Origin of the sequence: Siminovitchia fordii DSM 16014 = CIP 108821 (genome assembly GCF_000374565.1) — a bacterium.
In the GTDB taxonomy this organism is placed as follows: domain Bacteria; phylum Bacillota; class Bacilli; order Bacillales; family Bacillaceae_C; genus Siminovitchia; species Siminovitchia fordii.
This window is the reverse complement of sequence record NZ_KB894703.1, coordinates 1-57,671: the sequence shown is the minus strand read 5'-3', so window position 1 is coordinate 57,671 and position 57,671 is coordinate 1. Positions and strand designations below refer to the sequence as shown.

Genomic DNA, 57,671 nt, shown 5'->3' with positions numbered 1-57,671 from the left:
TGGTTCTTCAGAACAAAAGCTATTAAATTGGCAATTTCGTCCATCTCTTTCATTCCAAATCCGCGTGATGTAACAGCAGCTGTTCCTATACGGATACCGCTTGTTACAAACGGTCCTTCAGGGTCATATGGGATTGTGTTCTTGTTGACAGTGATCCCTACATCATCAAGAACTTTTTCCGCATCTTTTCCAGTTAATCCCAAAGAACGTACATCCAATAAAAGCAAGTGGTTGTCCGTTCCATCAGAAACAAGGTTTACACCTTCTTTTTTAAGGCTTTCGGCAAGCCTGTTTGCATTTTCGATAATAAGTTTTACGTAATCTTTGAAATCATCACGCAAAGCTTCACCAAATGCAACAGCTTTTGCCGCAATGACGTGCATGAGCGGGCCGCCCTGTAATCCTGGGAAAACGGACTTATCAATTGCTTTGGCAAATTTCTCCTTGCAGAGTATCATTCCACCGCGTGGACCACGCAATGTTTTGTGTGTAGTTGTTGTAACAAAGTCGGCATACGGAATCGGATTAGGATGAAGTCCTGCTGCGACAAGACCGGCAATATGAGCCATATCTACCATAAAATAGGCTCCGACTTCATCAGCAATTTCACGGAACTTCTCAAAATCAATGACTCTTGGATAAGCACTTGCTCCTGCGACAATCAGCTTAGGCTTATGTTCAAGTGCTTTTTGTCGCACATCTTCGTAATTGATGCGATGGCTATCTTTGTCAACACCATATTCTACAAAGTTGTATTGTACACCACTGAAGTTAACAGGACTTCCGTGGGTAAGATGGCCACCATGTGACAAGTTCATGCCGAGTACAGTGTCTCCATGCTCAAGAATTGTGAAATAAACCGCCATGTTTGCTTGAGCTCCGGAATGCGGCTGGACGTTTACGTGCTCCGCACCAAAAATCTGTTTCGCGCGATCGCGTGCTAAGTCCTCGGCGATATCGACATATTCACAGCCTCCGTAATAACGGCGTCCCGGATAGCCTTCAGCATATTTATTTGTCAAAACCGACCCTTGCGCTTCCATTACCGCTTCGCTGACAAAGTTTTCGGATGCAATCAATTCAATTTTCGTCCGCTGCCTTTTCAATTCCTTTTGAATGGCTTCATAAACTTGTGAATCTTCTTGTGCAATAGCACTTAAAGCGCTACTTTCACTCAGTTTGCTCATATTGCTCATCCTCATCCTTTCGGGTATCGCTTGTATTCGTTAATCGCTTATATTTTAACATGAAGAATCAGACTTTCCAAACCTCTTTCGAACAAAAACGGAACGTTTTCGTTAAAACGAGCATTGATCGTTCAGTTTTTGCTTTTCATATACTGCTCTTTCACCGCCAATAAGCTTCGGCCGGGTTGTTGCAATCGTCACATGAGCTCCTCCTACTGATTTTTGGCTGACTCTTACAGGCACGGCCACATGTTTCAAATGCATCCCGATAAATGTATCACCTATATCAATTCCTGCATCTGCCTTAATGAACTCTACAACCACCGGATCCTTCATTTGCGAATATGCAAAAGTGGCCATGGAACCTCCCGCATTACGAACGGGTACGACTGTTACCTCTTCCCAGCCTTTTTCCAAAGCTAACTGCCTTTCAACAACTAAAGAACGGTTTAGATGCTCGCAGCATTGAAATGCAAGATGAATCTTCTTCTCATCCGCAAATTTCGTTAATTCTTCGTATATCATATTGGCCGCTTCCATAGTACCGGAAGTTCCGATCTTTTTTCCTGCAATTTCGGATGTGGAGCAGCCAATAACCAGCACTTTGCCCTCTTGGATCGGAAGATTTTCCCTGCACTCGTCAAGGAGAGTACGCATTTCTTCCTGCCATTGTTCAATTGCCATTTAAAACTCCCCCTTTATTTCAATCATAGTTGGTCCGATTCGTAATCCGTTATTTTTTTTACCCTGTTTTCATGACGTCCACCTTCAAAGTTTGTTTCCAGCCATGTTTTAGCAATTTCACGAGCCAACCCTGGGCCAATGACACGCTCACCCATTGCTAAAATATTGCTGTCATTATGAAGCCTGGTTGCCTTTGCACTGAACACATCATGTACAAGAGCGCAGCGGACCCCTTTCACTTTGTTAGCAGCTATGCTCATACCAATGCCGGTTCCGCAGATCAGGATTCCCCGATCACATTCCCCGCCTACAACTTTTTCCGCTACAGGAATCGCATAGTCCGGATAATCAACAGAGCAATCGCCTTCACAACCCAAATCTACATATTCAATATTCATTTCATCCAGAAGCCTGATAATTTCGTTTCGGATGTTGATACCACCATGATCAGATGCAATCGCGACTTTCATTTAATGATTTTCCTCCTCATTTGTTCATCATACGCTTCCTTCATTATAAAAGATTGGCAGTCTGGTTACCATTTTGGTGCGCAAGGACTATTCCCTAATCAAACGAAAGACGTTCAATCAAATCTTTCATTTCTTGAAAAGTCGCCCGATATGTTTGAATGTCTCCCCCGAAAGGATCCACAATATCAATACTGCCTTCGGGACCATCAACGTATTCCTTTAATGTGAATATCTTATCAGCTGCTGCCGGATACTTGTCCATTAGCATATCTTTATGACCTTTTGTCATTGCGAACACGTATGTAGCCCAATTCAAATCATCCTCAACCAACTGTTTGGACCTGTGATCCAAGTGCATCTTGTTTTCCTCTAGAACCCGTAATGTATTTTCTGCTGCCCGGCTGCCTTCGACAGAAAATAAACCGGCCGACTTGGCAAAAGCATTCCCATTTTTAAGGTGATTAAAAATAGCTTCGGCCATCGGGCTCCGGCACGTATTGCCGGTGCAGACAAACAATATGTTTTTCATAGCTGCCCCCTTGCGGACTTTTTCTTTATATTATATCACTAAAAGAGGAATCACCCGATAACTCCCTGAAATCGCGAAAACAACAAAATGCGTCTTTTTATTACTGAACCCCAAAAAAATCCCTTTAATCCGCACTGGGAAACAAGAAACATTTCCGGGGAGGAAGGTCCTCAGCAACTACAGGAAATTGGATTAAGGAGGCAAGGCATTAGCTAGTTGGGGAGCTTCAACGAATAAAAGCAAAGGAAGTGCCTGCTTATCAGCAGCAGACATAGGACGGAGCTGGAGTAGTACATAATTTGTCATCGGCAGCGATTAGCTCATTATCTCCAGCTATATCGACATACTACGGAAATCGACTGATTATATTTACACTATTGCATCACCTTCGCATAACTTCATACGGCTTTCCAACGAAGTAACACCACTTTTCCAAAATAAGTTATGTCTTGGAGCATACTAGGAATCCAGTGACCGACTCAAAGCACCATACCCTGTGGAATTCGATTTGAACTCCTGTCCATAACATCCAGGCGGCGACACCTTGTTGCCTCACGTGAAGCAGAACCCTTCTGTCCGTTGGGGTCGGAGGCATTATGCAAAAAGAAAGTTATTCACGACCAGCCACTTTATGGTTTCCTACAACTAAAAAAGGCTGCACCAGAACAGCCGTAAATTTTCACCCAATTGTATATGTACACATTTTCAGCCAATAAACACCAGCTTGATTCCAAAAGCAATCAAGATAAAGCCGCCAAGCATTTCTCCGTAAAACCCGAGCCAACTTTGCACTTTCCTGCCTAAAATAAGCCCGCTCCATGTCAAAAAGGCAGAAACCACTCCGAATATAATCATGGCAGCAATCGCTTTTGCACCAAACATCCCAAGGCTTAATCCAGCGGAAAAGCTGTCCAGGCTTACGACCACGCTAAAAAAAAGCAGCCCCCACCCAATTGGCGCCACAATTGTTTGCTCATCGTTCCGAAAACTTGAAACGATCATCAGACCTCCCATAATCACTAAAAGCATACCACCGATAAAACCCGTTATTTTTCCAAAAGTCGCTGACAGCAGGTGTCCTGTCATGATGCCTAAAAGCGGCATCGCCATATGAAAAAGACCAACCGAAATTCCGATTGAAAATACTTGTCGTAATCGCAGTTTAAATATTCCAATGCCAAGGGAAACAGAAAAAGCATCCATTCCCACCGCAAAAGCCATAATCACTAATGTCACTAATTCAGGAACCAACATGGATTATTCTCCTTTCACCTCGGACGTGCCTATAAAAAATCATATGCACTGAAATGAAAGAGTAGACATTTTGAAAAGGATTAGCCGGTACAAAGAACAAAATAAAGCCGGATCATGTTTCCGGCTCATAAATCTTCGATTATTCCTCAATTTTTTCCCTGTGTGATCTTTCTATGCGCAGCCGCTTTTTCAAGCCTGTTCATGACTGCCACTCCCACCCCTTGGACCGGATAAACTTCTGCGTAAATAATATCAAGTTTCTTTTCATCAAAACTTCTTAATGCATGATAAAGGGTTTGCGCGACAGTTCCCAGATCCGCCCGGGTTCCACAGACAGCAACCGCATCCGCCTTGTAAAAGTGGGCAGATTCCCTGGGTGCAAGCACACCAACTTTATGTCCGGAAGCCCTTTCTTTATCGATAAGCTTCTGAATCCATTCTTTGTCCCCATCCGCTAAAAACAGCGGAGCAGACGGAGCATAATGCCGGTATTTCATCCCTGGAGATTTTGGGGTTAAATCCGAATGTTGCAGAGCAGGATCCTGATCCACCAGTTCAATGACTCTTTCAATCTCTTCCTTAGGCAAACCGCCAGGACGTAAAATCACGGGAATCTCAGTGGTACAATCAAGGACGGTTGATTCCACCCCCACTCCTGTAGAACCGCCATCAACTACTCCAGCTATCTTGCCATCCAAATCAGCCAACACATGCCCCGCCAGGGTGGGGCTTGGTTTTCCAGACTTATTGGCGCTGGGTGCGGCAACAGGAACTCCAGCAGCGTTGATAAGCGAAAGTGCAACCGGATGATCTGGCATTCTCACAGCGACCGTGTCGAGACCGGCTGTTACCAGTGAAGAAACAGTATCGGGTTTTCTTTTCAGAATCAAAGTCAATGGTCCTGGCCAAAATTCATTTATCAACAAAGCGGCCGTTTTCGGAATATCATCAATCAATATTTCGAGCTGCTCTACATCAGAAATGTGGACTATCAACGGATTGTCTGCCGGCCTTCCTTTTGCGGCAAATATTTTTGATACTGCAGTATCCGACAACGCATTTGCTCCAAGTCCATAGACTGTTTCCGTTGGGAAGGCAACAACTTCTCCTGCTTTTAAAAGCTGTGCAGCTTCCACAATCTGTGGGTAATTTCTTTTTCCATCCACATCTTTATCCACAGTCCAAAATTTCGTTTCCATGGTTACACCTCTTTTTTCTATGAATCCATCATTGTATTTAGAGCTTTTTTTCATACATTATATTTTAATCAATCGTTTGATTAAACAGTTATTAACACACTGGGGATAAATTACCTTTTATTGTGGATAACTATCCCTGCTTTGTGAATAACAAGAGTATCATAAAAACAAAAAATCTCCCCTTCGAGAGATTGATTGTTTATCAAAGCAGCTCATCAAAAAGGTCTTTCAAAAAGAACTTGACCTCCACTTCCTCTTCCTGTTCATCTACTATGACAGGAGCAGGCATTGCAGGTTGTTCTCCCTCCTCATAGGATAAGCTATCATCTTGCCCAATTTCCATATCCACACTATTATCCACATTTTCTTCAACTCCTTGGCTTATCGCAGCACTGTTGGAGTAATCAAGGAAACAGAGCGGCGGAAACAGTACACACCACCAGTTGGCCCCTTTACCTTCGCCAAGTGTGATTAAAACGGCTTCATAAGTTCCAGCAGGATAAAGATATTGTCCATATAATTTCGTTGGAAATTGAACATCCCCGAAATTAATATCAACTGAATAATGTAGATCGTGTTTTGCAAGTTCGTCTTTTGCAATCTTTTCAAGCTCGGGAAGCCTTGAAGAAATCACATCCCGTGCTTTCTCAATGGAAGTCAAGTTTTCCACCCATTTGTTAATCTGGTCATTTACAGCATCACGGACAGCCCTTTTGACTTCCTGATCTTTTTTACTGTCGCTGTTGGCAAGAATGCGAAGACGGATCGCCTCTTCCGGAATGACTTGTATATTTTCTGCTGCCGAGCTCTCCTTTTCGGGAAAATAGAAGCTCATCACTGCTGCCAGTGAAAGAATCACTATATAGGCACTTGCAATATTTTTTTGATAGAATTTCTGTTTACTATTTTTTCTCATATTCCCCACCTGTCCCTTCATCAGGACAGTATGGACAAGTTTCAAATCTTATAATCAATTGAATGGTATTTTTTACAATACCTACAATACCATAGTGACGATACGGTCTTTTCCATTTATATCTTTAATCACTTCAATGTCCGCTTCAGGAAAGTCTTCTGTCAACAATTCCGCTACAGCCTTTCCCTGCCCGTCACCTATTTCAAAAGCCACGAGTCCATGTTCTTTTAAGACTTCTGGTAGCTCAGATACTAGCCGCCGATAGAAAGCCAATCCATCATCACCACCAAACAATGCCGAATGGGGCTCATATTTAAAGACAACATCCGATAATTTCTCGTGGACAGGAATATATGGCGGATTGGAAACAACAACATCAAGTTTTATGTCTTTATGCTTAAATGGCTGAAGCAAATCTCCCTGTAAAAATTGAATTTCCGCGTTCAGACTTTTAGCATTCCTTTGAGCCACCTGAAGCGCCTTTTCGGATAAGTCAGATGCAAAGACGGAAAGAACAGGCCTCTCCAATTTTAATGTGACGGCTATAGCTCCGCTCCCCGTTCCAATATCCGCAGTCTTCAAGTCTGATAAAGAGGATGTGAAGGTTGCATCCAATTTTTGTAAAACAGCCTCAATCAGCTCCTCTGTCTCTGGTCTCGGAATAAGAACATCTTCATTTACAAGAAATTTTCTTCCGTAGAATTCTTCGTATCCTACGATATGCTGGACCGGCCTGCCGGCAGCATGTTCCTTAACTGCTTCTTCAAACCGCCCCCATTCATGATCATCAAGAGGAATTCTTTGTTCAGCAAGGAGTTTGGACCGGCTCATGTTCAACTGGGATCTCAGCAAAATTTCACCTGCATTGGCATCTCGTCCATTCGCTTTTAAAAAAGAAGAAGCCCAGGAAAGGGCTTTGAATATGGTTCGTTCATTTGACAATTAATCTTCCACACTTTCAAGCTTTTTGGATTGATCTTCAACAATCAGTGCATCAATAACTTCATCCAACTTGCCTTCCAAAATTTGATCCAGCTTCTGAATGGTCAGACCGATCCGATGATCAGTCACACGGTTTTGAGGAAAGTTGTAAGTACGGATCCTTTCCGAACGATCACCTGTTCCAACAGCCGATTTTCTGTTGGCATCATATTCTTCTTGTGCTTCCTGCTGGAATTTATCATAAATGCGGGCGCGAAGAACTTTCATCGCCTTTTCCTTATTTTTAATCTGAGACTTCTCATCTTGACAGGAAACAACAATTCCAGTCGGAATATGGGTTAAACGAACGGCAGACATCGTCGTATTGACACTTTGTCCACCAGGGCCGCTAGAAGCGAATGTGTCAACGCGTATATCTTTTTCGTGTACTTCCACTTCCACTTCCTCCGCCTCAGGAAGGACAGCTACCGTCGCTGTTGATGTATGAATACGACCTCCCGATTCCGTTTCCGGAACACGCTGCACCCTGTGTGCACCATTTTCATATTTCAACCTGGAAAAGGCTCCATTTCCGTTAATAATGAAAATGATCTCCTTGAAACCTCCAAGGCCCGTGGAATGCTCTTCAATCACTTCGGTCTTCCATCCGTGCGCTTCTGCATATCTACTGTACATGCGGTAAAGGTCACCTGCGAATAATGCCGCCTCATCACCTCCAGCTGCCCCACGGATTTCCATAATGACGTTTTTATCGTCGTTAGGGTCTTTTGGTATCAAGAGAATCTTCAACCGTTCTTCCAGTTCCTCGATCCGGTTTCCTAATTCATCGATCTCTTCCTTAACCATTTCTCTCATTTCTGGATCCAGCTTGTCTTCCAGCATTACTTTGGCATCTTCGTACTCAGATTTTACCTCTTTATACTCCCTGTACACTTCAACGGTCTCAGCAATTGAAGATTGTTCTTTCGAATATTCCCTAAGCTTTGCCGAATCACTGACAACTTCAGGGTCGCTTAGCAATTCATTTAATTTCTCATAACGGTCTTCAACCGATTGTAATTTATCGAACACGAGTCTTCACCTCAAAATTTTTCCTTACATGCTCTTTTTATAGTACACTTTCCACTTTCTGCAAAGCAAACTTTTTTATAAGAAGAGCGTAGGGCGACGGTTAGCGACGTACAGAGTGATTCGGAATGCGGAACCACCTTTCGTTGGCATTAGAGCGTCCTGTACGCCGGCAGGCTCAGAGCGCGACGTCCTGTCGCTTCGCTTGCACTAGTACTTCCTGTACGTCGGAAGTCAAACCATTAAATTATTATCAAATATATATGCCTGGGAGAATGACTAGGTGTGTGGTAATTATTAGTGTTCAGTTTACAAAATCATTTAAATCATTTGTAATAAGCCAGAGGATTTCCTTGATATTGCGTGTATGTACAAGATCAAGTACTTGACCATATTCACTTTTAGCAAAAGTGATATCAACTATTTCCATCATAGCAATTTTCTTCCCCTACTTTTGATTTGTATTGGCTAATTTAGATCTTCATTTTTTTAAAAATACCTTTTTTAACTGTACACCTGTCATTGAACTTATTTCTTACAACTTGGTCCAATTCAAGAAGCGCACTCTTATTCATGCAGTGCGCTCGATCATTGATATAACGGAGAACAACTAATCTCTTTCTCTTGCCCTCTGTGTATCCCTTATATTCTTCTGGACGGTTATGGCTGCAAATATACTAAGAACAAATGCCATGCCATAGAATCCTTTTTCGCTTAAATCAATACTTCCTGCATTGTATAAACCGATAGCCATTAACGCAATCGATACAATAAGTGCAAACCAGCTAATTCCATAATAAATATTTGTAACTGGTATTCCCTCATCTTTATCTCTTACTGCTTTTTGTAAAGATACCGCTGAATAGAGCCCGAATATTAACACTGCAAAATAATATCCCTTTTCGTTCAATTGCATTGCTGCGTTATACAAACCGATGAGATAAGCTGTAACACCCACTAACAGTGCTCCCCAGGAAGCTCCTTTGAACGCCCCAGTCGGCTCTCCCTCTTTTCTCTCTACTTTAATTTTTGGTTCTCTTTCTTTTTCCTTATCTAATAAAATCTCGTTATCACTAGACATTAAGTGATTCACCTCCAAAAATTTAGCACATCAGATACCCTGTTGTTACCTTACCTAAATCTATTATATAGAAATTTCTTACAAGTAGTAGATGTTTTTACTAACTGAATCGCAACTGTTAGCATTATTAATCCTCCACAAGCATGCCGAAACCGAAGCAACCATTTGAAGAAGCGATCGCACCATCACTTAATCTTTATTTTATGCGACTCTTCGAGCAAGGATCGGAAAAATACGACTTCCAGAGATATTGGGCTCTTTTGTTTTTTTCAAATCTTTGAACGTCACGCCGTTTTCAATGACATTCCAAAGGCATTCCCCCCCTGATCCTCTATATATTAGACGGTCAGTTTTGAAAAAGGTTTTAATGTTTTTTGTGCTTTACTAACATGTGGACAATATAAAAAAATAAAAAACCCAGCACTTTGGCTGGATTTTCTGTTGATAAGTCTATTCTACATTTTTCACCGGCTGCTTTAAATGTTCGCTAATTCCCAAAGGAACCTCATGATGGCGGCGGCATCTTGCTTCATAGGCTTCAGAAGCTCCTACTAAAATGATCGGATCATCATAACAGGCAGGCTTGCCGTTAATCAGCCGCTGCGTCCGGCTGGCAGGTTCCCCGCAGACAACGCACACTGCATGCAGCTTTGTCACATATTCAGCCATGGATAACAACTCAGGCATGGAACCGAAAGGTACTCCACGGAAATCCTGGTCCAACCCCGCTACGATCACTCTATGCCCTGAATCAGCCAATTGATTTACGACATCCACAATTTCTTCATTAAAAAACTGCACTTCATCGATTGCAATGACATCCACATCTGCATGAACCCGTTGGATAATGTCATTGGCATTAGCCACGGGCTGTGCCATGGCGGAAAGTCCGTTGTGGGAAACAACTTCATTGATACTGTATCGATCATCCAGTTGCGGCTTGAATATCATTAAATTTCGCCGTGCATATTGGACCCTTCTGATCCGGCGGATCAATTCCTCCGTTTTTCCGGAGAACATACTGCCGCAAATTACTTCTATTGACCCCTTTTGATTGATGAGTTCCAATTATCCACACCCCTGTTCCAGTTTCGAAATCCAATTTGACATTATCCACAATTAAATCTGATTTAAGCATTTTTTAACAAGTAATCCACAAACCTAGGCATAAAAAAACAGGCAAGTTGCCTTGCCTGTTTCAGTGGATTATTTAAGTCCGTATTTTTTATTGAAGCGATCAACGCGTCCGTCCGCAGATGCGAATTTTTGACGGCCAGTGTAAAATGGATGGCAAGCTGAGCAAATTTCCACACGGATGTTCTCTTTTACAGAGCCGCTTTCAAATTCATTTCCACATGCACATTTTACTGTCGCTTTTTTATATTCTGGATGGATTCCTGCTTTCATTACATTTCATCTCCTTAATGCCCTGAATCATTTGCTGAAACAGAGTTCTATATTACGATGCAGACTTTTTTCTGCAGTAATTCAAAAAAGCACATTTTTTATTATAACAAGATGATAGAAAAAATGCAATTCATGCAGAAGTAAATATTTTAAGTTTTACTTTGTAGTCAACACTTCAAAAAATTCTTCGTTCGTCTTCGTTTGCTTCAGCTTGCGCAGAAACTTTTCCGCAAAATCGGGAGTGTCCGACATCGCTTTACGTAATTTCCACATTTTTTCAAGCTGAGTTTTCGGTATAAGAAGCTCTTCTTTCCTTGTACCGGAACGTCGGATATCGATGGCAGGGAAAATCCTTCTTTCAGCCAGTGAACGATCTAAGTGAAGTTCCAAGTTCCCTGTCCCCTTGAACTCCTCATAAATGACATCATCCATCCGAGACCCTGTATCTACCAGAGCCGTTGCGAGAATCGTCAAGCTGCCGCCTTCTTCAATATTCCTGGCAGCACCGAAGAACCGTTTTGGACGATGAAATGCAGCAGGGTCAATACCTCCGGAAAGCGTTCTTCCACTAGGAGGAATGACAAGATTATACGCACGGGCCAGCCGAGTTATACTGTCCATTAATATGATAACATCACGCTTATGCTCCACAAGCCTCATAGCGCGTTCAAGTACAAGTTCAGCCACTTTTATGTGATTTTCAGGAACCTCATCGAATGTGGAGCTTACAACCTCTGCATCTACCGACCGTTCGATATCTGTAACCTCTTCAGGCCTTTCATCAATTAACAGCACAATCAATTCTGCTTCGGGATGATTTGTCGTAATTGAATTGGCAATGGATTTTAACAGCATTGTTTTACCGGCTTTCGGAGGAGCCACAATCAAGCCGCGCTGTCCAAAACCAACTGGGGAAATAAGGTCCATGATTCTCGTAGATAGTTTCGAAGGAGTCGTTTCCAGTTTGATCTGCCTATCCGGATAAAGTGGGGTCAACGCCGGGAAGTGGACTCGTTCCTTTGCGCTTTCCGGATCATCCCCATTAACCGCTTCCACATGCAGCAATCCGTAATATCTCTCGTTTTCCTTAGGCGGACGGACTTTACCTGAAACCTTATCGCCATTGCGCAAGTCGAACCGGCGAATCTGCGAAGCTGAAATATAAATGTCTTCTGAGCTTGCAGTATAGTTGATCGGTCTTAAAAACCCGAACCCTTCAGATTGAATGATCTCCAGGACACCTTCCATGAAAAAGAAGCCTTCCTGTTCAGCACGAGCTTTTAAAATGGCAAATATCAATTCTTTTTTTGTAAGTTTGCTGTAATAGGAAACTTTGTATTCGCGGGCAAGTTCATATAATTCTTTCAGTTTCATATCTTCCAATGAAGAGATGGTTAAACCAGCCATTTCTACACCACACTTTTTCGTAATATTTTATTGTTTATTAATCGCTTTTATTGTTTTTTATATTTATTACATTTTGCGCTCACTTGTTTTCATCCTGTTTTAATCTTCTTGTCTGTTAATCCTCGTGAAGTAGTAGTTATTTGTAAGATAACATTTATGTTGAGAAAGTGGAAGGATTGTTTTGAGTGCATTTCACATGAAGAATAGGAAGAATGACCATGGCGTTGTGTTACAACCTAAAAGTTATGAAGGAGGGAATACATCCCTCCTAGAATCATGATTCCACAACCATATTTGGTTTTTTGCTCAGACTATGGCGGCCTTCGATAAAGCGGATAGTACCCGATTTAGCACGCAAAACAATGGAATGGGTAGATCCGTAAGAGCCTGTAAATTGAACGCCCTTCAATAATTCGCCATCTGTTACTCCAGTAGCGGCAAATATGGCATCATCGCCCTTCACTAAATCTTCCATCCGGAACACTTGATTTACATCAATATTCATTTTCTTGCATCGTTCTATTTCAGCATCATTGGAAGGGACAAGTCTGCCTTGAAGTTCTCCTCCGAGACACTTGAGCGCTGCTGCGGCTATTACACCTTCAGGAGCACCGCCCGTACCGAACAATATGTCAACACCCGTCTGGTCAAAAGCTGTATTGATCGCTCCGGCAACGTCCCCATTATCGATCAGCTTAATCCGGGCACCGGCTTCGCGCAATTCCGCAATAATTTTTTCATGGCGCGGGCGGTTAAGCACGGTTGCCACGACATCTTCGATATTTTTATTTTTTGCCTTCGCCACTGCTTTCAAATTATCCGTAACTGAGGCATTCAAGTCGATTTTTCCTACCGCTTCAGGTCCGACCGCTATTTTTTCCATATACATATCCGGGGCATGAAGAAGGTTTCCTGCGTCAGCGATGGCGATAACAGACAGAGCATTCCATCCGCCGGAAGCCACAATTGAAGTGCCTTCTAGTGGATCAACGGCTACATCGACTTTCGGCCCTTGTCCGGTTCCAAGCTTTTCACCGATATAAAGCATTGGAGCCTCGTCCATTTCTCCTTCACCAATTACCACTGTACCTTGCATCGGGATTGTATCAAAAACATTCCGCATTGCAGTGGTAGCAGCATCATCCGCTTCATTTTTCATCCCGCGGCCCATCCATCTTGCTGATTTGAGTGCGGCTGCTTCTGTCACTCTTACGAGTTCCATAGTTAAACTTCTTTCCATTGACTTTCCTCCCGTCATTGGCAGCAATCTTACTAGATTACCCTGAAGTAAAAGTATATCATATTTCTGCCATTTTCTGTATTGCATATCGTTGCCATTCATAGAAAAGGCTGGGAAGTTTTTAGGAGCTTTTTAGTTGTTCAATCTCCTGTTCCGTCATTTTTTCACGCCAAATGGTGGCACCGAGACCATTTAATTTGTCCACTAATCCGCTGTAGCCCCTGTCAATATGTTCCAGTCCGGTCACTTCGGTAATCCCTTCTGCCATTAAGCCCGCAATAACAAGGGCTGCCCCCGCCCTGAGGTCGGATGCCTTGACTTTTGCTCCTTGGAGGACACTTGAACCATTAACAATGGCTGAGCTCCCCTCCACTTTTATATTGGCATTCATTCTTCGCAGCTCATCAATATGTTTGAAACGAGCGGAATAAATGGTATCCGTGACAATAGAAGAACCCTCCGCTTTTGTCAGCAAAGAGGTGAAAGGTTGCTGCAGATCAGTCGGAAAACCTGGATATACAAGCGTTTTGACATCCACTGGCTTCAGTTTGTCACTTTTTCCGATAAAAACCTGTTCGTCACTTGTTTCAATCGGGACACCCATTTCTCTTAATTTGGCCGTAAGAGATTCCATATGGTGAGGAATGATATTATCGATCAATACGCCTTCCCCGATAGCCGAACCTAAGATCATAAAAGTTCCAGCTTCTATTCTGTCAGGAATGATCGTATGCTGGCACCCGTGCAGCCGATCTACTCCATCGATCCGGATGACATCCGTTCCCGCTCCTTTGATTTTGGCACCCATGTTAGTCAACAAGGTTGCTACATCAATAATTTCAGGTTCTTTGGCAGCATTTTCTATAACTGTCCGTCCTTTTGCCTTCACTGCGGCAAGCATAATATTGATGGTAGCACCGACACTTACAACGTCCAAGTAGATTCGGGCACCGTTCAATTCATCTGCTCGAAGGTATAAAGCCCCCTGTTCATTGGTTACCTTAGCACCCAAAGCTTCAAACCCTTTAATATGCTGGTCTATTGGGCGAGGTCCAAGATGACAGCCCCCGGGCAAGCCGATAACAGCTTTTTTGAAGCGTCCGAGCATAGCACCCATTAAATAATAAGATGCTCTCAATTTTTTTACTTTTCCGTTCGGCAAAGGCATGGAGATCATATTTGTGGGATCTACATGCATAACATCGTCATGAAGCATGACCTTGCCGCCTATCTCTTCTAACAATCCGCTCAATGTATCAACATCCGAAATGTCGGGTAGACCTTCGATCTTCACAGGGGAATCTGCCAGAATGGTAGCCGGTATAAGAGCGACAGCACTGTTTTTTGCACCGCTCACTTTTATTGTTCCCTTTAACGGATAACCGCCAGCAATCTTTAGCTTCTCCATTTTTGACTTCCTTTCAGGCATTGATAAGGTAAATATTTTTCGAAAAAAGACACTATACCCCTTATTATAAACAAAGATTGGCGAAACATGTAGACTTAGAGATTTTAAATCACAAAAATTGTTACTTGCTTTTTCTCGCTTCCCAATCACGGATAAAAGATTCGATTCCCAAGTCAGTCAACGGATGCTTAAACAGCTGAACAAGCACTTTATATGGCAATGTTGCAATATGGGCACCATTTAATGCAGCTTCTGTCACATGTTGCGGATGACGAATGGAAGCAGCAATGATTTGTGTATCCAGATTGTGGATTGAGAATATGTCAGCGATTTCGGAGATAATTTCCGCTCCGCTATGCCCGATATCATCTAAACGACCGATAAATGGGGAAACATAAGTGGCCCCGGCCCGGGCTGCAACTAGAGCCTGATTGGAGTTGAAAATAAGTGTAACATTCGTTTTTATATTTTCTTTGGACAGTACGCTGACCGCTTTCATCCCGTCGTGGGTCATAGGAATTTTAACAGTGATATTTGGAGCAATGGCAGCCAGTTCCCTTCCTTCTTTGATCATTCCTTCCGCATCAAGCGCAATTACCTCAGCACTGACAGAACCTGGAATTATTTCGGTGATTTCTCTCAGGCGATCGTGAAAAGAAACATCCTCTTTTGCGACCAATGAAGGATTTGTCGTAACTCCGTCTATGATTCCGAACTCGTTCGCTTTTTCTATTTCATCAATGTTTGCTGTATCAAGGAAAAACTTCAATCGGCACAACCCCTTTTGTAGTATTATCAGGTTTAGATTTGGTGCTGACGAAGCGGCAGGAAGGAGAAAGTTTAACTTTCAAGAACGCCGCCAATTGATTCTGAAAAAATGAAGGCAGCTACCATTATATCTTCGCAGCTAGAATGTCGTCTGCGTTTGTATAATATGGAAACCGCCAAGATTAGCCAGGCGGTTTCATTGTTCTCTATATCTATACTTTTTATAAGAAGATTACTTCACGACCTAGCCCTTGAGACATAAGTTCATCGGGCTTGCCGAAGCCAATCAAAGATTTCAAGCTTTTCCTGATGATCCGAAATCACGCATTTTGCCCATGACGGTTTCTTTGATAGCTTCACGGGCAGGGCCTAGGTACTTACGCGGATCATACATATCAGGGTTTTCAGCCAGGACCTCACGCACACGCTTTGAGGAAGCAATCTGATTTTCTGTATTTACATTGATTTTTGCTGTTCCAAGGGAGATCGCCCTTTGGATATCTTTAAGTGGTATTCCTGTTCCACCATGAAGTACTAGAGGAACACCCGTCAGCTTCATTACTTCTTCCATACGGTCAAAACCCAATTTAGGCTCTCCTTTATAAGGACCGTGTACAGAGCCCAAGGCAGGGGCAAAGCAATCCACTTTCGTTTCTCTGACGAGACGGTCACATTCTTCAGGGATTGCGTAGGAAGCTTCTGCATCATCGACTGTCAGGTCGTCTTCTTGTCCACCAATTCTTCCTAGCTCTGCTTCTACTGAAACACCAAACATATGAGCAAGCTCAACCACTTTCTTTGTCAATTCAATGTTTTCCTCAAGTGGTAGATGAGACCCATCAATCATGACAGACGTGAAACCTGCATGTATGGCTTTGGCACACATCTCGAAGCTTGAACCGTGATCCAGATGAATGGCTACCGGTACCGTTACACCGTACTCTTCCATTAGTGCTTCCACCATCCGGACTGTCAGTTTAAAGCCTCCCATATAACGTGCTGCGCCTTCCGAAACCCCCAAAATGACAGGTGATTTCTCTTCCTGTGCTGCCTGCAGTATGGCCTGTGTGAATTCAAGGTTGTTCAGATTGAATTGACCAACCGCATATTTTCCTTCGTTTGCTTTATGTAACATCTCTCTCATTGATACTAAAGGCAAAATATTTTCCTCCTTTAATATTGGGCCTGACCCAATAGAAACATCATCGTTTTTTTGCAGTATCATCATATCAAATAATTTACTACAATACCAACGATGCAGGTATTTTTAAATGGAAATTTTATGTAGTGGTCTGGTCTGAGTTGACCAACAAATATTTTTTTACTGCAGAACGGATCTCTTCAATATCAAACGGCTTGGAAAAATGGGCGAGCGCTCCTAATTTTTTTGTTTGTTCAATAAGATCCAGCTCACCATACGCTGTCATAATCAGAACTCTGATGTCCGGATTGATTTCCTTCATTTTTTTCAATATCTCCAGCCCATCCATACCTGGAATTTTCATATCCAGAAGTACAAGGTCCGGAGCATGCTGCTCAGTTACGCTCAGAGCCTGAAAACCGTTTGCAGCCTGAAAAATTTCATATCCTTCCTTTTGTAAAACTTCATTCAATAAGGTCCGTATCCCAAATTGATCATCAACTATCAACACTTTCTCCCTCAATGTAATCCCCCTTTATTAAATTGATATTCTAATAACCACCCCAAATCAACATTTTCGGTTTCAATTTACCTTTTTTCTTTGTCGTATATCCTTTCGCTGTCCAAGCCAATATTTCCTTCTAAAGATATATATCATTTCCACCTTCTCCCACCGTCTTCTCTTTTTTTCCCAACTCGGGACATCTATAATAGTGATATCCGCTTGTATGAAAGGAAGTATTTTTATGTTAAAAATGTTGTCGACTCAGCTTACCGGATTGTTTTTAAAAATAAAGGAAAAAGAAGCAATGGAATTGGAGGACGGAGCGAGACTATTAGCCCAGGCCCCTGTCGGCGAGGGTAAAATATATATCAAGGGATTCAGTGAAATGGAAGGGGTTGTCCATGAAGCATTGGAAGGGGCAGAGCCTCTGATAAATGCTGAAGCTCTAGTTCAAACGGACGCCTTGAGCCATACGGACCGCGCAATTGTCTTTTCCCGCTTCTCCGACAGTCCTGAAGCTGTCTCCCTTGGCCGGGAACTTACGGAAAAAGGCGTCCCTTTTGTTTCTGTATCCGCCATTAAGGGAGAGCCTGGCGAGGATTTGTCAGATATGGCGGATGTCCATATCAACACTCAGGTTATCCGGTCAATCCTTCCATCTGAAGACGGATCGAGAGTTGTTTTCCCCTCCCTAATTGCCGCCTTATATATTTATCATGCTTTAAAATTTTCAGTGGATGAAATTCTTTATGAAAATGAATAAAACTGCCCAGATCTTTGGGCAGTTTTTTTAAGAATATATAATTAGTATAAAATTTCTATATAAATTAGCAAGTTAATCCTGCCCTCCAGGAGGGGAAGCAATCAATAAAGAAGATCTTCAATGGTTATAATTAGTCCAATTTTCCCAAGGCCGCTTTGATAAATCCTTTAAAAAGCGGCTGTGGTTTTGTTGGACGGGATGTGAATTCCGGATGGAACTGGCTTGCGACAAACCAAGGATGATCTGCAACTTCCACAATTTCCACAAGTTTTCCGTCTGGGCTTGTACCAGAGAAAACAAATCCGGCTTCTTCCATTTGTTGACGGTATTCGTTGTTAAATTCGTAACGATGGCGGTGACGTTCGCTGACTGAATCTTCCTGGTACATTTCATGCGCTTTTGTCCCCGGCTTCAGCTTGCATGGATAAAGGCCTAACCTTAATGTTCCACCAAGATCAACTATCTTATCCTGATCCGGCAAAAGGTCGATAACAGGATGGTCAGTTGTAGGATTGATTTCAGATGAGTTGGCTGTTTCGATTCCAACAACATTCCGAGCGTATTCAATGGAAGCCAGCTGCATGCCAAGGCAAATTCCCAAAAATGGCACTTTATTTTCACGGGCATATTTGATTGCAGCAATCTTCCCGTCAATGCCCCGGTCACCGAATCCGCCAGGTACAAGAATTCCGTCACAATCACCCAGCAGCTCCTCAGCATTTTCTTCTGCTACGAGCTCCGCGTTGAGCCACTTGACTTCAATGTCTGAATCGAACGCGTAGCCTGCATGTTTTAACGCCTCTACCACGGATATATATGCGTCCGGCAATTCCACATATTTTCCAACCAAAGCAATCTTTGTTGTATTGGACAGGTTCTGTACTTTTTCCACTAATTGTTTCCAATCAGCCATATCAGCTTCGTGGCAAACAAGCTTCAAATGATCACAGACGATTTGATCCAGATGCTGTTCTTGAAGGGAAAGTGGAACAGAGTACAGTGTGCTTGCATCCAGAGCTTCTATAACCGCATTTTTTTCGATATCACAGAACAAAGCGATCTTGTCTTTCATATCTTGGGAAATCGGCATTTCCGTGCGCACAACAATAACATTAGGCTGGATTCCCAGACTTCTTAGCTCTTTTACACTGTGCTGTGTCGGTTTTGTCTTCATTTCACCAGCTGCTTCAAGATAAGGGACAAGTGTACAATGAATATACATGACATTGTCACGGCCCACATCATTTTTCATTTGCCTGATCGCTTCAAGGAATGGAAGCGATTCGATATCACCGACAGTTCCACCAATCTCGGTTATGACAACATCGGCTTCGGTTTTCTCCGCTGCACGGTAAATACGGTCCTTGATCTCATTTGTAATATGGGGAATGACCTGGACAGTACCTCCGTTATAATCGCCCCGGCGCTCTTTTCTAATGACTTCCGAATATATTTTTCCTGTCGTGATATTGCTGAATTTATTGAGGTTGATGTCGATGAAACGTTCGTAGTGCCCAAGGTCCAAATCAGTTTCAGCACCGTCTTCCGTCACAAACACTTCACCGTGCTGATACGGGCTCATTGTTCCTGGATCCACGTTAAGGTAGGGATCGAACTTTTGAATCGTCACATTCAAGCCGCGGTTCTTAAGTAAACGTCCAAGTGATGCGGCAGTAATACCTTTCCCAAGTGAGGAAACTACACCACCGGTTACGAAAATATATTTTGACACAATTTTTCCTCCTTCATCCTGTCCCTATGTTTCCACATCTTTAAGCCGGATAACCAAAAAAATGCAAAAAGGCAAGCGCCCGTCAGCATGATAAAGCTAAATAGCTTCAGCCACGGTACGCCGCATGTCATAATGGTATCCATCATGTCAAAAACATAAAAAACGCTCCGCTACAAAAGTAAGGGAGCGTTGCGTATTGTTAGTCAGTCCTTTTTCAAGGAGCCCAAGTAAAATTCTACATACTGAAAGGTGAGAAGTCAAGAACTATTCCTCCTATTCCTCCTATTCCTCCTATTCCTCCTCTTCCTCCTCTTCTTCCAAATCTAACTCATCTTCATCATCATCCAAATCATAATCATCATCATCAAGCAGCTCTTCATCTTCATCTTCAAAATCGGCTTCTTCTTCCCGAAGGGCCTCCAGGCTCTCGTCTTCTTCGATATCGTCTTCTATTTCATCGTCAAAATCAAGTTCTTCATCTTCGATATCCAATAACAGGTCGTCATCCTCCAAGGCAGCTTTCGATTTCTTCTTTTTCTTTTTAGTTGGTGTCGGAGCAATGACTTCCTCATCCACTTGGTCAAATGGATACCACTCACGCAACCCCCACTGATTGTCCCCCAATGCCAGGAAACTGCCATCGACATTCAAATCCGTATAAAATTGCAGCATCCTTGAACGCAACTCTTCATCCGACAGTTCTAGAAATTTGGCAATCTCTGCTGTCAGCTCCTGAAAAGCCATTCCCTGTTTTTTTTCTTCCAATATGCTTTGTGCAATCTCAATAAACGACATTTCTTTACGCTCATCCATAGATAATTGCTCGAGTTTCAATCCCCTGCACAACCTTTCCGCCTATTGATAAAAGGCCCGCCGTTGCCTTTAATGCTAATTTATAGATACTCAACATTATAAACAAATATCTTTCCTTTATGCCACCTTTTTATTCATTAATTTTTAATTTAAATAACTGTCGGTCGCGTCTTAACAAAAACCCAAACACACAGATGTAAGAATAATAAAAGGAAAACCACAGCCGGTATGCTGTGGTCACCATTCCTATTCAGGCGGCCGCCCTTCCGCCCGGTTTTCATCGGAGCCCAGAATGAGACGATAGCCAAGATAAAATAATACGACCGAGGTAACTAGAAACGGAATCGCACCAAGACGGCTTTGATATAAAAAATAACTAATTGCCGCAGCAATGAAAAAGCCTATTATCTTGAGCCCGAATTTCATACCCCCACATCCAGTCATATCAGATTTATATTTATTTTATCCCGATGAAAAATAAAAATCCATAAACACATTTGTTGAAGTGTTTTTCTTTTCCAGTTACAGCACCGAGCGATTAGCCCACTTCATAACACCTCCTACGATAAGTCATCATAGGCTCCGACGTACAGGAAGTATTAGTGCAAGCGAAGCGACAGGACGTCGCGCACTGAGCCTGCCGACGTACAGGAAGTGCTAGTGCAAGCGAAGCGACAGGACGTCGCGCACTGAGCCTGCCGACGTACAGGAAGTACTAGTGCATGCGAAGCGACAGGACGTCGCGCACTGAGCCTGCCGACAGACAAGAAGTCCCGACGTCCCTTGAACCCATTGAATATGCCATCTGGAAACCGCCTCCTTGTCTCCTTTATCTCATTGCCGAGATCCTCCTGCCTATATCTAAAGCCCAGCCCCTTCAGGCCTAAACCAAATCCCTAGGTGAATAAAATACTGCCTCTTCTTGTATTGCACGTCGCTTTTTACATATTTCTCCTGTACTGGCCGCCCACTTCATATAAAGCATGAGTAATTTGCCCAAGGCTTGCTACTTTGGTCGTCTCCATCAATTCAGCAAATATGTTTCCTCCGCTGACAGCAACCTTTTTCAAGCGGGATAATGCCTCTTCAACTACATCCTTATTATTTTCCTGGAAATTGCGAAGATTGCGGATCTGCGTTTCCTTTTCCTGCTTTGTCGCCCGCGCCAATTCAATGTTATCCAAATCCTCCTCTGACGGAGGATTTGGATTTAGGTACGTATTCACACCGATTATGGGGAGTTTCCCATTATGCTTCAACGTTTCATAGTACATCGACTCCTCCTGGATTTTTCCACGTTGATACTGTGTCTCCATTGAACCTAGCACGCCCCCACGGTCGTTCAGTCGTTCAAACTCCTTAAGAACAGCTTCTTCAACGAGATCTGTCAGCTCCTCCACAATAAATGAACCTTGCAGCGGATTTTCGTTTTTTGAAAGACCGTGTTCCTTTGTGATAATCATTTGAATCGCCATCGCCCTTCTGACCGACTCTTCCGTCGGTGTCGTAATGGCTTCATCATACGCATTTGTGTGGAGTGAATTGCAATTATCTTGTAAAGCCATCAACGCCTGAAGGGTCGTCCGGATATCGTTGAAATCTATTTCCTGGGCGTGAAGCGACCTTCCCGATGTTTGGATGTGGTATTTCAATTTCTGGCTCCGCTCATTCGCCCCATATTTCTCCCGCATGACGACCGCCCAAATCCTTCTTGCCACCCGGCCGATCACCGTATATTCCGGATCTAACCCATTTGAGAAAAAGAACGACAAATTCGGGGCGAAATCATCGATATTCATTCCTCGGCTCAAGTAATATTCCACATACGTAAATCCGTTCGCAAGGGTAAAAGCCAACTGTGAAATCGGATTGGCCCCTGCCTCTGCTATGTGATAACCGGAAATCGATACCGAATAATAATTTCTTACCTGGTGGTCAATGAAATACTGTTGGATGTCTCCCATCATTCTTAAGGCAAATTCTGTAGAGAAGATACACGTATTCTGCCCCTGGTCTTCTTTTAAGATATCAGCCTGAACCGTACCTCTGACCGTTCTTAATGTCTGGCATTTTACCTCTTCAAATTCTTCTTCGGTTAAATCCCGGCCAAGCTCCGCCTGTTTTCTCCTTACCTGCTGTTCAATTGCAGTATTCATGAACATCGCCAAGATAATCGGAGCCGGTCCATTGATTGTCATCGAAACGGAAGTGGACGGTGCACAAAGGTCGAAGCCGTCATACAGTTTTTTCATATCATCAAGTGTACAGATACTGACGCCGCTTTCACCGACTTTTCCATAAATGTCCGGACGGTAATCCGGATCCTCCCCATATAAAGTGACGGAATCAAAGGCAGTGCTCAGCCGCTTTGCCTCATCGTCCTTCGATAAATAATGGAACCGGCGATTCGTCCGTTCAGGTGTCCCCTCCCCGGCAAATTGCCTTTTCGGATCTTCCCCTTGCCGTTTAAAAGGAAAAACGCCTGCCGTATAAGGGAATGACCCAGGAATATTTTCCTTATATACCCAATTTATAATTTCCCCATAATCCTGATACGAAGGCAGCGCCACTTTCGGGATGGAAAGTCCTGATAAACTCTTTGTCTTTAATTCTGTTACGATATCTTTATCTCTTATTTTCGTGACAAAATGGTCTTTTGCATAGGACTCTTTCGTCTTTTCCCAATTCTCCAGGACGTTCTTTGTATAGGGGGTCAGCCTTTCAGCCGTTTCTTCTTTCAATTCCTGAAGGGCTGTCGAAATTGTCTCGCTCCCCCCTCTATCTTTCAGTGCTTTGATTGTGCCTTCAATCTGAAATAGCTGTCTCGCAGCTTGGACCTGTTCTTCCGCTTGCTTATGGTATCTTCGGACCGTCTCGGCAATCTCACGCAAATAATGCTGTCGGGAAGCCGGTATGATCACACTTTGCTTTTCCACTTTCTCCTCTATTGAAAAAGAGACACTCCAGTCTGTACCGCATTTTTCGTTCAACAAATCAACCAAAGCAGCAAACAGGGCATTCGTACCGGAATCGTTAAACTGGCTGGCGATCGTTCCGTACACTGGCATCTTTTCCAGATCCGCTTCAAAAAGCATATGGCTCCTCTGATATTGTTTCCTTACTTGATCCCGGGCATCCTCTGACCCTTTTTTCTCGAACTTGTTGATTGCAATGATATCAGCAAAATCAATCATATCGATTTTTTCAAGCTGGGTGGGAGCACCAAATTCGCTTGTCATGACATACATGGAAACATCGCTGACTTCCCTTATCTCCGCGTCTCCCTGTCCGATTCCGCTCGTTTCTACAATCACAAGATCAACGCCCAGCGCTTTGACGATTTGGATGGCATCATGGATAGCTTCTGAAAGCTCATTTCTAGAACCGCGGGTTGCCAGGCTTCTCATATACACACGAGGTGAAAAAATTGCATTCATCCGGATCCGGTCTCCCAACAAGGCTCCGCCTGTCTTTTGCTTGGTTGGATCTACAGACAATACGGCCACTTTCTTTTCCGGCATTTCATGGATAAACCGGCGGATCAACTCATCAGTCAAGGAACTTTTACCGGCACCGCCTGTTCCTGTAATCCCCAGAACCGGTGCATCCCTTCCCATTTCCTTGATTTTAGCGAAGACTCCCGTACATTTATTTTCACCCTGTTCTCCTGCCTGTTTTTCAGCCAATGAAATCAATTTGGCTGCAGCCGCCATGTTCCCCTCTTTTAACCGCTTGACTTCTGCCTCGATGGAATCGTCAACGGTTGAAAAATCGCACTCCTCAAGCATCCGGTTGATCATGCCTTGCAAGCCGAGTTTACGTCCGTCTTCCGGAGAAAAAATACGGGCAATTCCATAATCATGAAGCTCCTTTATTTCACGGGGAATGATCACTCCTCCGCCCCCACCGTAAATACGGATATGCGGGGCACCTTTTTCCTTCAGCAAATCATACATAAATTTAAAATAATCAACGTGTCCGCCTTGATAAGAGGAAATGGCAATTCCCTGTACATCCTCTTGAATCGCCGCATTGACAACTTCCTCTACCGAGCGGTTATGTCCAAGATGAATCACTTCAGCACCGCTTGCCTGCAAAATCCTTCGCATAATATTGATGGAGGCATCATGACCGTCAAACAAGCTCGAGGCTGTTATAAATCGGACATGGTTTTTTGGTGTGTAGAATTCATTCACTTTTTTCACCCTCCTACTTCCACTGGTCTCTTAAAACCTTTGATTCCTGAAAAGAGCAAATCAGTCTGGAGGCGGATATAATCATCAATTGAGCATGTTTTTTGCAGAGCCCAGCGCCTGAATCCCCACATTTGTCCCTTTACAAAAATATTATGTGCCAACAGCTGCTGGTGCTCATGGCTAATGTCGAGCTCTCCGTTTTCCACGCAGCGACTGATCAGTTTCTCAAACATGCCGACCATTTCCAATTCTTTTTTTAATACATAAGGCAGGGCCTCATTTGACATAACCTTTGCTTCCTGATACATGACAAGCACTTCATCCTGCATCTCGTCAATAATCCTGAAATAATGATCGATTCCAAGTTTCAGGCTTTCCAGAGTCCCTTTATCCAGGTCCATGCTGCTCAACCTTTTCCTTACCTGCTCGTAAATGCTGTCACATACAAGAAAAAGCACGTCTTCCTTTGTCCTGATATATTCATACAAAGTACCGATGCTGAAACCGGCAGCTCTGGCGATTTCTCTCGTTGTTGTCCGATGGAACCCTTTCTCTTTAAAAAGGGATACCGCTCCACGGATCATTTGATTCCTGCGTTTTTCCACAAGTTGCTCATCTTTTACTGAAGCCTGAATCTCTCTTTTGACGGCCAATATTCTTCACCTTCTTTTTATTTGTCCATCTCTGGTTACCCTGGCGATTAGCAGACTTCCTGCTTTCTCCTGGGAAAAGTCAAAATTACCCCCTACTGGCAGGAGTAAGAGAAGTGACAGGGCATCTCGTCCTGAGCCTGCCAAATCCACAAGATATGCCGCTTTGATACGGCCGAGCAGACGTGTTTCCTTATCTCGTCAAAGGCAATCCAGTACGTGCATCTAAACGTTCCCTTCGTTTTTCTATTTCGTTAACATTCTTGAAATGACAAGCCGTTGAATCTCCTGAGTGCCTTCATATATTTGGGTGATTTTAGCGTCGCGCATATATCGCTCAACCGGATAATCCTTTGTATATCCGTAGCCGCCAAATATTTGCACCGCGTCAGTTGTCACTTTCATGGCTGTATCCCCGGCCATTAATTTGGACATAGCCGACTCCTTTCCATATGGGAGACCTTCCGACTCAAGCCAGGCAGCTTGATAGGTTAATAGTCTTGAAGCTTCGATGTTTGTTGCCATATCAGCCAGCTTAAACGAGATGGCCTGATTGTCAGCAATCGGTCTTCCAAATTGCTTGCGTTCCTTTGCATATTCCACCGCCGCATCCAAAGCACCTTGGGCGATTCCGACAGCCTGCGCCGCGATCCCGTTCCTCCCGCCATCTAAAGTCATCATGGCAATTTTAAAGCCCTGTCCTTCCTCTCCCAGCAGATTTTCCGCTGGGACTTTGCAGTCTTCAAAAATAATTTCAGTTGTCGGAGACGACCGGATCCCCAATTTCCTCTCTTTTTTTCCGACAGAAAACCCTTCAAAGTCTTTCTCAATAATAAAAGCCGTCGAGCTCCTTTTGTCCTCCGGATTCAATAAAGCAAAAACAATATAAATATCTGCAATTCCACCATTTGTAATAAAAATCTTGGAGCCGTTCAATATATAATGGTCCCCGTTCCTTCTTACTGTTGTTTTCATGCTGCTTGCATCCGAACCGGAACCAGGCTCTGTCAGCCCATAGGCTCCAATCTTGGTTCCTTCCGCCATCGGCTTCAAATATTTTTGTTTCTGTTCTTCCGTGCCGAATGTAAAGACGGGCCAGCCTGCAAGTGATGTATGAGCGGAAAGTGTGACTCCGGTCGAAGCACAGACACGGGACAATTCTTCTACAGCAATACAGTATGCCAAGTAATCGCTTCCAATACCGCCATATTTCTCCGGCCATGGAATCCCGGTCAAGCCAAGCCCCGCCATTTTCTCAAAAATCCCCATGTCAAAGCGTTCTTCCTCATCGCGTTCTGCTGCTGTCGGCTCCACTTCCTTCTTTGCAAAATCACGTACCATTTTCCTGATCATTTCATGTTCTTCACTCAATTTAAAATTCATCCAAGACGCCTCCTCTATTTCAACAACTGTTTGCTTATAACGATTTTTTGGATCTCGCTTGTTCCTTCGTATATCTCCGTCACCTTGGCATCTCTGAAAAAGCGTTCAACGGGATAATCTCTCGTGTAGCCGTACCCTCCGAATATTTGAATCGCTTCCGTGGCATTCTCCACAGCGGCCCTTGAAGCGAACAGCTTTGCCATCGAGACTTCTTTTTTACAAGGAACGCCTGTTGAACATAGATCTGCGGCGCGATAAAGCAGTAACTTTCCGCTTTCCACAGCCGTTGCCATGTCGGCAAGTTTAAAGGCCACTGCCTGCTGTTCGGCTATCGGTTTGCCAAACTGCCTTCGTTCCTTTGCATAGCCGACTGCCGCTTCAAAAGCGGCCTCTGCAATACCAAGCGCTTGGGCAGCAATTCCAATCCGGCCAATATTCAGATTGGCCATTGCAATTTTAAAGCCATCCCCTTCTTTGCCAAGGCGATTATCTACTGGCACCTTCATGTCATCAAAGGTGAGCTGAACCGTTCTGGACCCATCCAGTCCCATCTTCTTTTCGTCTTTTCCAATCAGAAACCCCGGGGTATTCTTTTCAACAATAAATGCCGAAATTCCCCTGCTTCCTTTAGATGGATTCGTAACGGCAAATACAATATAAACATCCGCTTCTCCGCCGTTCGTGATAAACATCTTAGATCCGTTGACTACATAATGATTCCCTGCATTAACCGCTCTGGATTTGATTGCACCTGCATCCGATCCTGCTCCGGGCTCTGTAAGACAAAACGCGGCCAATGATTTTCCTTTTGCAAGACTTGGAATAAATTTTCTCTTTTGCTCCTCCGTCCCGAACTGAAGTATCGGATTCGTCCCGACGGACGTATGGACAGACAAAATGACTCCCACCGTCGCACTTGCTTTCGAAAGCTCATGAATAGCAATTATATAAGAGATAAAGTCCATACCCGCCCCGCCGTATTGTTCCGGAGTGGTGATTCCCATCAATCCCAGCTCTCCCATTTTTTTGATGACATCCCTGGGGAACTCGCCTGCTGACATTTTTTCAATGTAAGGCTTAATGTCGGATTCTGCAAAATCCCGCACCATTTTTCTCATCATCAACTGTTCTTCGGTAAATTGAAGGTTCATCGTTGCCTCCCGCTTTCATCGGAATGTTAAGTGGATGATCTGTCCAGCATAGATGGACAGGCGCTTTTGCTTTTCTTACTCGTATATATAAAACCCCCGACCCGTTTTTTTTCCAAGCCAGCCTGCCTTTACATATTTTCGCAATAGGGGACATGGACGGTATTTGTCATCTCCAAAACCTTCATGGAGGGTCTCCATAATATATAGACATGTATCCAGACCGATAAAATCAGCGAGAGTCAAAGGTCCCATTGGGTGATTCATGCCTAATTTCATCACTTCATCAATCGCTTCCTTTGTTGCAACTCCCTCGTATAATGTGTATACGGCTTCATTTATCATAGGCATGAGAACCCTGTTGGAAACAAAACCCGGAAAATCGTTCACTTCTACAGGTACCTTTTTCAAGTGTTCGGTCATTTCCTTCACAGCATGATAAACCTCACCATCTGTAGCCAGGCCTCTGATAATTTCAACTAATTTCATAACGGGAACCGGGTTCATGAAATGCATGCCTATTACCTTTTCCGGACGCTTAGTGGCCGCCGCGATTTCTGTGATAGGCAGCGATGATGTATTAGTGGCCAAAATGGCATGATTAGGTGCATATTGATCCAATTCCTCAAAAACCCTCATTTTTATTTCCAGATTTTCAACCGCTGCTTCGATCACTATATCCGCATTCTCAGCATCTTTTAAATCAGTTGATATAATGAACCTTGCAAGAATGTTCTCTTTTTCATCCTCGCTCATCCTTTCTTTTTGGACCTGTCTATCCAAGTTTTTGTGAATGATCCCAAGCCCTTTTTCAACAATGGCTTCGTTAAGATCATTTAAATACACCTGATACCCTGCCTGGGCACAAACTTGGGCAATTCCTGAACCCATCTGGCCAGCACCGACAACCATCACTTTTTCGATTTTCATTTTGTTCCCTCCAAATCAATCATTTTTCGGAACCTCGATCATAACAGCATCTCCCTGGCCTCCACCTGAGCATATTGAAGCAATTCCAACCCCTCCTCCACGCCGCTTCAGTTCATATACCAGTGTCAGAATAATTCTGGCACCGCTTGCGCCAATCGGATGCCCGAGCGCGATTGCTCCGCCGTTTACATTTACTTTTGTCGGATCAAGACTTGCGATTTTACTACTCGCCAAAGCTACAGCAGCAAAAGCTTCGTTAACTTCAAATAGGTCAATCTCTTCCACTGTCTTTCCACGTTTCTTTAAAAGTTCATGAATGACAAGTCCTGGGGTTTCAGGAAAGTTCTTTGCTTCCACTGCTACCGCTGCATGGCCGATAATGAATCCAAGCGGGATCTTTCCCTCACGCTCTGCCCTCTCTTCGCTCATCAATACAAGAGCCGCCGCACCATCGTTCACCCCCGGGGCATTTCCAGCAGTGATCGTTCCATCTGAGCCGAAAACAGGTTTAAGCTTCGCTAACTTTTCAATCGAAGTATCGTTTCTTGGCCCCTCATCCTCATCAATAATGATTGGATCTCCTTTTCGTTGGAAGACCTCCACCGGAACGATTTCTTCAGAAAACACACCTTTGTTCTTCGCATTGATTGCCAGTTTATGACTTCTAAGTGCCCACTCATCTTGCTCTTCCCTCGTAATCTCATATCTTAGCGCACTATGATTTCCGTACGTTCCCATATGGACACCGGAAAAAGAGCACGTCAGACCATCGTGGATCATAAGATCTTTTATCGGTACGTCCCCCATCTTGTGCCCCCATCTGACTTCCGGCAAAATATAAGGGGCGTTGGACATTGATTCCATCCCCCCAGCCACAATGATTTCCTCATCGCCTGACCGGATGATCTGATCAGCTAACGTCACTGCCCTCATTCCAGATGCACACACTTTATTGATTGTTTCTGTTTTCACTTCCCATGGAATACCCGCCTTTTGCGCTGCCTGCCTGGAAGGAATTTGTCCTTGCCCCCCCTGTAAAACTGTACCGAGAATGACTTCCTGCACCTCATCCGGCTTCACTTTTGACCGTACCAATGCTTCTTTTACTGCAATTCCACCCAGATCAGAAGCGGTTAGTGAACTCAAGCTGCCTCCAAATTTACCAAACGGTGTTCTCGCACCTGCAATAATTGCCGATCTAGCCATTTTTTCATCTCCTTTTAGTTTTATTAGAATGCTCAGGAGCCCGTTTTTCGACGTAAACTAGGAACACTCTGCAATGAGATAAAAGATTATGAGATGCAAGAGTACCTGCTTATCGAGACAATCATAAGGCGAACACCACAGAAGGCGTCATTTCCCTTCAGCAGTGATGCGCTTATGATTTTGAGCCAACGAATACGGCGACAAATACAGGCTCAGAACATGACATCCAGACGCTTCGCTTGCACTAGTACTTCCTGTCGTCGGCAGGCTCAGGGCGCGACGTCCTGTCGCTTCGCTTGCACTAGTACTTCCTGTACGTCGGAGCCGATGTTTGCTTTTGAAATGCTCCAAACCACTTCACCGAATAACATCCCAGAAAAAGTGGAGCTTATTTAAGAATTGAAGTTTGCTAGTGGTTGAGCACTGTAGATGAACAGCACTCTAAAACTTCTACATCCCTATCCCACAAAAGTAAAACGCTTTCATTCTGGTGACTGAACGCTCGCTCGATTATACTTGGAGAAAGAGGCGCCTCTTTTAAAAGAAGCACCTCGAAATATATTATGAAGCTTGATGAGTACCCGGCTCACCGAGTACAGTTTTTTCCAAAATCTCTGCTACATCGTATGTTTTTACCGTATCCTCGACCTCTTTGGCCTTGGCTCCATCAGACAGCATCGTCAGGCAATATGGACAGCCGGAACTGATGATAGAGGGATTGACAGCAAGAGCCTGCTCGGTCCTTGCGACATTTATACGGTGTCCTGTATCTTCTTCCATCCACATCAATCCGCCGCCTGCACCACAACACATGCCATTTTCCCGGTTTCTTTCAATTTCCACCAGAGTGACACCTGGGATCGACTTAAGAATTTCCCTCGGTGGATCATAAACGTCGTTATAGCGCCCAAGATAGCAAGAGTCGTGGAAGGTAATTTTTTCATTCACTTCATATTTTGGCTTTAGTCGTCCTTCTTTCACCAACTGATCAAGCAGCTCGGTGTGATGATAGACTTCCGCTTCCAACCCAAAGTCAGGATACTCATTTTTAAAAATATTATATGCATGAGGGTCTATTGTTACAATTTTTTTAATACCGTTTTTCTCAAATTCTTTTATATTAGCAGAGGCCAGCTCCTGGAATAAGAACTCATTTCCAAGACGCCTTGGCGTGTCACCGGAATTTTTTTCCTTGTTTCCAAGAATGGCAAATTTCACGCCGGCTTCGTTAAGCAATTTTGCAAAGGACAGTGCGATCTTTTGGCTTCTGTTATCAAACGCCCCCATCGAGCCGACCCAGAGCAAATATTCAAATTCTTCCCCTGTTTTCTTCAACTCTTTTACTGTCGGTACTTGTACATCATCACGAAGCTCACGCCAATTCTCTTTTTCCTTCCGGTTCAGTCCCCAAGGATTTCCTTGCCTTTCAATATTTTGCATCGCCCGCTGTGCATCGGGATTCATTTTGCCTTCTGTAAGTACAAGGTAGCGGCGCATATCGATAATATGGCTTACATGTTTGTTCATCACGGGGCACTGATCTTCACAATTACGGCACGTTGTACAGGCCCATAACTCTTCTTCGGTAATAATATCGCCAATCATGCTCGCCTGATAATCCAAAGCCGCGGCTGCTTCAGATGCTCCTTTGCCTCCACTTGCCTTCGCTATTTGATTGCCAACTGTTTTGGCAAAAGCGTAAGTCGGTACCCATGGCTGCTTTCTCGTTACGGCAGCTCCGTAATTCGTCAAATGGTCTCGGAGCTTAATCATGATATCCATCGGAGACAGCATTTTTCCGGTTCCCGTCGCCGGACACATATTGGTACAGCGGCCGCACTCCACACAAGCATACAGATCAACAAGCTGGAGATCGGTAAATTCATCAATTTTTCCCACACCAAAGGTCTCCGCCGTTTCATCCTCGAAATCAATCGGTGCAAGTTTTCTGCCGCCATCAAGGGGTTCAAGGTAAACGTTGGCCGGACCTGCAATCAAATGCGCGTGTTTCGATTGGGGGACGTAAACTAGAAAAGCAAGTAATATCAGCAAATGGATCCACCATGCTACATAAAAGACCACACCTGCAGCAAGCGGGGTTATCCAGCTGAATGCAGCAGCAATTCCGGAAGCCACAGGCTCAGTCCATGCAAGCTCTTCACCTTGCCATATAAGCGCCATACCGTTTCCTAGCAATACAGACAGCATGAGGCCCCCGATAAAAAGAAGGACGAGACCTGCATAGAAACCCCTCTTCAACCTGACAAGCTTTTCAATATATCGTCTGTAAAATGCCCATATAACTGCAACCAATATGATGAGCGTTACAATTTCCTGGAAAAACTTAAATCCGGGATAAAGCGGACCGAGCGGCAGATGTGACCCCGGTGCGAGCCCTTTCCAAATGAAATCGATTGCACCAAATTGCACAAGAATAAATCCATAGAAAAACATGACATGGATAATTCCGCTCTTTTTATCTTTGAGCAGCTTTTTCTGGCCAAAAACATAGGTCCAAATATTTTTCAGCCGCGCTTTTACATCATGATCAAACTCCGTCTTTTTTCCAAGTTTAATAAACTTGATGCGCGTTTTGACGACATAGGCAAACAGATACACCCCGTAAGCCGTAACAAGCAAAAACGCAAGCCAATTCAACCACAGCAAAGCATGCATATGACGTGACCGCTCCCTTCCGAATTGTTAACAACAAATGACTTTTCTGAAAGTTATTAACTCTATTATATAATGAATGAGCATTCAGTCAAGATGGAATTTATAAAAGTGCAAGCTCCTGTCCCTCGATGTATAGATCATGGCTGAGCTCTTCCTGATCAAAATTCATTAAAAAAGATTTGTCTCCAATGGCATGGGATGACTGCATTCAAAAAAATTCGGCTTATTTCTACTCAAAATTCAGCAGCTATTGATATGGAAAAAGAATAAACTGCATTCGGATGCCGATTTGGTTATAAAAACTTTGGTGACACGCTATGAACTTTCATCATAATCTGACAAAGCCTCAATTCTTTTTCTTTAACAAATGAAAAACTGCCCCTGTTGAGATGCGATCAGGGACAGATAAAAAGTAAATGTAATGATATGGATGATCTAAATCCGGGGTGTGGATCGGTGAAAGTATGATATGGTGCTTTTGGCGAGGCCGATTACACCTTTAGGGGGGGCAAATTTCCGATTCCTTTGTCCAAAAACTCAACTTTTTATCTCAGGCTCCTCTGCTTTGGAAATCCAATACAGATTTTTACTATGATCATTAGGAAACTCCAGGTTCAAATCCAATTTTTCACGAACGTCAGAAGCTTACCGATATATAAACATTATTTCGACATTCCGGCTTGCATGCTGTTAAACAGCTTTGCAGAGCCTTCCATTATTCCACGGCGGATGATTTTCCCCAGCTTGGAAGTGGGCCTGGCCGTTGCGAAATGGATTCCTTTTTGTGTGGCCGCAACCACGATGCCATCATCCGTTTCATTTGGTCGGTGTTTCTCTCTCAAGACCGTTTCCTTTACTTCCAAAGAAGTTGCCATCGCTTCAATTAATGCACTTTCACAAACCCGCCCATTAATAAAAAGCCAAGTATGAAAAAATTGCAATCGCAGATTTGTGACTATTACGAATAAAATAGAAAACCCATCTTCGTGGTATTCTCTGCTATTTGTATAGAATTGATCATCATTTTGAACCTTCATTTCAATAGCTTTTGGATCAGTTTCTATTGACGAATTTTTACTAATAAAGAATTTTTCCTTCCATCCCATACCGGAGCCGCTTGAAGCGGATGCTACTGTCTTTAACGGTATAGGAGAATGAAACAAAACAGCTTCGTCACTATTGGATAAATGACTTCCGTCCAAGATCATCTGATGATCCCTCTCTGTCTCTGGAATGATCACCATGTTTGGTTTCGGGACTTGGGGGTGAGGATGTTTTTCGATCATAGTCTTATAAATCCGACGGATCAACGGCTCATTCAGCACCTCTTCCGGTGAGCCGATACAAATTATTTTCCCTTCATCTAAAAGAAGCAGACGGTCGCAATAAAGGCTAGCAAGGTTAAGATCATGAAAAACAGTGAGAACGGTATGCCTTCGCTGCCTTGTCCATCGTTTCAGCTGATCAAGCAGTCCTTTTTGATGGGACAGGTCCAAGTGGTTTGTAGGTTCATCTAAAAGAAGAATGTCCGGCTCCTGTGTAAGTGCCTGTGCAAGAAAGACTCTTTGCCGTTCACCTCCGGATAAATCTTGTAATGACACATCCTGGAACGCTTTGATCTTTGTCAGGCTCATCACTTCCTGAACAACAGACTCATCTTTCTGGCTCCATGAATGGAACAGGCTGCGCTGATGCGCATATCTTCCAAGTTCAACCGTTTCCCTCACTGTGAATGGGAATACTTCACTCGTAACCTGAGGCAATACAGCCATCAACTTTGCAAGTTCTTTTGAAGAATAGTTCTGAATGGGATGGTTTGCAACCATTATCTCCCCATCCTTGAATGGAAGAAGCCTGCTGATCATTTTAAGCAGCGTCGACTTGCCGCTTCCATTCGGTCCAAGGATACCGAACATTTCCCCACGGTCTACTGTAAACGTTATGTTTTTTAATATATTTTTATCCGAATATCCGCCGGAAAGATTTTTCACTTGAAGCACGTCATCCACTTCTTTCCATTCGTCTTCTTAGCAAAATAAAAGCAAATACAGGTGCCCCTATTAATGCGGTGATAACTCCAATGGGCAGCTCAGCAGGTTCTATAATCGTCCTTGCAGCTAAATCGGCCAAGATCAGGAAACCTGCACCAATCAACATCGAGAGGGGCATTAAGTGCTTATGGTCCGGGCCCCATAATATTCTCGCCAAATGCGGGATCACAAGTCCGACAAACCCGATCGTCCCCGAAACGGCAACCGCAGCTCCTGTGATTATCGAACTTGAAGCAAGAACAGCGAGCTTTCTGGAAGCCACATTGACACCGAGATACTGCGCCCTTTCTTCACCAAAAGCAATTGCATTCAGCTCACGGGCATTCACTAAAAGTACAAGACTTCCTATTATTAAGAACGGCAATATGATCTGCACATAACTCCATCCTCTCATGGAGACACTTCCAAGCAGCCAGCCTATTATTTGTCGAAGCTCTTCACCCGAAAGGGCAATCATTAACGAGATGAGTGCTCCGAGAAAGGAGCTGAAAATGATTCCAGTTAATATGATTGTCTCCACTTTCATGGATCTGTCGATACTTCTTGCAAATAAAAGGACGATGAGGATGGTGATAAAGGCTGAAGCAATACTGAATAGTGGCAAGGTGAATATCCCTGCGAGCGGCAAGGAGATTTGGTAAAACAAAGTAATAACTGCTCCCACAGATGCACCAGATGAAACACCAAGCGTATAGGGGTCGGCAAGCGGATTGCGGAGAAGTCCCTGAAAAGCCGCTCCTGCAATCGAAAGCGATGCGCCAACGAGGCCAGCAAGTACAACACGTGGCAGCCGGATATTCATGACGATGTTCACAAACATGGGATCTGTTTGCTCCACTTTAAATACGGGCACTATCTGCCCCATGATAAGGTTGACGATATCCCCGACAGGAACCCTTACAGATCCTATTGAAATTCCAGCAAGAATGGCGGCAATCAGAAAAAAGATTGCCGCTACATATCCCGAGAGGGACTTATTCCTTGAAAACATCCGGATAAACAGCTTTTGCAAGCTCCTCTACTCCTTCAACGATCCGCGGGCCGGAACGGCTCACAAGGTTTTCGTCAACCGTATAAACCTGCTTACCCTTAATTGCTGCGACATCCTGCCACCCTTCGCGGTCTAACACCTGATCAACTGCATTGTCTACATAGTTATAGTTGACAATAATGACTTCCGGATTCATTTTAATGATGGCTTCTTCATTAATCATTGGCCACCCTTCCTCTTGAACGGAATTTTTTGCGTTGATTGTCTTCAGCATTTCATCCATGAATGTATTTTTACCAGCAGCATAAATTTCAGGGGCTGGTGAAATTTCAACAAATACGGATTTTTGATCTTCTTCCTTGATGTCGGCTGCTTTCTTTTCAATTTCATCAAGCTTGGCTTTCATATCATTGATGGTATCTGAAGCTTCTTCCGTATGGCCTGTAGCCTTGGCAATAAAATCAATCGTATCGTACACTTCATCAAAGCTTTCTGCGTTATGAACTACAAGAACAGTTATGCCGCTATCTTCCAGCTGCTTTAAGCCTGATTCCCACATATCCCCCGCCGAACCATGTGCCAATACAAGATCAGGTTTTAATGAAATAATCTTCTCAATGTTTAATTCAAGTCCAGCTACCTGCTCCTTGTCCTTCACATCTTCCGGGTAATTATCATTTTCGGAAACCCCCACTACTTCATCCCCCGCACCAAGAGCGTAAAGGATCTCCGTGTTGCTTGGAATGAGGGAAATAATCTTTTCAGGCTTTTTCTCAATTGTAATTTCTTTGTCTGCCGCATCCTTGAGTGTCACCGGAAAGCTGTCTTTGGCAACCTGTTCGGTTTTCGGTTCAGTATTACCTTGCTTCCCTTCTTCCATACTTTCATTATTGCCGCAGGCTGCCAATAAACCTATTAGCATTAGGGCCGCCAACAACGAATAAACCTTTTTCATGCTGTGCATCCTCCTATATAAAAAATAAAAAACATCCCCTGGCGAAGGAGATGGGTATGTATAAAGGCATGAACGTACACACAGATTTATGATCTGCTTGTCACCTCTCCCATCCGCGCAGGCTTTTGGTGTTTGGAACCGGCAGGTCTCCTGGCTCATGATCATCACATTTTGCCCCTTCCCATGCGTATATGCACAGTGGATATGGCAAGATGCTCCCATTTACAGTGGCGGGACCGCGTTGGAATTTCACCAACTTCCCTTTTCAGCTTTCAAAGCCCTTTAAAATAGCCATGAAAAGCAACCGAATCCAAAAATATGCAATTGTTTATATCAAGTGTAATTATACATGATTTATTCGGTTTTCACAGCTTTTTACATGATATTTTGGGAATACTAATTAGGCGTTTCATTTCATACAGAGCTTTGAGGAGGGATTCCGTTGAAGTGGCTTACCGGGCTCATTATACTAATCATCGTATTGTTTATTGCCGCTTCTGCGGATTTTTTTCTCGGCAGATACATTCATGAAAAAAAAAGCAGACGCTGCAGTTACCCCATTCGACATGGCCGGATGCAAATATTTACTAACGGCCCTAATCTTTTTTCCAATTACTTTGATGACCTTTATAATGCACAGACAAGTATTCACGTACTGTTCTATATAGTAAAAAACGACCACTTCTGCCAACATTTTTTTGAAGTATTGATCGATCAGGCGAACAAAGGTCTCAAAGTGCGTCTCCTTCTTGACTGGTTCGGGAGCAGAGAGGTTTCGAAAAAACTTATAAAAAAGGCACGTTCCGCCGGAGTTGAAGTTATTTTTTGCCATCGTCCACGCTTTCCCTTTCTCTTTTACTCCATTCAACAAAGAAACCATCGAAAAGTCACTATTATTGATGGAAAAATTGGTTACGTAGGGGGGTTTAATGTAGGAAAGGAGTATATAGATCTTGATCCCGTTCTTTCACCTTGGCGTGATTATCATTTGCGGATCGAAGGTGATGGTATTGCAGATTTACAAAGAGAGTTTTTATTGGACTGGGAGCAGGCAACAGGTGACAATTATTTAAAAGACAAGTCTCTTTTTCCTTCTTTGGAGAAAGGACCGATAGCCTACCGTTTTTTTCCGACGCAGGGTGTTGATGCAGAAGGGGAAATCCTAAAGTTACTCGATCAGGCCGAGAAAAGCATATTTATCGGAACACCCTATTTCATCCCCCCGGAGACACTTGTAGATGGATTAGAGCAAGCGGTCCAAAGAGGAGTTGCCGTAACAATCCTTGTTCCGGACAAATCAGACCACCCAATTGTAAAGGAGGCTTCACTTCACTATTTACGGAAAGTCCTGGCAGCCGGAGGGAAGGTCTATCAATATGAAGCCGGCTTTTTCCATGCGAAGATCATTTTGATAGACGGAAGAATCTGCGATATCGGAACTGCTAACTTCGACTACAGGAGCTTCAAGCTAAACTACGAAATCAATTGTTTCATCTACGATCAGGCATTCATTCAAAAAACCGAAAGAATCATTCAGATAGATATCAACCGCTCCACCCAGTTATTCTTGGAGGAAATGGATGATCCGCCTCTTTCCATCCGTGTGAAAGAATGGGCTGGAATGTTGCTGAAAAGCTTTTTATAACTAAAAGAGGAACGCCATATCAGCGTTCCTCTCAGCGAAAAATATTACATTTTTTCCGGTGCAGACACGCCCACTAGTGTCAAGGCATTCTTCAACGTGATTTGTGCCGCATTCACCAGGGCAAGCCGGGCTTTCGTTTCGTCAAGCTGTTCCTCATTCAACACTTTTTCAGCATTATAATAGCTGTGGAAAACGGACGCCAAGTCAAAAATGTAATTGGTTATCCGGTGTGGAATTCTTTTATCTGCCGCTTCAGCAATGACTTGAGGGAATTCACCGAGCTTCTTCAAGAGATCGATCGCTTTGTCGCTGGACAAGGAAGATAAATCGGTGTTTGCATCAAAAGTGATTCCCTTTTCTTCCGCGGAACGAAGAATACTGCAAATCCGTGCATGGGCATATTGGGCGTAAAAGACGGGGTTGTCATTTGATTCGGCAACAGCCAGATCAAGGTCAAAATCCATATGCGTGTCACCGCTTCTCATGGCAAAGAAGTAGCGAACGGCATCAAGTCCGACCATTTCAATCAGGTCAGTCATCGTCACTGCTTTACCAGAACGTTTGCTCATCTTGACCCTTTCCCCGTCTTTATACAAATTGACAAGCTGGATAATTTCCACTTCCAGGCGCTCCGGGTTAAAGCCGAGTGCCTCAATGGCAGCTTTCATCCTCGGGATGTAACCATGATGGTCCGCCCCCCAAATATTGATGAGCTTATCGAAGCCACGGTTGATTTTATCCAGATGATAAGCAATATCCGGTGTAATATATGTGTAGCTGCCATCATTCTTGATCAGCACACGATCCTTGTCGTCGCCAAAATCGGTTGAGCGGAACCAGGTTGCCCCTTCCTTTTCATAAAGGTGGCCTTTTTCCTGCAATAATCCGAGTGTCTCATCTATTTTTCCGCTCTCGTAAAGGGAAGTTTCAGAATACCATACGTCAAAAGCTACACGGAATTGCTTCAGAACATTCTTTAACTTTTCCAATTCAAAGTCCAGCCCAAAGCGGCGGAAAAATGCAATACGGTCTTCCTCACTTTCATTGACAAACTTATCGCCGTGTTCCTCAGCAAGTTTTTTTCCGATCTCGACGATATCTTCGCCATGGTAGCCGTCTTCAGGCATCGGTTTGTCAAGTCCCAGCGCTTGGAAATATCGCGCTTCAACAGACAGGGCAAGATTATTGATTTGGTTCCCCGCATCATTTATATAGTATTCCCTTGAAACTTCATAACCTGCTTTATCCAGAATGTTGCATAATGAATCCCCGACTGCGGCTCCGCGCGCATGTCCAAGGTGAAGGTCCCCTGTCGGATTGGCAGAGACAAATTCCACTTGGACTTTTTCGCCATTTCCTGCCTCCGAGCGGCCGTATTCATCGCCTGCTTCCAATATCGCCGGAACAAGCTCAGTCAAATAGCTGTTGTCCATATAAAAATTAATAAACCCAGGACCGGCAATATCAATTTTTTCAATGGACGCAACTGACATATCTATATTCGCTTTGATCTCTTCAGCGATTGCTCTCGGAGCTTTTTTTGCAACGCGAGCCAACTGCATGGCCATGTTGGTGGAATAATCACCATGCGCCTTTTCTTTCGGTGTTTCCAATACAATCTCTGGTATTTGGTCTTCAGCAGCCAGTCCGGCTTTTAAAATGGCATTCTTGATTTCCTGCTTCAAAGTATCCTGCTTCTGCCCCACTACGTTCATAGACTTCCTGTTTCCTCCCTATACTGTATTTCCATATCATATTTTCCGGCATGTGTGCCTTGCATGTATAAATCATATCCAAGATTGATAGTGCCTTCACATTTACCGCCATGTTCAAGATGAGCCAGTCGTTTCGTATCCGTGGATAGTAATAGGCTTCCGTATTCACTGGCGTGGGATCCATCCTTTTGTTCATTCAGGCGGAATTTCATGCGCATGTTGATGATCCCTTTTCTGAAAATGATCGCTTCCTCACCATTGACCTTTACAAGAGTATGAATTGTCCCTTCCTCTTGAACTTCATCATATTTCAGAAAAACCGCATTGTTTTTGCGGTAATACTGGCCGAACAAGATCATTTCAAATGTTTCTTCTTCTCCATCAAGATTAATCTTTGTCGTTAGATGAATTTTGACCGGAGTTTGGACATCCGCCGTCAATGCCGCCACACCCTTTTTTTGTAATGTAACCTATTCATTATAGGAAAATTTCAACAGAAAGTCCATGCGTGGATAGCATGATTGGCCTAAAAACAGTTTCCTTTTTCTAAAAAGTTAACCTTTTGAAAACATACAACAATGGTATAATTAGCCCAATATTGTCTGACAGGTGAATTAAGATGTTTTTAAAACTTGCAACCAATTTTTGCATCCTATTTACTTTTACGGTTTTATCTTATTGGCCATTTCAAGATCATGTTCGAATCCGGGTCCCCTTTCCAAAGCTGCATCCATTGATGATTGGATTAATGGCCGGCTTTGCCGGTACCATATTGATGAAAACATCCGTTCCAGTTTCGGATGATGTTTTCGTAGATGCCAGAACTGCCGTCATCGTCATTTCAGGAATTTTTGGAGGACCTGGCGCACTTTTGGTTAGTGCCCTGATTATAGGCGTCAGCCGTTTTTTGATTGACGGTGCCACTGTATCAGCATTCGTTGCCGGGATGAATGTGATCATCGCCAGTTTTATTATCGTCTTATTTTCAATCAATAAACCGATGACGTTTAGGAATGCTCCCTATTATTTTTATTATTTGACACTTCAGACTGTGATTGTGCTCATTTTCCTAATGGGCTTATCTTGGGACACTATTATTGACACTTTTTATTTCGTTGTTTTTTCATTCATATCTTTTTTTACTGTTCTTGTCATTTTGCGTGAAATGAATGTACATTTCAGGAAAATCAGGCAGATCGAAGCTCTTTCGGAAACCGATCATTTAACAGGCCTGAACAACAATCGGAAATTCCAGGAAATTTCGGCGTTTTTTTCAGAAGCGGACAAAGGCCCGTTTTCGGTAATCATGCTTGATATCGACCATTTTAAAAAGGTGAATGATACATATGGACATCCAATCGGCGATGAAATACTGATTGAGCTTTCCTCTCGTCTGAGGAGAGAGGTCTCATCCATCGGCGGTCCCGTTTCAAGAATTGGCGGAGAAGAATTTGCAATGATCCTTCCAGGTTTCGATAAAGAAACAGCTAAGAAAACTGCGGAAAAAATACGCCTTTCCATTGCCGAACGGCCATTTGTCACTTCTACTAATCATTCGATTCCTGTAACTATTTCAGTCGGGATCAGTTCTTCCCCCCAAAATGGCAAATTGGTTAAGGAGTTGTACAATCTGGCCGACAAGGCGATGTACATAGCGAAACAGACAGGAAGAAATAAAGTCGTACATATAGATGATCCCAAAGAAAAAAGCAAACGTCATAGGGACTTACAAACTGGAGCTCCTCCGATGAGATAATAGATAAGGAAAGCGAGACACTTCCTGCTTATCGGAAAAACCCCTTATTTATAAATAACTTGATTGCTTTCATGCCGAGTAGTGCTTCCAACTTGAGCGATGCCACTTCTTTATATTATAAAATAGGACAATTTATACTCGCCCCATGAATAAATTCATGCTTTTTCTTTCATACTGTTGAATGAGATTGCTAGAATTCAGGGGGTGAGGAATTGGAAGCAGTCACGGGTTCAAAAAAAAGATGGAGAACATTTCGTTTGTTTTCGGTTTTATCGCTTTTAACTGCGACAATCCTAATTATCGTATTATTCTCTTTTTGGCTGTGGATCAAAATTCTCGGCCCGCCGCCATTGTCTATTCCGCAATCTACATTATACTACGCATCCGACGGCTCAATCATTGGAGAAAGCAATAGTGGGGAAAAAAGATATTGGATTTCATTGGATGAAATTCCTTCACATGTTTCGGATGCAATCATTTCGATTGAGGATCGTACTTTTTACAGCCATCACGGCTTTGACCTCAAAAGGATTGCCGGTGCCATGGCGGCAAACGTTAAAGCCATGGGCAAAGTTCAGGGAGCAAGTACGATTTCACAGCAATATGCTCGAAACCTGTTTTTGACTCTTGATAAAACATGGTCGCGCAAATTGCTGGAAGCCTTTTATACAATCCGCCTTGAGGTGAATTACGGCAAGGAGGAAATTCTTGAAGGCTACCTCAACACTATATCTTTCGGGCATGGAGCATACGGAATTGAGGCTGCCAGCCAGTTTTATTACGGAAAAAGCGCGAAGGAACTTACACTTGCGGAAGCATCCATGCTTGCCGGCATTCCCAAGGGTCCCGGAATATATTCTCCGCTCATCTCAGAAGAAAAGGCAAAGTCCAGGCAAGGACTTGTATTAAGTGCAATGGAGGAAACAGGGGCAATTTCGCCTGAAGAAGCGAAAGTCGCCTCAAAAGAACCGCTTTTCTTTATTGGGAAACACCCTCATCATCAGGCGGAAATAGCACCTTATTTCTATGATACTGTAAAAAAAGAATTGAAGGACAAGGTGGGACTGGATGATAGGAGCATAGCTCTTGGAGGCTTGAGAGTGTATACTGCACTTGATGTGAAACAACAAGATATTGCTGAAAAAGCGATAAGTGAAACGATATCGGAATCAACTGATATACAGGCCGGGTTTGCTGCAATGGATCCCGAAACGGGATATGTCACAGCTTTAGTTGGCGGAAGGAACTATAAAAACAGCTCTTTTAACAGGGCAACACAGACTATAAGACAACCGGGGTCAACAATCAAGCCCCTTCTATACTACACTGCATTAGAACATGGATTCACTCCATCATCCATATTAAAGAGCGAACCGACCACTTTTAGGTTCAGTGATGGGCAGTCTGAATATACGCCGCATAATTATAACAACCAATATGCAAATGGAGAAATCACGATGGCACAGGCGCTCGCTCTTTCTGATAATGTTTATGCCGTTAAAACCCACCTGTTTCTAGGACAGGATACGCTGGTCGACACAATCCGCAAGGTGGGAATATCCACCAAGATGAAGAAGGTCCCTTCCCTTGCCTTGGGGACTTCTGGAGTAAAACCGATTGAGCTGCTGAATGCCTACAGTATCATAGCGAACGGTGGCAAGAAAGTGGAGCCGGTTTTCATTGTTCGGGTGGAGGATTTCCGAGGAAAAGTAATCTATGAGGCACCGAAATTTAATGAGCAGGTACTGAAACCAGAGTTTGCCTTTGTTTTAAGCCATATGATGACAGGCATGTTTGATAAAAAGTTGAACGGGTATGCGACGGTCACCGGGGCATCCGTCATAAACCAGATGAGCCGGGAATATGCTGGAAAATCCGGTTCAACCAACTCCGACAGCTGGATGGCGGGGTTTACGCCGAAATTGGCGTCCGTCGTATGGACAGGGTACGATAAAGGAAAAGAAATCACCCTGACAGAAGATAAATTATACGCAAAAAATATTTGGATCCGCTTCATGGAGCGCGCACTGGAAGGAGAGGATGAAAAAGAACACGAATTTTCTCCTCCAGCAAAAGTCGTTGCAATCCCTGTCGATCCTGTAAATGGTAAAATAGCGACGAACTCCTGCCCTGTTTTCAGGCTCACTTATTTTGTGAGAGGCACCGAGCCTACGGAATATTGTACCGACCATCTGCATGACTCTCAAGTGGAACCTGCCCCCAGTAAAAAAGAAAAGAAAAAACGGTGGTGGCAGCGGATATTCTAATATTTCATGGCCTCTGGCGTTCAGATAAATACTGGGAAGCCCCCTCATTTACGAGGGGGCTTCATTATGAGCAAATATAGCCCTTATACTAGCAAAACGTGGTTGAGAGAAGGAAGACGAAACATCTTTCTGTACGATTTGCGGACCCGAATACGCTGCTTATTTAAATATCGGATATCAGAATCACTCATTTGTTCCAAATAGAAAATGATCGTTCGAGCAGACTATTATTGTGCAAACTGCAATTCGCCCAGGTTGACTCGAAAAATCATGGGTTTAAGCCGAGCAGTCTTCTTTTCAGCTTGCTTTTCCACTGAACTGGCTTTTATATAAATCGGCATAAAAGCCATTGAGTCTTAACAATTCTTCATGTGACCCTTTTTCCAGGATGTCTCCGTCTTTCATGACCAGAATGACATCCGCATCCCGAATGGTGGAAAGCCTGTGCGCTATTACAAAGCTTGTACGTCCTGCCATCAATTTGTTCATGGCCCGCTGTATATTCATTTCCGTCCGTGTATCGACACTGCTTGTCGCTTCATCGAGAATCAATATTTTCGGGTCGGACAGAATGGCCCTCGCTATTGTAACCAACTGACGCTGCCCCTGTGAAATGTTCGAAGCATCCTCTCCCAAAACGGTATCGTATCCATCAGGCAGCGTCCGAATAAAATCATCGGCATATGCACTTTTGGCCGCTTGAATAATTTCTTCTTCGCTCGCCCCATTACGTCCATATGCAATATTATCCCTGATCGTTCCGTTGAAAAGCCATGTGTCCTGAAGAACCATTGCAAACATGGAACGTGCCTGCTCGCGGGATAGGCAGCTGATATCGACTCCATCTATCAAAATACGGCCGCTGTCCAATTCGTAAAACCTCATCAATAGATTAATAATCGTCGTTTTTCCGGCTCCTGTCGGCCCGACGATAGCAATTGTTTGGCCGGGATTAACCTCCAGGTTTAAATCATTGATGATCGGTTTGTCTTTTTCATAACCGAAGCAAACATGGTCAAACGTAATTTTTCCTTTCAATTCATCCAAATTGAAATCAGCGGGTTCTTCCTTCCTCTCCTCTTTTTCATCAAGGAGATGAAACACCCGTTCAGCCGAGGCGAGCGCCGTCTGGATCATGTTGGCAATGCCCGCTGCCTGTGTCATAGGCTGTGTCAACTGTTGGGAATACTGGATGAATGCCTGAACATCACCAATCCGGATACTTCCGTTTAATACGAGCAGTCCTCCGCCAATGCTGACGAAGACATACCCGAGATTTCCTACAAAGTTCATGAGTGGCATCATAATTCCACTGATAAATTGCGCCCGCCACCCCGATTGATACAAGCGCTCGTTGATTTCGTCAAATTCTTTGATGGCAGTTTCCTCATGTCCGAACGCTTTGATGACCTGATGTCCCGAAAACATTTCTTCAATATGCCCATTTACATTTCCAAGTTCTTTTTGCTGACTGACAAAATGCTTCTGAGAAAAAGAAGCCACAAAGCGGATGACCAGCGCACTCAATGGAAAAGTGATGACAACAACTAGCGTCAACATAGGACTGATCACAATCATCATGATAATTGTTCCTATAATCGCAATCAACGACGTTATGATTTGTGACAGAGCCTGCTGAATCGAATTATTGATATTATCGATATCATTGATCGCCCGGCTTAATATATCCCCGTGCGGATGCTGGTCATAGTAGCTTAGGGGCATCCGGGCCAATTTTTCATAGACGTCTTTTCTTAATTCAGCCGTTGTTTTCTGGGAAACTCCTGCCATCATGTATTGTTGCAAATAGGTGAATAAAGCTGATATGACGTAAAGGGCAAGCAGGATAAACAGCAGTTTCTGTAAAAAAGCGAAATCAATTCCATTTCCCTTTGTTACACTTGAAAAAATAGATGATGTCGCATCTCCCAGAAGCTTTGGCGTGATGACATTAAAAAGTGTGGAAAAAATGGCTGCAATAGCAACAAACAACAGCTGGTATTTTCGTGGTTTTAAATAACTCGCCAATCTTCTTAGTGTCTTTTTGAAATCTTTTGGCTTTTCCCCAGGAGCCATTCCGTGCCTTGGTCCCCCTCCGGGTCTCATACTGACACCCGCTCTTTCGCGATGCTTGCTCATGCTCCTTCCTCCTCTGCCCGCTGGGAAGATACAATTTCCTGGTATATCCGGTTTTCAGCCAGTAGTTCTTGATGTGTACCGGTGCCTGCAATTTCCCCATCTTCCAGAACGATAATTTGATCGGCGTCCGTAACAGTACTCACTCTCTGTGCAACTAAAATAATAGTTGCATCCTTTGTGACTTTTGCCAACTCCGCTCTCAATGTTGCATCTGTTTTATAGTCCAAAGCCGAAAAACTATCATCAAAGAGGTAGATTTCAGGATTTCTGATCAATGCTCGAGCAATGGACAGCCGTTGTTTCTGGCCGCCTGACAAGTTTGCCCCAGCCTGTTCGATCATTAAATCGAGTCCCTCTTCTTTATCTCTTACAAATTCGGCAGCTTGTGAGATTTCAAGTGCTTTCCACATCTCTTCCTCATTTGCCCCTTCATTTCCATACAGCAAGTTTTCCGCAACCGTTCCACTGAATAAGGCAGCTTTTTGCGGAACATAGCCAATTTTTGATCTTAACGTTTCCTGTGACATGTCCCTTACATCGATTCCGTCTACTAATACAGAACCTCTTTCCACGTCATAAAATCTGGGAATCAATTTAATAAGAGTTGATTTACCTGAGCCAGTACTTCCAATGATCGCAGTTGTTTCTCCCTTTTTCGCTGTAAAAGAGATACGCTGAAGGACCGGCTTTTCCGCACCGGCATACCGGAACGTGACATCCTTGAATTCCACTGTCCCCTTCTGGTCCTTCTCCCTTGTTGGATTTTCAGGATCCGAAAGATCATTTTCCATTTTCAACACTTCATTGATTCTATCCATGGAAGCTTTCGCCCGCGGAATCATAATGAATCCGAACGAAAGCATGATAAGCGACATTAAAATCATCATGGAATACTGCAAAAATGCCATTAGATTGCCGACCTGCATGACTCCCTGATCAATGCGTACCGCTCCGACCCACACAATCGCGATACTGGTAAAGTTCATGACAATCATCATAACTGGAAAAAGTACCGCCATCATTTTGTTAACTTGAATTCCGGTATCGCGGAAATCAAGGTTTGCAGTATCAAAGCGGTTTTTCTCATATTCTCCATTGTTGAAAGCCCGAATGACCCGAACTCCGGTCAAATTCTCGCGGACAATCAAATTTAATCTGTCTGTCTTTTTCTGTAATGAAACAAAAAGAGGAATCGCTTTTCGCGAAATAATGAAAATGAGAAGTGCCAACAGCGGGAGGGCTCCTAAAAAGACCACTGACAAACCAGGCTCCCTTGTGACAGCCATAATGATGCCGCCGACTAGCATCAATGGTGCCCTCGTCATCATCCGCAAAATCATGTTCAAAACATCTTGAACCTGCTTTACATCGTTTGTCGACCTTGTGATCAAAGATGCGGTTCCAATTTTATCAAAAGCTTGAAGTGAGAAATTCTCTACATTAACAAACAGACTGCGCCTTATGTCTCTTCCGAAGCCGAGAGCTGTTTTAGAGGCATAAAAAGACACCCCTGTCATAAGAATGATGGCTGCAAAAGCAAAAACCAGCATCATACCACCGGTTTTCAATATGTAAGACATATCGCCGTTGACAATGCCAATATCCACAACATTGGCCATTAACGTCGGAAGGAACAATTCAAGCATAATCCCGCCGAGGGTTAACAATACAACTGCTGCTATATGTAAAGAATACGGTTTTAAATGCTTCATCATTCAACAGTCACTTCCCAATTTATTTGTTCTTAATCATAACTTTTATCAGGCAAAAAAACTAGGTTTTTCAAAAGGGACTCTAAAAAAAACACAAAAAACTTGAGGTGTGCGGCCTCAAGTTTTTTGCTGATTGGCGAAGGCTAAACGAGTTGCATCCGCTTTTCTTTGTCCAGCTTCGACGCCCAGCCCCTCGAGGTCATAAGCCTATTCCCTGTGGTGGCTGATAAACTGCCTCCTCGGGAATCGTCTTATGCTTGTCGGGGCTATGCAGGGCGTCTACGCTTTTCTTTGTCCAGCTTCGACGCCCAGCCCCTCGAGGTCATAAGCCTATTCCCTGTGGTGGCTGATAAACTGCCTCCTCGGGAATCGTCTTATGCTTGTCGGGGCTATGCAGGGCGTCTACGCTTTTCTTTGTCCAGCTACAGCGCTCAGCAACTAGCAGACTTCCTCCTCCTTCCTACGATAAGTCGACATCGGCTCGCCTTCGGCATCGCCGTGTCTTCTTTATCTCGTCAGGAGTCGTCCAGTCTGTACGTCGCTAAACGAGCGCTTCCGCTTTTCTGTGTCCCAGTTTGCCGTGCAAACTATATTAAGTTTACTTACTTTCCCATAAATCGGCAAGGTGGCAATGTTCCATTTTGACAACTGTCATAGATTGTTCAAAAATTAATAAGAACTATATTATTTACATCAAGTTATATCTCAAACTCTTCTTTCAATTCCACCCTTGAACGCTTCCACATGCCCTCGTCATGGCTTTTCAGAAATTCCATGAGGACTTTTCGAGACTCGGCGTCCATATTATGAACAACCACTTTTCCTTTCATCGCCTTGTCCATATGGTTAACGTGCTCAGGCATTGATTTATAACCACGGCGAGCCGCCCGGTTAATATATAATTCACATGCTGCGACTCCCGCATAATATGGTCCCTCTTCTTTTATATCCACTGCAACCCATATCACCCAATATTTTTTTGCCCCTTCCTCGGGGAATTCACTCCGATCTTTTACATATTTGACCCCACGCTCGGTTTTACTTCGGGCATGCATCGCTTGTTCTTCAATCCATGCCTCTCCTGCTTCCACGTCAAGCATGACAGGAGTGATATTCTCCAAGCTTAGCGATCCTACTCCGTACCCTTTATGCCCCATGGTTGGATCATCTTTTATAATATTAAATTCCAGCTTTCTCTTTTTTTGCTCCATACAAAAATTCCTCCCTTTTCCTTAACCTAAAAACATGACGAATACACTTTGTATGCTGTTTACAAAAAACGGGACGACTGTATTCAATATCGGCCTGATTGTATAATGAGATAATGGTGTAATCACCAGTATTAAAAATATGAGTGACCCGTACTGCTCATACCGTGTCATCTTCGCCCTAAGTGAGGGCGAAACCACATCCTCTATGATCCTATATCCGTCAAGGGGCGGTACAGGCAGTAAATTAAAAACGAAAAGCAGGGTATTCATCCATACGAACAAATTAAAAAACTGGGTCACAAAAATCGGCAGCTGCCCCGCAATGCCTGTAACCATCAATATGAACAGAATAGCCGTGCCCAAAACCGCCAAAGCAAAATTGCTGATTGGCCCCATTAACGAAACGATAATACCCGCCAGCCGCGGATTTTTAAAATGATAGCGATTCACAGGGACCGGTCTAGCCCAGCCGAATCCTGCGATAAAAATGAGCAGTGTTCCGATTGGGTCCAAATGCTGCATCGGATTCAAGGTAAGCCGGCCTTGTTCTTTTGCCGTCGGGTCCCCGAATTTATATGCTGTAAAAGCATGAGCGAATTCATGTACTGTAAATGCAATTAATAACACTGCCGCCACAAGCGGAATTTGTTCCAGAGGGAACGCGAGAAACCTCTCCACATATCCAGCCCCTTTTTTAATCTAGCTTCAAGCGCCATCGGTGTAAGAATCAAACCAAATTGCTATGGTGGTTGATTGACTGCCACTTGCAATTCATCTTGAACTTGCCGCCTAAGGATGTGCGCCTTGCGCTTTGCATGTATTTCTTTTTATCCATTATACAGAATTATTGTCCTCCGCTCATTTTATACATCTGATTCTTGCCCCTCATTTGAAAAAGGAATACAATTTTTATGTACAACAAGATGAATGAGGGAGGAAACTGTACATGCCAATCGTAACAGTAAAAATGTTTGAAGGACGTACGGAAGAGCAAAAGAAAGCGCTTGTAGAGAAAGTGACAGATGCTGTTGTTGATACAACAGGCGCTTCAAAAGAAGCAGTCACTATTGTAATTGAAGAAATGACGAAAAATCATTACGCCGTGGCCGGCAAAAGATCAAGCGACGAATAATAGAAACAGGATCTCCTTGCTTTGCCTGAAAAGATAATTCTTCAGCCACCAGAGGAAATCAGCTTGATTTCTGGAGCTGGACAGTTAAGAAATCCGGAAAAGACAGCCAGTCCGCAGTTAATGCGAATAAGCTGTCTTTTTTAATGATTCAATGTAATAATAAGCTTCGTCTATTTCCTCTTCAGAATAATTTTGCTTTCTTTTCAATTCCGCTACCTTCTCAATTACTTCGTCTTTGGCAAGTTCCTCAAAATACATAATTGTAGATACAAGTTCAAGAAAACGGGAACTCTGTTGATTCATATTGATCAGGCATTCCTTTAATTGGGGGATATCCATTGGCTCCGATTCAAAGAATTCGCACCCGGCAGAAGTAATGGTATAACGATATTGGCTGTAACCGCCCTTATCCTCTTTAACTTCTTCAATGAATCCAAAATTACATAATTCCTCAACCCTTAATGTCAATTCTTCCGAGTAAGGGCCGTAAAAATGAAATTCGAACTTTTCCTGAAAGGGAAATTTCATTTTTTTGGCGATATAGACCATTTTTTGCAGTTTTTTTCTTCCTGTAATTTCCCCTGCCAGAGCAAAGACACTCATTAGTTTTTGATGATCATGCAGCATAACTGTTGCTCAACCCCCGCTACCTATTTTTTCAATGGATAGTTTAAAATTTTTTCAGAATGGAGAGAATCCGTTGTTTCAGTTCCCGGTTGCCCGAATCATCCAGCAGGATATCTTCCGGATAATACAATTTATGATCCGTCCTTCTTTTCCCAGAAATGGCCTGAACGATAGTCGATTCCCTCGAAAGCTCGGAGAGTTCTCCATTCGGCATCAGTAAATGGATCGGAAGCCTCTCTTCTTCCTCTCCTGGTCGATAAAAATCATAAGGCAAATCAGACGAAGAATCAACAGCCAGATAATACTCGGGATCAATCCCGGCATTCCGGAATAATTCCTCAAGTTCTCTTAACGTCCTGTATTGCTCAGCAGGATCGAATTCCACATATTTATACAGATGACGATCCATAAATCTCCGGCACAAGTCACGGAGAATGGGATCCTCTTCTTCTTCCCACATGTGAAAATAATATAGAATTACCGGCTCATCCAACTTTAGATAATCTTCAAGAGTCACGTTGCCTTTAAATAATGACCTGAAATGGACAGGCTCTTTTTTAAAGGGATAATCAGCACGGAATAAAGCTTTTACACGCTGAAGAATCTTAGTTAAAATCACTTCGGCGCTGCGGGTGACAGGATGGAAGTATACTTGCCAGTACATTTGGTAGCGGCTCATGATATAGTCTTCCACCGCGTGCATGCCGCTCCATTTAAAAACGACATGATCTTCTTTTGGCCTCATGACCCGCATGATCCGCTGCATATCAAAATGCCCGTAGCTTACTCCCGTAAAATACGCATCCCTTTGGAGATAATCCATCCGATCCGCATCAATCTGGCTTGAAATCAGACTGACCACCAGCTTGTCATGATATGTCTTGCTGATAACCTCAGCCACCTTCTGTGGAAAATCAGGGTTGACCGACCGAAGAACCCTGTTAACCTCTGTATCTTCGAGGATAATTTTCTTCGTAAATTGTTCATGGTCTAGATCGAAAACTTTTTCAAAGGAATGGGAAAACGGACCGTGTCCCAAATCATGTAATAGTGCAGCACAAAGGGAGAGCATCCTCTCATTCTTATTCCAATCAGGCTGCCCTTCAAATACCTCGTCTATGATCTGTCTGACAATCTCATATACCCCAAGCGAATGACTAAACCGGCTGTGCTCGGCTCCATGGAAGGTCAAATATGTTGTTCCCAGCTGTTTGATCCGCCGAAGCCGCTGAAATTCTCTCGTACCGATGAGATCCCAGATAAGCTTGTCTCTAACGTGGACATATCCATGGACAGGGTCTTTAAATACTTTTTCCTCACTTAATTTGATGCTGGAATCAATCATCAGCTTCCCTCTTCCTATCTATCATGTTTCAATTATACCGGCTTTCCAAATGGAAAGAAAGGAAAGGACCAACCGTTTTTGCGTTCAACGAATTCATATGTTTACAGTAAAAACTATCATTTTTTTGCCATATTGGTATAAAAAATGACTGGTTTGTACATCCTTTGATTAATGACTTTTAAAAAGGGAGTTGAATCATATGAAAACACGCCAAGATGCTTGGACGGAAGAAAATGATTTGTTATTGGCTGAAACAGTCCTGCGCCACGTCCGGGAAGGTAGTACACAGTTAAACGCATTCGAAGAGGTGGGAGATAGATTAAATCGCACTTCTGCAGCCTGCGGTTTCAGATGGAATGCTGTCGTTCGCCAACAATATGAAAAAGCGCTCGATTTAGCCAAGAAGCAGCGTAAACAGAGACAGCGTTTACTCGGAAAAGATCAAGGTGGAAAGAAAAAGCTTTTATATCAGCCACCGGTACCGTCATTTCAAGATATCCAGCATCCGATTTTGGAGAGCGGCAATGAAAATGCCGAGTCCGAAATACCTATGGAAACCAGCAATGAGAACCTAATAGAAAAATTCACATCTGAAGCTGGTACACTATTACCTACTTTCACAGAAAATCAGAATTCAGCAGAACTAAACTTGGGACAAGTCATCGCTTTTCTGCAACAGCTTCATCATTCTGAGTATAATACGGACATCTTAAGAAGTGAGAATGAGAGATTAAAAAATGAAGTAAATGATTTATTAGAAGAAAATAAACAATTGAAAGCAAAAGTCGAAGAACTGGAGGACACTTCCGAAACGATGCAGGAAGACTATGAGACACTTATGAAAATCCTGAACCGTGCAAGAAAGCTTGTCCTCTTTGACGAAGAAGAGCGCCCTGCATCCACATTTAAGATGGACCGGAATGGGAATCTGGAGAAATTGGCTGAGTGATAAGTATAACGGAGGGCGCCATTTAACAACTTACCGCCTGGGCAGCTTCTGCCGAGATATAGGAAACATGTAGACGAAGAAGAGGGAGTCTGCTAGGCGCTGCTTGCCTATAGCAGTTCGCTCAATCGCCCGGGTTACGATTAAAAATAGAAGTTTTGCTCTGCAACGGATGTACACAACGTTTCAAAAAATACCGGGCCTGGCATCTCTTCAGAATGCCAGGCCTTCTCTCATGAAAACACTCTTTTATTGCGTTCGACCATCCGCTCATAATGAATGGGATATAGTTTCAGTTCACTCTCTTGAAGCTGGCTGGCACAAATTTCTCCGCTTACACTCTTCAGCACTGTTAAAAACCGGAGCATGACATCGTCGACTGTCAACTCGACACCGAGTAATTCAGAGAGGGATGCCATTACTTCAGGTCGAACTTCCGGGAAAACGACCCGCTGGGATTTACTGAACTTGGCACGGTCATAAAATTCCCTAACTAACTTAGCCCGCTCCTGCCCGCTTCCATTCACACAAAGATAAATTTGAACTGCTACTCCTTTTCGGATCCGGCGCTGGGAAATTCCAGCAAACTTTTTTCCGTAAATGCTCAAATCATAACTTCCCGGGCAATAGGAGCCGACGATTTCACGTGCTTCTATATGACAATCAAAATCATCGAACATGAGCCGGACAAGCTCCCACATCGTATCATAGCCCCGATTGATATCGATCCCCTTCTCCGTATCAGGAAAAATCAAGGATATATTAAGTACCCCTTCATCAAGCAGGACAGCCAGCCCGCCTGAGTTCCGGACAATCCAATCCACCTTTTTTTCTTCCAAGAAATCCAGTCCGTCCTGAAGTGCAGGCAATTTAGTATCCTGGATGCCCAGGATCACCGTCTGTAAATGGACCCATGCTCTTGCAACGGCAGGAGAGCAGCCGCTCCCAACCGATTGACAAAGCGTATCATCCATCGCAAAAGATTGAAGTGCATGAAATTGCGGATTGGGATTCGATTGATCGATGACCCGCCATTTCTTCTGATGTAAAAGTGATTTATTCTCGACCATTGGCAGATTCCCTTCAATTATTTCATCTATATGGATTGCATGGCTGTAATGAGCGATAGATTATATACGTCTTCCTCGCTGCTTCCCCGGGAAAGATCGTTCACCGGTGAGTTTAGACCTTGGAGAATCGGACCGACCGCTTCATACGCCCCCAAACGCTGTGCGATTTTATAACCGATATTCCCAGCCTCGAGGCTTGGAAAAACAAAAACATTCGCATCCCCCTGAATGTCCGATTCCGGTGCCTTCTTGTGGGCTACAGAGGGAACAAAGGCTGTGTCAAACTGAAATTCTCCGTCAAGTACAAGATCGGGATCGATTTCCTTGGCTATTTTTACAGCGTCTGATACTTTTTGTGTTTCCTCTGAAATTGCCGAACCTTTTGTGGAAAAGCTAAGCATGGCCACCCTTGGTTCGATATCAAACATTCGGGCGGTCTTGGCACTTGCAATAGCTATTTCAGCGAGATCCTGGCTGTTTGGTGCAATATTAATGGCACAGTCAGCAAAAATATACTTCTCTTCTCCTTTTACCATCAGGAAGGCTCCCGACGTTTTTCCGACCCCTTCCTTCATTTTAATAATTTGAAGTGCAGGACGGACGGTGTCGGCAGTTGTATGAGTCGCACCGCTTACAAGACCGTGTGCCTTGTTCAGATATACAAGCATTGTTCCAAAATAATTCGGGTCCAATAGCATATCAGTTGCTTCCCCTTCTGTAACCTTTCCTTTTCGGCGTTCAACAAAAGCCTGGATCATTTCATCCATCCCGATATATACTTCTGGATCATATACTTCCATTTTATCCAAAGAAACCTTTAAATCACGGGCTCGTTCCTGAACCACTTTCATGTTGCCAATTAAAACAGGTGTCAGTACATCTTCGTCCGCAAGCTTTCCCGCTGCGGAAAGGATGCGAGAATCATCCGCCTCAGGAAAAACAATCTTACGGTCCCACCCCGATACTTTTCTTTTCAGCTCATCAAACAAGTTACCCATACAGCCACCTCCATACTCTGAAGTTAAAATATTATTATTGAAATTATCTCATACTTTATTGTCTGAGCCCAATGTTTACTTTTCGTGTCATATTTTTAACAATTGATTTGAAAAAGGAGGTTATGGATAAACTGTGCTATAGTAATAAAAGAATGATACTGTATAGGAGTGATTGTTGTGAGTGAACCGGCACAAACACTGGATGGTTGGTATGCACTTCATGATTTCCGGACAATTAATTGGGCTGCATGGAAGCTATTGACGGCTGATGAACGGCAGGCAGCCATTCATGAGTTTAAGCAGTACCTTGCGAAGCTTGATGAAACCCAAGACAGAAAAGAAGGAAGCCATGCCCTTTATACGATTGTCGGCCAAAAAGCTGACTTTATGCTGATGATTCTGCGTCCGACAATGAGAGAGCTGAATGAACTGGAAAATGAATTCAACAAATTGATGATTGCAGATTATACACTCCCTGCCTATTCTTATGTATCTGTTGTGGAGTTAAGCAGCTATCTTGCTGGCGATTCTGATGAAGATCCATATGAAAACCCTTATGTCCGTTCACGTCTATATCCGATTCTTCCCAAAACGGATTATGTTTGCTTTTACCCAATGGATAAGCGCCGTGAAGGCAATGATAACTGGTACATGCTTTCAATGGAAGAACGGAAGGACCTTATGTATAGCCACGGAATGATCGGAAGGCAATACGCAGGTAAAGTCAAGCAGCTCATCACCGGTTCCGTCGGTTTCGATGATTACGAATGGGGTGTAACCCTATTTGCTGATGACGTCCTCCAATTCAAAAAGCTTGTCTACGAAATGCGCTTTGATGAAGTTAGCGCCCGCTACGGGGAATTCGGTGAATTTTTCGTAGGTCATCTGTTGGAAGACAGCGGTATTGACCGCTTTTTACACGTGTAAAATTAAGCATTAAAAATCCTCCTAACCTGAAGTGACCCCAAAAAGTTAGACACGGTTATTTCGTCAGGCGGCATGTTGGGCATGAACCCGGTATTGTATCGGGCTCATGCCTTTTAATTTGGCCTTAATCCGTTTGTGATTATAGTATTTTATATACTTTTCTAGTTCTAGTTTAAAGTGTTCCACACTTTCAAACTCCTTAAGATAAAGAAATTCAGACTTCAGGATACCGAAAAAGTTTTCAATAACGGCGTTGTCATAACAGTTGCCTTTACGTGACATACTTTGCGTAATCCCGCGTTTCTCTAGGGTATGCCGGTATTTTTTCATCTGATAATGCCATCCTTGATCTGAATGAAGCAGGAGTTCATCCTCTTCTGATAGTCGCTTAAATGCCTGATCCAGCATGGTGGAAACTAGTGAATAGGTTGGTCTTGGCCCGATTGTATAAGTGATGATTTCCCCATTAAACAAATCCAGTATGGGTGATAAATACAGCTTCTCCCCAAATAATTTAAATTCCGTAATATCGGTAACCCATTTCTCATTTGACTTTTCAGCCTGGAAGTTACGGTCTAAGATATTCGGCGCGATCTCACCAACCGTCCCTTTATAGGATTTATATTTTTTGATGCGGACTATACATTTAATCCCCAGTTCCTTCATGAGGCGCTGTACTTTTTTGTGGTTTACCTTATACCCACGATTTCTGAGTTCATCGCGTATACGGCGGTAACCAAAACGACCTTCATGTTCATCATAAATAGACTGAACCAATTGTTTCAGTTCTTTATCAGGGTCTGGCCGGCCAAAATTTTTTACGTTGTAATAATAAGTGCTGCGTGGAATACCTGCTAGTTTGATTAGTGCCTTTACCGGAAATTCATGCCTTAGTTCATAGACTACTTGTGCCTTGTCTTGTTTGGTGACTTTTCCTTGTTTTGAACTAAGGCGTTCAACTTTTTTAAATAAGCATTTTCCATACGCAAACGTTCTACTTCTGCCTGTAAAGATTCTACGGATCCTTCGGCTGAACGTTTTTTATTCAGTTGCTTTTCATCTTTTCTTTTCATGGCTGGACGCCCCTTTTTCTTTGGAATAAGGGCATCTATCCCACCAGACTCCAGGAGTTTTTTCCAGCTCCGTATCAAGTTGGTGGTAGGAAGGTTGAAAATCGCAGATGTTTCTCGGATAGACGTCCCGTGTTCATTTATATAGTTTAGTACGTCTAGTTTATAGTCTGCTGTATAGTTTGTATAGCTCTTTATAAATGCTTGTTCCCCATGGTACTCATAACGCTTAACCCAAAGACGAAAATCTCCACAATCAACTCCAAGAGAGTTTGAAATATCCTGATATGACTCCTTTCCTTCTAAATAGCGAAGAACAGCAGTATGTTTATTTGAATCTGATATTTTTACCATCTAAAAAAGCACCTCCAAATGTTCGAGTATGTGTCTAACATTCGGGGTGCAGTTCAA

49 protein-coding genes and 1 riboswitch (1 of these 50 running past the window's edge) are annotated in these 57,671 nt (G+C 43.4%); of the genes, 7 read left to right on the top strand and 42 right to left on the bottom strand.

Features of this window, described 5'->3' with window-relative positions; genetic code table 11:
- The 18 genes from C509_RS0118530 to C509_RS0118440 all read right to left on the bottom strand — a co-directional run.
- Positions 1-1,187 carry the 5' portion of a serine hydroxymethyltransferase gene (locus C509_RS0118530; protein ID WP_018708427.1) on the bottom strand. 76 nt of this gene lie to the left of the window's left edge, so 1,187 of the gene's 1,263 nt are visible here — the first part of the coding sequence; the start codon lies at positions 1,185-1,187; its stop codon lies beyond the left edge, outside the window.
- A gap of 111 nt (positions 1,188-1,298) precedes the next feature.
- Positions 1,299-1,871 carry a TIGR01440 family protein gene (locus C509_RS0118525; RefSeq protein WP_018708426.1) on the bottom strand — a complete coding sequence of 191 codons (573 nt, stop codon included), beginning with the start codon at positions 1,869-1,871 and terminating at the stop codon, positions 1,299-1,301.
- 23 nt (positions 1,872-1,894) lie between these two features.
- A complete protein-coding gene (gene rpiB / locus C509_RS0118520) occupies positions 1,895-2,341 on the bottom strand; it encodes a ribose 5-phosphate isomerase B (protein WP_018708425.1) in 447 nt (148 codons plus the stop codon).
- Between the two features lie 94 nt (positions 2,342-2,435).
- Positions 2,436-2,870 carry a low molecular weight protein arginine phosphatase gene (locus tag C509_RS0118515; protein ID WP_018708424.1) on the bottom strand — a complete coding sequence of 145 codons (435 nt, stop codon included), beginning with the start codon at positions 2,868-2,870 and terminating at the stop codon, positions 2,436-2,438.
- 705 nt (positions 2,871-3,575) lie between these two features.
- Complete coding sequence (locus C509_RS0118510; RefSeq protein WP_018708423.1) at positions 3,576-4,124, bottom strand: manganese efflux pump MntP; 549 nt, start codon at positions 4,122-4,124, stop codon at positions 3,576-3,578.
- Positions 4,125-4,270: 146 nt separating this feature from the next.
- Entirely contained in the window at positions 4,271-5,323 is a 1,053-nt protein-coding gene (locus tag C509_RS0118505) for an L-threonylcarbamoyladenylate synthase (RefSeq protein ID WP_018708422.1), read from the bottom strand.
- A gap of 202 nt (positions 5,324-5,525) precedes the next feature.
- Positions 5,526-6,239 carry a stage II sporulation protein R gene (gene spoIIR, locus C509_RS0118500; protein WP_018708421.1) on the bottom strand — a complete coding sequence of 238 codons (714 nt, stop codon included), beginning with the start codon at positions 6,237-6,239 and terminating at the stop codon, positions 5,526-5,528.
- Between the two features lie 81 nt (positions 6,240-6,320).
- Positions 6,321-7,181: a peptide chain release factor N(5)-glutamine methyltransferase gene (prmC, locus tag C509_RS0118495; protein WP_018708420.1), complete on the bottom strand. Its 861-nt coding sequence runs from the start codon at positions 7,179-7,181 to the stop codon at positions 6,321-6,323.
- Positions 7,182-8,252: a peptide chain release factor 1 gene (gene prfA / locus C509_RS0118490; RefSeq protein ID WP_018708419.1), complete on the bottom strand. Its 1,071-nt coding sequence runs from the start codon at positions 8,250-8,252 to the stop codon at positions 7,182-7,184.
- A 607-nt stretch (positions 8,253-8,859) separates the two neighbouring features.
- A complete protein-coding gene (gene yiaA, locus C509_RS0118480) occupies positions 8,860-9,330 on the bottom strand; it encodes an inner membrane protein YiaA (RefSeq protein ID WP_018708417.1) in 471 nt (156 codons plus the stop codon).
- Between the two features lie 450 nt (positions 9,331-9,780).
- Positions 9,781-10,398: a thymidine kinase gene (locus C509_RS0118475; RefSeq protein ID WP_018708416.1), complete on the bottom strand. Its 618-nt coding sequence runs from the start codon at positions 10,396-10,398 to the stop codon at positions 9,781-9,783.
- A gap of 138 nt (positions 10,399-10,536) precedes the next feature.
- Positions 10,537-10,737 carry a 50S ribosomal protein L31 gene (gene rpmE, locus C509_RS0118470; RefSeq protein WP_018708415.1) on the bottom strand — a complete coding sequence of 67 codons (201 nt, stop codon included), beginning with the start codon at positions 10,735-10,737 and terminating at the stop codon, positions 10,537-10,539.
- A gap of 156 nt (positions 10,738-10,893) precedes the next feature.
- Complete coding sequence (gene rho / locus C509_RS0118465) at positions 10,894-12,144, bottom strand: transcription termination factor Rho (protein ID WP_018708414.1); 1,251 nt, start codon at positions 12,142-12,144, stop codon at positions 10,894-10,896.
- 274 nt (positions 12,145-12,418) lie between these two features.
- Complete coding sequence (gene glpX, locus C509_RS0118460; RefSeq protein WP_018708413.1) at positions 12,419-13,384, bottom strand: class II fructose-bisphosphatase; 966 nt, start codon at positions 13,382-13,384, stop codon at positions 12,419-12,421.
- A 121-nt stretch (positions 13,385-13,505) separates the two neighbouring features.
- A complete protein-coding gene (locus C509_RS0118455; protein ID WP_018708412.1) occupies positions 13,506-14,792 on the bottom strand; it encodes a UDP-N-acetylglucosamine 1-carboxyvinyltransferase in 1,287 nt (428 codons plus the stop codon).
- A gap of 121 nt (positions 14,793-14,913) precedes the next feature.
- A complete protein-coding gene (fsa, locus tag C509_RS0118450; protein WP_018708411.1) occupies positions 14,914-15,561 on the bottom strand; it encodes a fructose-6-phosphate aldolase in 648 nt (215 codons plus the stop codon).
- Between the two features lie 294 nt (positions 15,562-15,855).
- Complete coding sequence (gene fba / locus C509_RS0118445; RefSeq protein WP_018708410.1) at positions 15,856-16,719, bottom strand: class II fructose-1,6-bisphosphate aldolase; 864 nt, start codon at positions 16,717-16,719, stop codon at positions 15,856-15,858.
- A 121-nt stretch (positions 16,720-16,840) separates the two neighbouring features.
- Positions 16,841-17,224, bottom strand: a complete 384-nt coding sequence (locus C509_RS0118440; protein WP_018708409.1) for a response regulator — start codon at positions 17,222-17,224, stop codon at positions 16,841-16,843.
- Between the two features lie 223 nt (positions 17,225-17,447).
- On the opposite strand from C509_RS0118440, the gene C509_RS0118430 reads away from it, so the two are divergent.
- The gene (locus C509_RS0118430; RefSeq protein WP_018708408.1) at positions 17,448-17,969 is read left to right on the top strand and encodes a DUF2529 domain-containing protein; all 522 of its coding nucleotides are present in this window, start codon (positions 17,448-17,450) and stop codon (positions 17,967-17,969) included.
- Positions 17,970-18,099: 130 nt separating this feature from the next.
- Here C509_RS0118430 and C509_RS0118425 read toward each other — a convergent pair whose 3' ends face one another.
- The 13 genes from C509_RS0118425 to C509_RS0118360 all read right to left on the bottom strand — a co-directional run bounded on the left by C509_RS0118425 (position 18,100) and on the right by C509_RS0118360 (position 36,700).
- Positions 18,100-19,701, bottom strand: coding sequence for a CTP synthase (locus tag C509_RS0118425; RefSeq protein WP_018708407.1), 1,602 nt, complete (start codon positions 19,699-19,701; stop codon positions 18,100-18,102).
- 291 nt (positions 19,702-19,992) lie between these two features.
- A complete protein-coding gene (gene rpoE, locus C509_RS0118420; protein ID WP_026319962.1) occupies positions 19,993-20,535 on the bottom strand; it encodes a DNA-directed RNA polymerase subunit delta in 543 nt (180 codons plus the stop codon).
- Between the two features lie 225 nt (positions 20,536-20,760).
- Positions 20,761-20,940, bottom strand: coding sequence for a hypothetical protein (locus C509_RS24270; RefSeq protein ID WP_018708404.1), 180 nt, complete (start codon positions 20,938-20,940; stop codon positions 20,761-20,763).
- Positions 20,941-21,455: 515 nt separating this feature from the next.
- Positions 21,456-24,710, bottom strand: a complete 3,255-nt coding sequence (gene icmF, locus C509_RS0118405) for a fused isobutyryl-CoA mutase/GTPase IcmF (RefSeq protein ID WP_018708402.1) — start codon at positions 24,708-24,710, stop codon at positions 21,456-21,458.
- A gap of 5 nt (positions 24,711-24,715) precedes the next feature.
- The gene (locus C509_RS0118400; protein ID WP_018708401.1) at positions 24,716-25,363 is read right to left on the bottom strand and encodes a TetR/AcrR family transcriptional regulator; all 648 of its coding nucleotides are present in this window, start codon (positions 25,361-25,363) and stop codon (positions 24,716-24,718) included.
- A 243-nt stretch (positions 25,364-25,606) separates the two neighbouring features.
- On the bottom strand, positions 25,607-26,743 hold the full coding sequence (locus tag C509_RS0118395) for an acyl-CoA dehydrogenase (RefSeq protein WP_018708400.1): 1,137 nt from the start codon (positions 26,741-26,743) through the stop codon (positions 25,607-25,609).
- A 14-nt stretch (positions 26,744-26,757) separates the two neighbouring features.
- Positions 26,758-27,894 carry an acyl-CoA dehydrogenase gene (locus C509_RS0118390; RefSeq protein ID WP_018708399.1) on the bottom strand — a complete coding sequence of 379 codons (1,137 nt, stop codon included), beginning with the start codon at positions 27,892-27,894 and terminating at the stop codon, positions 26,758-26,760.
- 75 nt (positions 27,895-27,969) lie between these two features.
- The gene (locus tag C509_RS0118385; RefSeq protein ID WP_018708398.1) at positions 27,970-28,821 is read right to left on the bottom strand and encodes a 3-hydroxybutyryl-CoA dehydrogenase; all 852 of its coding nucleotides are present in this window, start codon (positions 28,819-28,821) and stop codon (positions 27,970-27,972) included.
- A gap of 15 nt (positions 28,822-28,836) precedes the next feature.
- Positions 28,837-30,027, bottom strand: a complete 1,191-nt coding sequence (locus C509_RS0118380) for an acetyl-CoA C-acetyltransferase (RefSeq protein WP_018708397.1) — start codon at positions 30,025-30,027, stop codon at positions 28,837-28,839.
- 561 nt (positions 30,028-30,588) lie between these two features.
- Complete coding sequence (locus C509_RS0118375; RefSeq protein ID WP_018708396.1) at positions 30,589-32,703, bottom strand: (Fe-S)-binding protein; 2,115 nt, start codon at positions 32,701-32,703, stop codon at positions 30,589-30,591.
- 662 nt (positions 32,704-33,365) lie between these two features.
- Positions 33,366-34,694 (bottom strand): ABC transporter ATP-binding protein, encoded by a 1,329-nt coding sequence (locus tag C509_RS24265; protein ID WP_245542507.1) that lies wholly within the window; start codon positions 34,692-34,694, stop codon positions 33,366-33,368.
- A 10-nt stretch (positions 34,695-34,704) separates the two neighbouring features.
- Positions 34,705-35,766 (bottom strand): FecCD family ABC transporter permease, encoded by a 1,062-nt coding sequence (locus C509_RS0118365; protein WP_018708394.1) that lies wholly within the window; start codon positions 35,764-35,766, stop codon positions 34,705-34,707.
- Complete coding sequence (locus C509_RS0118360; protein ID WP_018708393.1) at positions 35,729-36,700, bottom strand: ABC transporter substrate-binding protein; 972 nt, start codon at positions 36,698-36,700, stop codon at positions 35,729-35,731. Before C509_RS0118360 ends, C509_RS0118365 begins: the two co-directional genes overlap by 38 nt.
- A 123-nt stretch (positions 36,701-36,823) precedes the next feature.
- Positions 36,824-37,024: riboswitch (cobalamin riboswitch) on the bottom strand.
- A 118-nt stretch (positions 37,025-37,142) separates the two neighbouring features.
- Between C509_RS0118360 and cls the strand changes: the two genes are divergently transcribed.
- A complete protein-coding gene (gene cls / locus C509_RS0118355; protein ID WP_018708392.1) occupies positions 37,143-38,345 on the top strand; it encodes a cardiolipin synthase in 1,203 nt (400 codons plus the stop codon).
- Between the two features lie 44 nt (positions 38,346-38,389).
- Here the strand turns inward: cls and argS are convergent, their stop codons facing one another.
- A complete protein-coding gene (argS, locus tag C509_RS0118350; RefSeq protein ID WP_018708391.1) occupies positions 38,390-40,060 on the bottom strand; it encodes an arginine--tRNA ligase in 1,671 nt (556 codons plus the stop codon).
- Positions 40,057-40,509, bottom strand: a complete 453-nt coding sequence (locus C509_RS0118345; RefSeq protein ID WP_026319960.1) for a YwiB family protein — start codon at positions 40,507-40,509, stop codon at positions 40,057-40,059. Before C509_RS0118345 ends, argS begins: the two co-directional genes overlap by 4 nt.
- A 170-nt stretch (positions 40,510-40,679) precedes the next feature.
- Between C509_RS0118345 and C509_RS0118340 the strand changes: the two genes are divergently transcribed.
- The gene (locus C509_RS0118340) at positions 40,680-41,816 is read left to right on the top strand and encodes a GGDEF domain-containing protein (protein ID WP_018708389.1); all 1,137 of its coding nucleotides are present in this window, start codon (positions 40,680-40,682) and stop codon (positions 41,814-41,816) included.
- 212 nt (positions 41,817-42,028) lie between these two features.
- Positions 42,029-44,083: a transglycosylase domain-containing protein gene (locus C509_RS0118335; RefSeq protein ID WP_018708388.1), complete on the top strand. Its 2,055-nt coding sequence runs from the start codon at positions 42,029-42,031 to the stop codon at positions 44,081-44,083.
- A gap of 297 nt (positions 44,084-44,380) precedes the next feature.
- On the opposite strand, the gene C509_RS0118330 is transcribed toward C509_RS0118335, so the two are convergent.
- From C509_RS0118330 to C509_RS0118315, 4 genes are all read right to left on the bottom strand, one after another.
- A complete protein-coding gene (locus C509_RS0118330) occupies positions 44,381-46,189 on the bottom strand; it encodes an ABC transporter ATP-binding protein (protein ID WP_051088728.1) in 1,809 nt (602 codons plus the stop codon).
- 29 nt (positions 46,190-46,218) lie between these two features.
- Complete coding sequence (locus C509_RS0118325; RefSeq protein WP_018708386.1) at positions 46,219-47,937, bottom strand: ABC transporter ATP-binding protein; 1,719 nt, start codon at positions 47,935-47,937, stop codon at positions 46,219-46,221.
- Positions 47,938-48,632: 695 nt separating this feature from the next.
- Positions 48,633-49,145, bottom strand: coding sequence for a YwhD family protein (locus tag C509_RS0118320; RefSeq protein WP_018708385.1), 513 nt, complete (start codon positions 49,143-49,145; stop codon positions 48,633-48,635).
- Positions 49,146-49,166: 21 nt separating this feature from the next.
- Entirely contained in the window at positions 49,167-49,823 is a 657-nt protein-coding gene (locus tag C509_RS0118315) for a site-2 protease family protein (protein WP_018708384.1), read from the bottom strand.
- A 268-nt stretch (positions 49,824-50,091) separates the two neighbouring features.
- Here C509_RS0118315 and C509_RS0118310 point away from each other — a divergent pair, with 268 nt between their 5' ends.
- Positions 50,092-50,277 (top strand): 2-hydroxymuconate tautomerase, encoded by a 186-nt coding sequence (locus tag C509_RS0118310; protein ID WP_018708383.1) that lies wholly within the window; start codon positions 50,092-50,094, stop codon positions 50,275-50,277.
- Positions 50,278-50,394: 117 nt separating this feature from the next.
- Here C509_RS0118310 and C509_RS0118305 read toward each other — a convergent pair whose 3' ends face one another.
- Both C509_RS0118305 and C509_RS0118300 read right to left on the bottom strand, forming a co-directional pair.
- The gene (locus C509_RS0118305) at positions 50,395-50,904 is read right to left on the bottom strand and encodes a YwgA family protein (RefSeq protein ID WP_018708382.1); all 510 of its coding nucleotides are present in this window, start codon (positions 50,902-50,904) and stop codon (positions 50,395-50,397) included.
- Between the two features lie 43 nt (positions 50,905-50,947).
- Positions 50,948-52,249 (bottom strand): HD domain-containing protein, encoded by a 1,302-nt coding sequence (locus C509_RS0118300; protein WP_018708381.1) that lies wholly within the window; start codon positions 52,247-52,249, stop codon positions 50,948-50,950.
- Positions 52,250-52,448: 199 nt separating this feature from the next.
- Between C509_RS0118300 and C509_RS0118295 the strand changes: the two genes are divergently transcribed.
- Positions 52,449-53,198, top strand: a complete 750-nt coding sequence (locus C509_RS0118295; RefSeq protein ID WP_018708380.1) for an RsfA family transcriptional regulator — start codon at positions 52,449-52,451, stop codon at positions 53,196-53,198.
- Between the two features lie 230 nt (positions 53,199-53,428).
- Here C509_RS0118295 and lipL read toward each other — a convergent pair whose 3' ends face one another.
- On the bottom strand, positions 53,429-54,265 hold the full coding sequence (gene lipL, locus C509_RS0118290) for an octanoyl-[GcvH]:protein N-octanoyltransferase (protein WP_018708379.1): 837 nt from the start codon (positions 54,263-54,265) through the stop codon (positions 53,429-53,431).
- 26 nt (positions 54,266-54,291) lie between these two features.
- A complete protein-coding gene (pta, locus tag C509_RS0118285; protein ID WP_018708378.1) occupies positions 54,292-55,263 on the bottom strand; it encodes a phosphate acetyltransferase in 972 nt (323 codons plus the stop codon).
- 177 nt (positions 55,264-55,440) lie between these two features.
- Between pta and hemQ the strand changes: the two genes are divergently transcribed.
- Complete coding sequence (gene hemQ / locus C509_RS0118280; protein ID WP_018708377.1) at positions 55,441-56,190, top strand: hydrogen peroxide-dependent heme synthase; 750 nt, start codon at positions 55,441-55,443, stop codon at positions 56,188-56,190.
- Positions 56,191-56,253: 63 nt separating this feature from the next.
- Here the strand turns inward: hemQ and C509_RS25735 are convergent.
- Positions 56,254-57,614, bottom strand: a protein-coding gene (locus C509_RS25735) for an IS3 family transposase (protein WP_154654392.1) whose coding sequence is annotated in 2 segments (ribosomal slippage) — positions 56,254-57,158 and positions 57,158-57,614 — 1,362 coding nt in all. Because the reading frame shifts where the segments join, the coding sequence is not laid out codon by codon here.
- Between the last annotated feature and the right edge of the window lie 57 nt (positions 57,615-57,671).

Coding starts and splice junctions, on each gene's coding strand:
- C509_RS0118525 (WP_018708426.1), bottom strand. CDS start 1,871: ATGGCAATTGAACAATGGCAGGAAGAAATGCGTACTCTCCTTGACGAG.
- rpiB (WP_018708425.1), bottom strand. CDS start 2,341: ATGAAAGTCGCGATTGCATCTGATCATGGTGGTATCAACATCCGAAAC.
- C509_RS0118515 (WP_018708424.1), bottom strand. CDS start 2,870: ATGAAAAACATATTGTTTGTCTGCACCGGCAATACGTGCCGGAGCCCG.
- C509_RS0118510 (WP_018708423.1), bottom strand. CDS start 4,124: ATGTTGGTTCCTGAATTAGTGACATTAGTGATTATGGCTTTTGCGGTG.
- C509_RS0118505 (WP_018708422.1), bottom strand. CDS start 5,323: ATGGAAACGAAATTTTGGACTGTGGATAAAGATGTGGATGGAAAAAGA.
- spoIIR (WP_018708421.1), bottom strand. CDS start 6,239: ATGAGAAAAAATAGTAAACAGAAATTCTATCAAAAAAATATTGCAAGT.
- yiaA (WP_018708417.1), bottom strand. CDS start 9,330: ATGTCTAGTGATAACGAGATTTTATTAGATAAGGAAAAAGAAAGAGAA.
- rpmE (WP_018708415.1), bottom strand. CDS start 10,737: ATGAAAGCAGGAATCCATCCAGAATATAAAAAAGCGACAGTAAAATGT.
- rho (WP_018708414.1), bottom strand. CDS start 12,144: ATGGCTGGTTTAACCATCTCTTCATTGGAAGATATGAAACTGAAAGAA.
- glpX (WP_018708413.1), bottom strand. CDS start 13,384: ATGGAAAGAAGTTTAACTATGGAACTCGTAAGAGTGACAGAAGCAGCC.
- C509_RS0118455 (WP_018708412.1), bottom strand. CDS start 14,792: ATGGAGAAGCTAAAGATTGCTGGCGGTTATCCGTTAAAGGGAACAATA.
- C509_RS0118430 (WP_018708408.1), top strand. CDS start 17,448: ATGTTAAAAATGTTGTCGACTCAGCTTACCGGATTGTTTTTAAAAATA.
- C509_RS24270 (WP_018708404.1), bottom strand. CDS start 20,940: ATGAAATTCGGGCTCAAGATAATAGGCTTTTTCATTGCTGCGGCAATT.
- C509_RS0118395 (WP_018708400.1), bottom strand. CDS start 26,743: ATGAATTTTAAATTGAGTGAAGAACATGAAATGATCAGGAAAATGGTA.
- C509_RS0118390 (WP_018708399.1), bottom strand. CDS start 27,894: ATGAACCTTCAATTTACCGAAGAACAGTTGATGATGAGAAAAATGGTG.
- C509_RS0118385 (WP_018708398.1), bottom strand. CDS start 28,821: ATGAAAATCGAAAAAGTGATGGTTGTCGGTGCTGGCCAGATGGGTTCA.
- C509_RS0118380 (WP_018708397.1), bottom strand. CDS start 30,027: ATGGCTAGATCGGCAATTATTGCAGGTGCGAGAACACCGTTTGGTAAA.
- C509_RS0118375 (WP_018708396.1), bottom strand. CDS start 32,703: ATGCATGCTTTGCTGTGGTTGAATTGGCTTGCGTTTTTGCTTGTTACG.
- C509_RS0118360 (WP_018708393.1), bottom strand. CDS start 36,700: ATGAAAAAGGTTTATTCGTTGTTGGCGGCCCTAATGCTAATAGGTTTA.
- argS (WP_018708391.1), bottom strand. CDS start 40,060: ATGAACGTAGTGGGGCAGAAGCAGGATACTTTGAAGCAGGAAATCAAG.
- C509_RS0118340 (WP_018708389.1), top strand. CDS start 40,680: ATGTTTTTAAAACTTGCAACCAATTTTTGCATCCTATTTACTTTTACG.
- C509_RS0118330 (WP_051088728.1), bottom strand. CDS start 46,189: ATGAGACCCGGAGGGGGACCAAGGCACGGAATGGCTCCTGGGGAAAAG.
- C509_RS0118325 (WP_018708386.1), bottom strand. CDS start 47,937: ATGATGAAGCATTTAAAACCGTATTCTTTACATATAGCAGCAGTTGTA.
- C509_RS0118320 (WP_018708385.1), bottom strand. CDS start 49,145: ATGGAGCAAAAAAAGAGAAAGCTGGAATTTAATATTATAAAAGATGAT.
- C509_RS0118310 (WP_018708383.1), top strand. CDS start 50,092: ATGCCAATCGTAACAGTAAAAATGTTTGAAGGACGTACGGAAGAGCAA.
- C509_RS0118305 (WP_018708382.1), bottom strand. CDS start 50,904: ATGCTGCATGATCATCAAAAACTAATGAGTGTCTTTGCTCTGGCAGGG.
- C509_RS0118300 (WP_018708381.1), bottom strand. CDS start 52,249: ATGATTGATTCCAGCATCAAATTAAGTGAGGAAAAAGTATTTAAAGAC.
- C509_RS0118295 (WP_018708380.1), top strand. CDS start 52,449: ATGAAAACACGCCAAGATGCTTGGACGGAAGAAAATGATTTGTTATTG.
- lipL (WP_018708379.1), bottom strand. CDS start 54,265: ATGGTCGAGAATAAATCACTTTTACATCAGAAGAAATGGCGGGTCATC.
- pta (WP_018708378.1), bottom strand. CDS start 55,263: ATGGGTAACTTGTTTGATGAGCTGAAAAGAAAAGTATCGGGGTGGGAC.